52 protein-coding genes (1 of these 52 running past the window's edge) are annotated in these 56246 nt (G+C 64.6%); 31 read left to right on the top strand and 21 right to left on the bottom strand.

What is annotated here, in order from left to right; translation table 11 throughout:
* Positions 1–532, top strand: the 3' portion of a protein-coding gene (locus AC1RR3_RS17065) for a GntR family transcriptional regulator (protein ID WP_492824282.1). It extends 191 nt beyond the left edge of the window; the window shows 532 of its 723 coding nt (coding positions 192–723); the start codon falls outside the window, past its left edge; its stop codon occupies positions 530–532.
* 130 nt (positions 533–662) lie between these two features.
* Here the strand turns inward: AC1RR3_RS17065 and atzF are convergent, their stop codons facing one another.
* Complete coding sequence (gene atzF, locus AC1RR3_RS17060) at positions 663–2471, bottom strand: allophanate hydrolase (RefSeq protein WP_492824727.1); 1809 nt, start codon at positions 2469–2471, stop codon at positions 663–665.
* 205 nt (positions 2472–2676) lie between these two features.
* Complete coding sequence (locus AC1RR3_RS17055) at positions 2677–3183, bottom strand: MarR family winged helix-turn-helix transcriptional regulator (protein ID WP_492824281.1); 507 nt, start codon at positions 3181–3183, stop codon at positions 2677–2679.
* Positions 3184–3333: 150 nt separating this feature from the next.
* On the opposite strand from AC1RR3_RS17055, the gene AC1RR3_RS17050 reads away from it, so the two are divergent.
* Entirely contained in the window at positions 3334–5184 is a 1851-nt protein-coding gene (locus tag AC1RR3_RS17050; RefSeq protein WP_492824280.1) for a feruloyl-CoA synthase, read from the top strand.
* 360 nt (positions 5185–5544) lie between these two features.
* Here AC1RR3_RS17050 and AC1RR3_RS17045 read toward each other — a convergent pair whose 3' ends face one another.
* Positions 5545–6048: a MarR family winged helix-turn-helix transcriptional regulator gene (locus tag AC1RR3_RS17045; protein WP_492824279.1), complete on the bottom strand. Its 504-nt coding sequence runs from the start codon at positions 6046–6048 to the stop codon at positions 5545–5547.
* Between the two features lie 80 nt (positions 6049–6128).
* Here AC1RR3_RS17045 and AC1RR3_RS17040 point away from each other — a divergent pair, with 80 nt between their 5' ends.
* Both AC1RR3_RS17040 and AC1RR3_RS17035 read left to right on the top strand, forming a co-directional pair.
* Positions 6129–7337, top strand: coding sequence for a cytochrome P450 (locus AC1RR3_RS17040; protein WP_492824278.1), 1209 nt, complete (start codon positions 6129–6131; stop codon positions 7335–7337).
* 34 nt (positions 7338–7371) lie between these two features.
* Entirely contained in the window at positions 7372–8583 is a 1212-nt protein-coding gene (locus tag AC1RR3_RS17035) for an ABC transporter substrate-binding protein (RefSeq protein ID WP_492824277.1), read from the top strand.
* A 168-nt stretch (positions 8584–8751) separates the two neighbouring features.
* On the opposite strand, the gene AC1RR3_RS17030 is transcribed toward AC1RR3_RS17035, so the two are convergent.
* Positions 8752–10014 (bottom strand): NAD(P)/FAD-dependent oxidoreductase, encoded by a 1263-nt coding sequence (locus tag AC1RR3_RS17030; RefSeq protein ID WP_492824276.1) that lies wholly within the window; start codon positions 10012–10014, stop codon positions 8752–8754.
* Between the two features lie 306 nt (positions 10015–10320).
* Between AC1RR3_RS17030 and AC1RR3_RS17025 the strand changes: the two genes are divergently transcribed.
* Positions 10321–11493, top strand: a complete 1173-nt coding sequence (locus AC1RR3_RS17025) for an ABC transporter substrate-binding protein (RefSeq protein WP_492824275.1) — start codon at positions 10321–10323, stop codon at positions 11491–11493.
* Positions 11494–11788: 295 nt separating this feature from the next.
* Here AC1RR3_RS17025 and AC1RR3_RS17020 read toward each other — a convergent pair whose 3' ends face one another.
* The 10 genes from AC1RR3_RS17020 to AC1RR3_RS16975 form a co-directional block, all read right to left on the bottom strand.
* Complete coding sequence (locus AC1RR3_RS17020; protein WP_492824274.1) at positions 11789–13660, bottom strand: bifunctional sugar phosphate isomerase/epimerase/4-hydroxyphenylpyruvate dioxygenase family protein; 1872 nt, start codon at positions 13658–13660, stop codon at positions 11789–11791.
* On the bottom strand, positions 13657–14715 hold the full coding sequence (locus AC1RR3_RS17015; protein WP_492824273.1) for a Gfo/Idh/MocA family protein: 1059 nt from the start codon (positions 14713–14715) through the stop codon (positions 13657–13659). The genes AC1RR3_RS17020 and AC1RR3_RS17015 overlap by 4 nt, the downstream gene beginning before the upstream one ends.
* Entirely contained in the window at positions 14712–15449 is a 738-nt protein-coding gene (locus AC1RR3_RS17010) for an ABC transporter ATP-binding protein (RefSeq protein WP_492824272.1), read from the bottom strand. The genes AC1RR3_RS17015 and AC1RR3_RS17010 overlap by 4 nt, the downstream gene beginning before the upstream one ends.
* A gap of 11 nt (positions 15450–15460) precedes the next feature.
* Positions 15461–16204 (bottom strand): ABC transporter ATP-binding protein, encoded by a 744-nt coding sequence (locus tag AC1RR3_RS17005; RefSeq protein ID WP_492824271.1) that lies wholly within the window; start codon positions 16202–16204, stop codon positions 15461–15463.
* Positions 16201–17199 (bottom strand): branched-chain amino acid ABC transporter permease, encoded by a 999-nt coding sequence (locus AC1RR3_RS17000; RefSeq protein ID WP_492824270.1) that lies wholly within the window; start codon positions 17197–17199, stop codon positions 16201–16203. Before AC1RR3_RS17000 ends, AC1RR3_RS17005 begins: the two co-directional genes overlap by 4 nt.
* On the bottom strand, positions 17196–18071 hold the full coding sequence (locus tag AC1RR3_RS16995; RefSeq protein WP_492824269.1) for a branched-chain amino acid ABC transporter permease: 876 nt from the start codon (positions 18069–18071) through the stop codon (positions 17196–17198). The genes AC1RR3_RS17000 and AC1RR3_RS16995 overlap by 4 nt, the downstream gene beginning before the upstream one ends.
* A 163-nt stretch (positions 18072–18234) precedes the next feature.
* The gene (locus tag AC1RR3_RS16990) at positions 18235–19365 is read right to left on the bottom strand and encodes an ABC transporter substrate-binding protein (protein WP_492824268.1); all 1131 of its coding nucleotides are present in this window, start codon (positions 19363–19365) and stop codon (positions 18235–18237) included.
* A gap of 57 nt (positions 19366–19422) precedes the next feature.
* On the bottom strand, positions 19423–20301 hold the full coding sequence (locus tag AC1RR3_RS16985) for a shikimate dehydrogenase (RefSeq protein ID WP_492824267.1): 879 nt from the start codon (positions 20299–20301) through the stop codon (positions 19423–19425).
* 144 nt (positions 20302–20445) lie between these two features.
* Complete coding sequence (locus tag AC1RR3_RS16980; protein WP_492824266.1) at positions 20446–21384, bottom strand: LysR family transcriptional regulator; 939 nt, start codon at positions 21382–21384, stop codon at positions 20446–20448.
* A 360-nt stretch (positions 21385–21744) separates the two neighbouring features.
* Positions 21745–21921, bottom strand: a complete 177-nt coding sequence (locus AC1RR3_RS16975; RefSeq protein ID WP_492824265.1) for a hypothetical protein — start codon at positions 21919–21921, stop codon at positions 21745–21747.
* A gap of 167 nt (positions 21922–22088) precedes the next feature.
* Here AC1RR3_RS16975 and AC1RR3_RS16970 point away from each other — a divergent pair, with 167 nt between their 5' ends.
* The 7 genes from AC1RR3_RS16970 (at position 22089) to AC1RR3_RS16940 (ending at position 27428) form a co-directional block, all read left to right on the top strand.
* Positions 22089–22817 (top strand): helix-turn-helix transcriptional regulator, encoded by a 729-nt coding sequence (locus tag AC1RR3_RS16970; RefSeq protein ID WP_492824264.1) that lies wholly within the window; start codon positions 22089–22091, stop codon positions 22815–22817.
* An 83-nt stretch (positions 22818–22900) separates the two neighbouring features.
* Positions 22901–23560 carry an acyl-homoserine-lactone synthase gene (locus AC1RR3_RS16965; protein ID WP_492824263.1) on the top strand — a complete coding sequence of 220 codons (660 nt, stop codon included), beginning with the start codon at positions 22901–22903 and terminating at the stop codon, positions 23558–23560.
* 1 nt (position 23561) lies between these two features.
* Complete coding sequence (locus AC1RR3_RS16960; RefSeq protein ID WP_100234631.1) at positions 23562–23780, top strand: hypothetical protein; 219 nt, start codon at positions 23562–23564, stop codon at positions 23778–23780.
* Positions 23781–24088: 308 nt separating this feature from the next.
* The gene (locus AC1RR3_RS16955) at positions 24089–25006 is read left to right on the top strand and encodes a branched-chain amino acid ABC transporter permease (protein WP_492824262.1); all 918 of its coding nucleotides are present in this window, start codon (positions 24089–24091) and stop codon (positions 25004–25006) included.
* Positions 25003–25947, top strand: a complete 945-nt coding sequence (locus AC1RR3_RS16950) for a branched-chain amino acid ABC transporter permease (RefSeq protein ID WP_492824261.1) — start codon at positions 25003–25005, stop codon at positions 25945–25947. Before AC1RR3_RS16955 ends, AC1RR3_RS16950 begins: the two co-directional genes overlap by 4 nt.
* Positions 25940–26707, top strand: coding sequence for an ABC transporter ATP-binding protein (locus AC1RR3_RS16945; RefSeq protein WP_492824260.1), 768 nt, complete (start codon positions 25940–25942; stop codon positions 26705–26707). Before AC1RR3_RS16950 ends, AC1RR3_RS16945 begins: the two co-directional genes overlap by 8 nt.
* A complete protein-coding gene (locus tag AC1RR3_RS16940) occupies positions 26700–27428 on the top strand; it encodes an ABC transporter ATP-binding protein (protein WP_492824259.1) in 729 nt (242 codons plus the stop codon). Before AC1RR3_RS16945 ends, AC1RR3_RS16940 begins: the two co-directional genes overlap by 8 nt.
* 123 nt (positions 27429–27551) lie before the next feature.
* Here AC1RR3_RS16940 and AC1RR3_RS16935 read toward each other — a convergent pair whose 3' ends face one another.
* Positions 27552–28988 carry a glutamine synthetase family protein gene (locus AC1RR3_RS16935; protein ID WP_492824258.1) on the bottom strand — a complete coding sequence of 479 codons (1437 nt, stop codon included), beginning with the start codon at positions 28986–28988 and terminating at the stop codon, positions 27552–27554.
* 161 nt (positions 28989–29149) lie between these two features.
* On the bottom strand, positions 29150–30508 hold the full coding sequence (locus AC1RR3_RS16930) for an aromatic ring-hydroxylating dioxygenase subunit alpha (protein WP_492824257.1): 1359 nt from the start codon (positions 30506–30508) through the stop codon (positions 29150–29152).
* 112 nt (positions 30509–30620) lie between these two features.
* On the opposite strand from AC1RR3_RS16930, the gene AC1RR3_RS16925 reads away from it, so the two are divergent.
* Complete coding sequence (locus AC1RR3_RS16925) at positions 30621–31406, top strand: IclR family transcriptional regulator domain-containing protein (RefSeq protein ID WP_492824256.1); 786 nt, start codon at positions 30621–30623, stop codon at positions 31404–31406.
* 5 nt (positions 31407–31411) lie between these two features.
* On the opposite strand, the gene AC1RR3_RS16920 is transcribed toward AC1RR3_RS16925, so the two are convergent.
* Positions 31412–31804, bottom strand: coding sequence for a group II truncated hemoglobin (locus AC1RR3_RS16920; RefSeq protein ID WP_492824255.1), 393 nt, complete (start codon positions 31802–31804; stop codon positions 31412–31414).
* Between the two features lie 57 nt (positions 31805–31861).
* Positions 31862–32770, bottom strand: a complete 909-nt coding sequence (locus tag AC1RR3_RS16915; RefSeq protein WP_492824254.1) for a helix-turn-helix transcriptional regulator — start codon at positions 32768–32770, stop codon at positions 31862–31864.
* 122 nt (positions 32771–32892) lie between these two features.
* Here AC1RR3_RS16915 and AC1RR3_RS16910 point away from each other — a divergent pair, with 122 nt between their 5' ends.
* The 5 genes from AC1RR3_RS16910 (at position 32893) to boxB (ending at position 39295) form a co-directional block, all read left to right on the top strand.
* Positions 32893–34434, top strand: a complete 1542-nt coding sequence (locus AC1RR3_RS16910) for a benzoate-CoA ligase family protein (protein WP_492824253.1) — start codon at positions 32893–32895, stop codon at positions 34432–34434.
* A gap of 115 nt (positions 34435–34549) precedes the next feature.
* Positions 34550–35365, top strand: a complete 816-nt coding sequence (locus tag AC1RR3_RS16905; protein WP_492824252.1) for an alpha/beta fold hydrolase — start codon at positions 34550–34552, stop codon at positions 35363–35365.
* 18 nt (positions 35366–35383) lie between these two features.
* Positions 35384–35911 (top strand): DUF309 domain-containing protein, encoded by a 528-nt coding sequence (locus AC1RR3_RS16900; protein WP_492824251.1) that lies wholly within the window; start codon positions 35384–35386, stop codon positions 35909–35911.
* Positions 35912–36019: 108 nt separating this feature from the next.
* Positions 36020–37708 (top strand): 2,3-epoxybenzoyl-CoA dihydrolase, encoded by a 1689-nt coding sequence (gene boxC, locus AC1RR3_RS16895; RefSeq protein WP_492824250.1) that lies wholly within the window; start codon positions 36020–36022, stop codon positions 37706–37708.
* 135 nt (positions 37709–37843) lie between these two features.
* A complete protein-coding gene (gene boxB, locus AC1RR3_RS16890) occupies positions 37844–39295 on the top strand; it encodes a benzoyl-CoA 2,3-epoxidase subunit BoxB (RefSeq protein WP_492824249.1) in 1452 nt (483 codons plus the stop codon).
* A gap of 184 nt (positions 39296–39479) precedes the next feature.
* Here the strand turns inward: boxB and AC1RR3_RS16885 are convergent, their stop codons facing one another.
* Complete coding sequence (locus AC1RR3_RS16885; RefSeq protein WP_492824248.1) at positions 39480–40280, bottom strand: SDR family oxidoreductase; 801 nt, start codon at positions 40278–40280, stop codon at positions 39480–39482.
* Between the two features lie 127 nt (positions 40281–40407).
* A complete protein-coding gene (locus tag AC1RR3_RS16880; protein WP_492824247.1) occupies positions 40408–41466 on the bottom strand; it encodes a polysaccharide deacetylase family protein in 1059 nt (352 codons plus the stop codon).
* Between the two features lie 166 nt (positions 41467–41632).
* Here AC1RR3_RS16880 and AC1RR3_RS16875 point away from each other — a divergent pair, with 166 nt between their 5' ends.
* The 10 genes from AC1RR3_RS16875 (at position 41633) to phoB (ending at position 51626) form a co-directional block, all read left to right on the top strand.
* A complete protein-coding gene (locus AC1RR3_RS16875) occupies positions 41633–43027 on the top strand; it encodes an OmpA family protein (RefSeq protein ID WP_492824246.1) in 1395 nt (464 codons plus the stop codon).
* 2 nt (positions 43028–43029) lie between these two features.
* On the top strand, positions 43030–43332 hold the full coding sequence (locus AC1RR3_RS16870) for a hypothetical protein (RefSeq protein ID WP_492824245.1): 303 nt from the start codon (positions 43030–43032) through the stop codon (positions 43330–43332).
* A gap of 449 nt (positions 43333–43781) precedes the next feature.
* The gene (locus AC1RR3_RS16865; RefSeq protein ID WP_492824244.1) at positions 43782–44837 is read left to right on the top strand and encodes a lysylphosphatidylglycerol synthase domain-containing protein; all 1056 of its coding nucleotides are present in this window, start codon (positions 43782–43784) and stop codon (positions 44835–44837) included.
* A gap of 75 nt (positions 44838–44912) precedes the next feature.
* Positions 44913–46211, top strand: a complete 1299-nt coding sequence (locus AC1RR3_RS16860; RefSeq protein WP_492824243.1) for an ATP-binding protein — start codon at positions 44913–44915, stop codon at positions 46209–46211.
* A gap of 144 nt (positions 46212–46355) precedes the next feature.
* Complete coding sequence (gene pstS, locus AC1RR3_RS16855) at positions 46356–47369, top strand: phosphate ABC transporter substrate-binding protein PstS (protein ID WP_492824242.1); 1014 nt, start codon at positions 46356–46358, stop codon at positions 47367–47369.
* A 141-nt stretch (positions 47370–47510) separates the two neighbouring features.
* Positions 47511–48500 carry a phosphate ABC transporter permease subunit PstC gene (gene pstC / locus AC1RR3_RS16850; RefSeq protein WP_279691399.1) on the top strand — a complete coding sequence of 330 codons (990 nt, stop codon included), beginning with the start codon at positions 47511–47513 and terminating at the stop codon, positions 48498–48500.
* Positions 48501–48504: 4 nt separating this feature from the next.
* Positions 48505–49350, top strand: coding sequence for a phosphate ABC transporter permease PstA (gene pstA / locus AC1RR3_RS16845; protein ID WP_492824241.1), 846 nt, complete (start codon positions 48505–48507; stop codon positions 49348–49350).
* Positions 49347–50168, top strand: a complete 822-nt coding sequence (gene pstB / locus AC1RR3_RS16840) for a phosphate ABC transporter ATP-binding protein PstB (protein WP_492824240.1) — start codon at positions 49347–49349, stop codon at positions 50166–50168. The genes pstA and pstB overlap by 4 nt, the downstream gene beginning before the upstream one ends.
* An 11-nt stretch (positions 50169–50179) precedes the next feature.
* Positions 50180–50896, top strand: a complete 717-nt coding sequence (gene phoU / locus AC1RR3_RS16835; protein WP_492824239.1) for a phosphate signaling complex protein PhoU — start codon at positions 50180–50182, stop codon at positions 50894–50896.
* 22 nt (positions 50897–50918) lie between these two features.
* Positions 50919–51626, top strand: coding sequence for a phosphate regulon transcriptional regulator PhoB (phoB, locus tag AC1RR3_RS16830; RefSeq protein ID WP_008143479.1), 708 nt, complete (start codon positions 50919–50921; stop codon positions 51624–51626).
* Between the two features lie 122 nt (positions 51627–51748).
* On the opposite strand, the gene AC1RR3_RS16825 is transcribed toward phoB, so the two are convergent.
* The gene (locus AC1RR3_RS16825) at positions 51749–52261 is read right to left on the bottom strand and encodes a GcrA family cell cycle regulator (RefSeq protein WP_492824238.1); all 513 of its coding nucleotides are present in this window, start codon (positions 52259–52261) and stop codon (positions 51749–51751) included.
* A 454-nt stretch (positions 52262–52715) separates the two neighbouring features.
* Here AC1RR3_RS16825 and AC1RR3_RS16820 point away from each other — a divergent pair, with 454 nt between their 5' ends.
* The 3 genes from AC1RR3_RS16820 to AC1RR3_RS16810 all read left to right on the top strand — a co-directional run bounded on the left by AC1RR3_RS16820 (position 52716) and on the right by AC1RR3_RS16810 (position 56036).
* A complete protein-coding gene (locus AC1RR3_RS16820; protein ID WP_492824237.1) occupies positions 52716–53924 on the top strand; it encodes an aspartate aminotransferase family protein in 1209 nt (402 codons plus the stop codon).
* On the top strand, positions 53924–54847 hold the full coding sequence (gene argF, locus AC1RR3_RS16815) for an ornithine carbamoyltransferase (RefSeq protein WP_492824236.1): 924 nt from the start codon (positions 53924–53926) through the stop codon (positions 54845–54847). The genes AC1RR3_RS16820 and argF overlap by 1 nt, the downstream gene beginning before the upstream one ends.
* A gap of 169 nt (positions 54848–55016) precedes the next feature.
* A complete protein-coding gene (locus AC1RR3_RS16810) occupies positions 55017–56036 on the top strand; it encodes an Hsp33 family molecular chaperone (protein ID WP_492824235.1) in 1020 nt (339 codons plus the stop codon).
* The last annotated feature ends 210 nt before the right edge of the window (positions 56037–56246 follow it).

Genomic DNA, 56246 nt, shown 5'->3' with positions numbered 1-56246 from the left:
CAACGTCTCGCGCACCCCGGTGCGTGAGGCGCTGCGCCAGCTCGTCGCGAGCGGCCTGGTCGAATCGCGTGCGCATCGCGGCGCGGTGGTGGCGCAACCCTCGTTCGAGCGGCTGACGAGCATGTTCGAGGCGATGGCGGAGCTCGAGGCGATGTGCGCCGGCCTTGCCGCCGAACGTATGTCGGCTGCCGAGCGTCACGGTCTCGAAGCCGTCCATGAAGAGCTGCGTGTGCTGAGCTACGCCGGCAATCCCGATCGCTTCCACGAGGTCAACGAGCGTTTCCACAACGCCATCTATGCGGGCTCGCAGAACGGCTACATCGCCGAGATCACGCTGGCGACGCGCGTGCGCGTGCAGCCGTTCCGCCGCGCCCAGTTCCGCAACCTCGGCCGATTGGCAAAGTCGCAGGCCGAGCACGACCGCGTCGTCGTCGCCATCATGCGCGGCGACAAGCAGGGCGCCGCCGCCGCGATGCGCGCGCATATCGAGCTGGTGCGCGGGGAGTACGAGATCTACGCGGTGTCGGTGTAGATTCTCTCTGTGTCCCAGACGCGATGCAGCGCGAAGCGCTGCTCCGCAGAGCCGGGACCCATCGATCCTTTTTGCAAATCACTCCATGGGTCCCGGTTCAGCAGAGCACCACTGCGTGATGCGCGACCATTTATCCTGTCGCAGCGTCCGCCATGAACTTCCGCCAGCCGCCATAGCTCGTGATGTCGCGAGCTTCGCCCAGGACTTCGGGCTCCACGAGAAAGCCCTTCACGCTGCGGCCGTCGGCCAAGCGAACAGTGCCGATCGCCATCGGCGCCGGAATCGCGTTGACGAATTTGCCGAATGCCGACGACGACAGCGACCATATCTCCAGCTCGATCTCAGCCCCCGTGCCGGCCTCGACACGCAGCATGCCCGGCTTCGGCGGTGTGGTCTGAAGCGCGTAGAGCTTGTAGTCGGCCGCCGTCGTGGTTGCCTCGATCAGCTTTCCGCTGAGCGCCTTCAACTCACCGTTCAGCGCCATGCCGGACAGATGCGCGCCGACCACCGCGATTGGAATCTCGTCGATGCCGCTTGTGGCAAGGGGCGCGAGCGGTGCCTGCGGTACGCCCTTCGCGCCTACGGTCAGCTTCGTATCCGCATGGAAGGCACGCCCGATGCTCGCAAGCAGCGCATCGCGTCCAGCCGGCGCGAGCAGGGTGATGCCGAACGGAATGCCGTCCGTGCGCATCGATGCGGGGACTGCGAGACCGCAGAGATCGAGCAGATTGACAAAATTGGTGTAAGTGCCGAGCCGGCTGTTGAGCTCGATCGGATTGGCCAGCACCTGCGCGGTCGTATAGGCCGTCGGCGCCGTCGGCAGCACCAGCGCGTCGATATTGGCAAAGGTGCGCTCGGCGATCTTGCGCAGGCCCTGCAAGCGATAGAGCGCGGAGAAGGTGTCCGCCGCCGTGAGCCGCGCGCCGGCTGCGGTGATTTCGCGCGTCACTGGATGGATCGAATCAGGCGCGGACGCCAGCAAGTTCTTGATCACGAGATAGCGCTCGGCGACCCAGGGACCTTCATAGAGCAGCCGCGCGGTCTCGTAGAACGGCTCGAGGTCGAACTCGACCAGATCAGCACCAAGCGCAGTCCAGCGCTTCAGCGCGTCGCCGTAAGCTGCCTCCGCCTTCTTGTCGCCGAAGAAGATCAGCTGTCCGTTGCGCGGCACGCCGAGGCGGAGATTCGCGGGGAACGGCGTGATCGCGCCAAGCGGCCGGTCGCGCGAGAACGGATCGGCCTGGTCCGGCCCCGCCATCACGGAGAGCGCCAGTGCAGCGTCGTCGACCGTCAAGGCGAATACCGAGATGCAGTCGAGCGTGCGGCAGGCCGGCACCAGGCCCGCGGTCGAGATCATGCCGAGGCTCGGCTTCAGCCCGACGATGTTGTTGAGCATCGCCGGCACGCGGCCGCTGCCGGCGGTGTCGGTGCCGAGCGTGAGCGGCACGAGGCCGGCACCGACAGCGGTCGCCGATCCCGAGCTCGATCCGCCGGGAATGAGATCCTCGCGGATCGAATTTTTGGGAATGCCGTAGGGCGAGCGCACGCCGACGAGGCCGGTTGCGAACTGGTCGAGATTGGTCTTGCCGATGATGATCGCGCCTGCCGCGCGCAACCGCTCCACCGCGGTCGAGTCATGCGTCGGTGTGTAGGAGAAGGCCGGGCAAGCCGCTGTGGTCGGAAAGCCCAGCGCGTCGATATTGTCCTTCACCGCGACCGGCACGCCGTAGAGCGGAAGTTCGGCCGCATCCTGTCGCGCGGCAAGCTTCTCGGCGTCCGCGATCGCGTCCTTCTCGTCGCGCAGGCTGATGAAGACGGCGGGATCATTGTGGTCGCGGATGCGCTGATAGGTCCGCGCGATCGTCTGCGCCGGCGTGAGCGTGCCCGCGCGATGCGCGGCCACAATCGCGGCGATCGTCTCAGGCTGCTCAGCCCCCATTTCAGCCCTCATGGCGACAAAACTCCGGCAACAGGTCCCACCCGGATTGAAGCAAGCGATGTGCCATTGTGTACAGAATCCGGGCAACGCGGATGCCTCAGATATTATCGTGAGATCAGTGGGTTGGGGGATATTTCGACGGCAGGTCGGGCATTCGCGCCAGCGCCCTGTTCTGGGCATCTGCGTAAATATTGGGCAGTCATGATCAGGTGAAGTCGGCCAGGATCTCGAGCAGCCGCTCCCGGTTCGCCTTTCCGATCCTGGCCTCGACATGCCGCTCGTGCTCGGCGGCCAGCCGCTTGAACTTCGCCAGCGCCGTCTCGCCCTGCGCGGTGAGGTGCAGGGCGTGGGAGCGCCGGTCCGCCTTCGACTTGACCCGCTTCACCAGCTTGCGCTGCTCCAGGCTGTCGAGCAGGTGCACCAGCCGGGCGCGCTCGATGCCGAGGCGCTTGGCCACTGCCATCTGCGACAGGCCCGGATTGGCGCCGATCACCGTCAGCACCGAATATTGCGTCGGCCGGATGTCGACATCTCCGAGTGTCCTGATGAAATCCTGAAAGATCCAGATCTGGAAGCGCCGCACTGCGTAGCCCGCGTGCCCGGCCAGCGCGTCGAGGCCGATCTCGTCCGCGTCGATCCGCCGCGCGGCGCCGTTGGTGGCGCGCTTGCGGAGGGAGGGGCGGGGTTCGGCTCGGGCTGCGCTGGCTGTCACATCGTGTCTCCTGCCGGTCAACCTTAGCGCCTCGACCTCGCAAGCGGAAGATTGTTGTTGACGACAACAATTGCCGTGCCCAACATTATGGCCAAAGCGGCCCGGAACGAGGCTGCGGCCGATCCGGACATCCGGGCGAGGAGGAAACACATGACGACCGCCACTCGCGGCGACGCTTCAAGCCTGTTCGCAACGCCAAAGACACTCGCCGAGCATCGCGCTGACGGCAGCATCGTGCTGCGTTCGCCCGAGCCGCTTCGCGACAGCGCGCGCTGCATCGGCGACTGGCTCGAACAATGGGCGCGGCAGGCGCCTGACACGATCTTCCTCGCCGAGCGTGATAGCGCGGATACGCCCTGGGCCACCATGACCTATGCAGGTGCTCTGCGGCGGGTACGCGCGGCGGCGTCCTGGATTTTCGCGCAGGGCCTCAGCGCCGAGCGTCCCGTCGTCATCCTCTCCGACAACAGTATCGATCACGCGCTGCTTGCGCTGGCCGCCCAGCATGTCGGCGTGCCCTCCGCGGCAATCTCGCCGGCCTATTCGCTGATGTCGAAAGACTTCGACAAGCTCAAGAGCATGATCTCGTTGCTGGAGCCCGGCGCGATCTATGTCTCCGCGACCAAGCCTTTTGCGGCGGCGCTGGCCGCGATCAAGCCGCTGCACAGCGCACAAATCATCAGCGGCAATGCCGGCGATGCCGATGCGCTCGCCTTCCGCAGCGTCGCGACAACGCTGGAAACGCCCGGCGTCGCAAACGCCTTCGCAGCGGTGACGCCGGACACCATCGCGAAATTCCTGTTCACCTCGGGCTCGACCGGCACGCCCAAGGCGGTCATCAACACCCAGCGCATGCTGACGTCGAGCCAGCAGGCCAAGGCGCAGACCTGGACCTTTCTCGAACAGGGGCGCGATGATCTCGTCATCCTCGACTGGCTGCCCTGGAGCCACACATTCGGCGCCAATCACAATTTCAATCTCGTCCTGCGCAATGGCGGGTCGCTCTATATCGACGGTGGGAAGCCAGCGCCGGGCCTGTTTGCGGCCTCGCTCGCGAATCTGAAAAGCGTGATGCCGACGGTCTATTTCAACGTGCCCCGCGGCTTCGACATGCTGATCGCGGCGATGCGCGGCGACGAGGAACTGTGCCGCCGCTTCTTTGGCGAGGTCAAATTCGCCTTCTATGCCGGTGCCGCGCTGCCGCAGAACCTCTGGGACGCGCTTGAGCAGCTGTCGATCAAGACCGTTGGCCGCCCACTGCCGATGGTCTCGGCCTGGGGCTCGACGGAAACTTCCCCGCTTGCGACCGATTGCCATTTCCTGGCCGAGCGTTCCGGCAATATCGGCGTGCCGATCCCCGGCACCGAGCTGAAGCTCGTCACCTCAGGCGACAAGCTGGAAGTGCGCGTGCGCGGCCCCAACGTCACCCCGGGCTACTGGAAGGCGCCCGAACTGACGAGGCAGGCGTTTGACGAGGAGGGCTTCTATCTCATCGGCGACGCCGTAAAGCTTGCCGACCCGGAGCGCCCCGAGTGTGGCCTGTTCTTCGACGGCCGCGTTGCGGAAGACTTCAAGCTCAATTCCGGCACCTGGGTCAGCGTCGGTACGCTGCGTGTCGCCGGCATCGCAGCGCTGGCGCCGCTCGCGCAGGATATCGTCGTCACAGGGCACGGCGGCGACGAGGTGCGGTTCTTGGTGTTCCCGAATATTGCGGCGTGCCGTGCCCATGCCGGTTTGCCGGAGACGGCAGGCGTTGGCGATGTGCTTGGTCATGAGAAGGTCAGAGCCGCGATCGCGCAGGGGCTCGCAGGACTGAAGCAGCAGGGGGCCAACTCCTCCGGCCACGCCACACGCGCTCTGCTGCTCGCCGAACCACCCTCGGTCGACGGCGGCGAGATCACCGACAAGGGCTACATCAACCAGCGCGCCGTGCTGACCCGGCGTGCGGATGCGGTCGTGCGGCTGGACGATGATGCGTCGGCGGAGTGGATTGGTCTTTAGCGGCTCTCGTGCCCCGGACGCGGCGCAGCACGCAGTGATGCGCTGCAGAGCCGGGGCCCATCTCTCCTAGCGCAAGCAGCCGGTTGGGTCCCGGCTCTGCGCAGCAGCGTTTCACGCTGCAGCGCGTCCGGGACACGAGAGCTGGGCAAGCCCAATACGCCAGCCATTCTGCCGCAATATCCCGCCGATTCTTTTGTTGCTTAAGCAACTAATTCGTGCGAACCGTTCCAGACAAGGATGACGGCGGGGGAACCGCTGCGCCTGATCTCGGAGGAAACGATGCTCGGCAGGAACGGTGCCGCGGGCAAATGCCTGCGCATGCCTGAAGGTGGCAACACGGCGCGCCGCGCGCTCGCCGCGTCAGCTGGTGCTGCTGCCCGTCACCGCGCCGAGATTTTCGTGCAGCCGGCGCAGCAGATCGATCAGCGCCTCGCGCTCGTCCTTGCTCAGGCAGGACAACAGACGCCGCTCGCGCTCGAACGCCGCGACGATCACCTTGTCATGGGTGGCGCGGCCCCGCGCCGTCAGCGAGATCGAATGGGTGCGGCCGTCGTTCGGGTCGGTGCGGATCGACACCAGCCCGCGCTTCTCCAGTCCCGCAAGCGTGCGGCTCACCGGGCCCTTGTCGAAGCCGATGACGTGGCAGATGCGCGAGGCCGGGATGCCGGGCTCGATCGCCAGCAGCGACATGATCCGCCACTCCGTGACGTTGACGCCGAACTGCTTCTGATAGAACGCAGTCGCGCTGTTCGAGAGCTTGTTGGCGATGAAGGTGATGAAGGCCGGGACGTAACGGTCGAGGTCGAGCGTCGGTCCCACGTCGGTGGGCGCAGGCTTTTGGCGGGATCTGGTCGAAGGCGGCATATCGGGCTCACTCGCGGCGCGCCTGATGACCTAAGGGCAAGCGCCGCCCTTTCACAAGATCAAAATGAGGGAGGATTTTCATGAGCGCACCCGGCTCCGCCGTATCGGGCGTCCCGCATCTCGACGTCGATCCTTTCGCGATGAATTTTTTTGCCGATCCCTATCCGACCCATGAGAAGCTGCGGGAGGCGGGGCCGGTGGTCTATCTCGACAAGTGGAATGTCTATGGCGTGGCGCGCCATGCCGAGGTCCATGCCGTGCTGAACGATCCCGCCACATTCTGCTCCAGCCGTGGCGTCGGCCTGTCCGATTTCAAGAAGGAGACGCCGTGGCGTCCGCCGAGCCTGATCCTCGAGGCCGATCCGCCCGCGCACAGCCGCACCCGTGCCGTGCTGTCAAAAGTGTTGTCGCCGACGGTGATGAAAGGGCTCCGCGACCGCTTTGCCGCGGCGGCCGAGGCTCGGGTCGACGCGCTGCTCGACAAGCGGAGCTTTGACGCCGTCACGGATCTCGCGGAAGCCTATCCGCTCTCGATCTTTCCGGATGCGCTTGGCCTGAAGCCGGAGGGACGCGAGCATCTCATCCCCTATGCAAGCGTCGTGTTCAACGCCTTCGGCCCGCCGAACGAGCTGCGCCAGGAAGCGATCGCGCGTTCGACGCCGCATCAGGCTTACGTCACCGCGCAATGTCAGCGTGAAAACCTCACGCCCGGCGGTATCGGCGCCTGCATTCACGCCCATGTCGACGAGGGCGCGATCACGGCGCCCGAGGCGCCGCTTCTGGTGCGCTCGCTACTCTCTGCCGGCCTCGACACCACCGTCAACGGCATCGGCGCCGCTGTCTTTTGCCTCGCGCGCTTCCCGGAGCAATGGCAGCGCCTGCGCGGCGATCTCACACTGGCGCGCAACGCCTTCGAGGAAGCCGTGCGGTTCGAGAGCCCGGTGCAGACCTTCTTCCGCACCACGACGCGTGAGGTCGAGCTGTCAGGCGCGATGATCGGCGAGGGCGAGAAAGTCCTGATGTTCCTCGCTGCCGCCAATCGCGATCCGCGGCGTTGGGACAAGCCTGACAGCTACGACATCACCCGCCGCACCTCCGGCCATGTCGGCTATGGCTCCGGCATTCACATGTGCGTCGGCCAGCTCGTGGCGCGGCTCGAAGGCGAGACGATGCTCGCGGCGCTGGCGCGCCGTGTCGCCAGCATCGAGATCACGGGCGAACCAAAACGGCGCTTCAACAATACGCTGCGCGGGCTCGACAGCCTGCCGGTGACGATCACGCCGGCCTGACGCGGCTGGCCACCAAATAATAGGGGAGGGACCAATGAAGAACCTGAAGCGGACGCTCGCGCTGGCCGCGAGCCTGATGAGCGGCGCGGCAAGCGCCGAGATCTCCGACAATGTCGTGCGCGTCGGCGTGCTCAACGACATCTCCGGCATCTTCCAGGACACCAATGGCATGGGCTCGGTCGAGGCCGCGCGCATGGCAGCTGAGGATTTCAACGGCGGCGGCAAAGGTATCAAGGTCGAGATCGTTTATGCCGATCACCAGAACAAGGCCGATGTCGGCAACGCCATCGCGCGCAAATGGCTCGATGTCGAAGGCGTCGATGCCATCGTCGACGTGCCGAATTCAGCCGTCGGCCTTTCCATCAACACGCTGCTGCGCGACAGCCGCATGACCTTTCTGGCGTCGTCCACGGCGAGCTCGGATCTCACCGGCAAGGCGTGCTCGCCCAATACCATCCAGTGGGTCAACGACGCCTGGGCGACCGGCAACACCACCGCGGCCGCGATGATGTCGCGCGGCGGCAAGGACTGGTACTTCCTCACGGTGGACTATGCGCTCGGCAAGGGCATCGAGGCGGAAGCGCAGAAATATATCGAGGGGCATGGCGGCAAGGTGCTGGGCTCGTCAAAGCATCCGCTCGGCACCTCCGACTTCGCCTCGTTCCTGTTGCAGGCGCAGAATTCGAAAGCCCAGGTGATCGGCCTTGCCAATGCTGGCGGCGACACCATCAACGCGGTGAAGCAGGCGGCCGAGTTCGGGGTGCAGCAGGGCGGGCAGAAGCTCGTCGCCTTCCTGCTCTTCATCAACGACGTCCACGGCATGGGCATCAAGGTCGCGCAGGGTCTCCAGCTCATGGAAGCCTTTTACTGGGACATGAACGACGATACCCGCGCCTTCGCGAAACGCTTCGCCGCGCGGCCCGGCATGAACGGCAAGATGCCGAGCGGCAACCAGGCTGGCGTCTATGCCTCGACACTGGCTTATCTCAACGCGGTGGCGGCGACCGGCAGCGACAACGCCAAGGACGCCGTGCCCGAGATGAAGAAGTTCAGAGGCAAGGACAAGCTGTTCGGCGACACTGCGATTCGCCAGGACGGTCGCGTCGTGCATCCCATGTATCTGTTCGAGGTGAAGAAGCCGGACGAGTCGAAATATCCGTATGATTATTACAAGCTGGTCTCGACGATCCCGGCGGACCAGGCGTTCCGGCCGATCGCGGAGGGCGGGTGTGAGCTGGTAAAGTAAAAGACAGCAACGAGCGCTGCTGCACCCTCGCCCCTTGTGGGAGAGGGTGACTTCGCGAGGCGAAGCCGGGTGCGGGGTTCTCTCCTCACGAATGGTCGTCCGAGCGGAGAGAACCCCTCATCCGGCGCTTCGCGCCACCTTCTCCCACAAGAGGAGAGGGAAGAAAGGCTACACCACCTTGCTACTCCCCTGCGTGATCAACCGCGCCGCCCGTTGGTCTCGCGCGTAGATCCAGAGCCAGCTCAGCGCAACGCTGAGGCGATGGCGCAGGCCGATCAGGAAGTAGATGTGGGCGATGCCCCAGATCCACCATGCGATGGTGCCGCGCAGTTTGACCTTGCCAAAATCGATCACGGCGAGCCGTTTCCCGATCTGCGCGAGGCTGCCGGAGTGCTTGTAACGGAATGCACCTTTGTTCTCGCCGCGCAGCCGCGCCTTGATGGTCTCGGCGACGTGCTTCCCCTGTTGCTTTGCCGCGGGCGCGATGCCGGGCACAGGCTTGCCGTCCCAGGCGTTGATCAAAACGGTGTCGCCGATCGCAAAGATCTCGGGATGGCCCGGGATGGTCAGGTCGGCCTCGACCTCCACGCGCCCGGCGCGATCGCTTGGTGCGCCCAGCCATTCGGCGGCGGGCGAGGCGCGCACGCCGGCGGCCCAGATTCGTGTCTTTGCCTCGAGCAGCTTGCCGCCGAACACGACGCCTTCACGGTTGATCTCGGTGACGGCCTGTCCGAGCACGACCTCGACGCCGATCTTTTCCAGCGAAGCCTGCGCATAGGCCGAGAGGTCATCGGGAAAGCCCGCAAGCACGCGCGGCCCCGCCTCGATCAGCACCACGCGGGCCTTGTGCGTGTCGATGTTGCGGAAATCGGCGGGCAAAGTGTGATGCGCCATCTCCGCGATCGTGCCGGCGAGCTCGACGCCGGTCGGGCCGGCGCCGACGATGACGAAGGTTAGCCGCGCTGCGCGTTTGGCTGGATCGGTCTCGCGCTCGGCGCGCTCGAACGCCACCAGGATGTGCCGGCGCAAGGTGGTCGCATCCTCCAGCGTCTTCAGGCCCGGCGCGAACCGCTCCCATTCGTCATGGCCGAAATAGGCGTGCCGCGCGCCGGTGGCGAGCACCAGCGTGTCGTAGGGCACCTCGCTGCCGTCGTCGATCAGCACACAGCGTCGCGCGGCATCCACCCCGCTCACGGTCGCGAACAGCGTCGTGACTTCGCGCCGGTCGCGCATGAGATGCCGCACCGGCCAGGCGATCTCGCTGGTCGCAAGCGAAGCTGTCGCGACCTGGTAAAGCAGCGGCTGAAACAGATGGTGGTTGCGGCGGTCGATCAGCGTGATCTCGACGCCCGCGCCCGCAAGCCGGTAGGTCGCCTCCAGCCCGCCGAAGCCGGCTCCGACGATGACGACGCGGTGGGGATTTGCGGACATGATGGACCCTCGAATCTCTGCTGCTCACCTTCATGTAAGTGCGCATTGGGCGCCGTAGTCCAGTAGCCGTCATCAATCGCGGCATAGGCTGGGCGTATCGTCATCCGCGAAAAAGCGCCGCAGGCTTGGACCGGTCTTGGCCGAAGTGAGTAGAATTATATTTCTTGCCATTCTCGATTGGGGCGAAATATGGTGCAGGGGCGGCCGCTGAGCCATTGGCGGCGCGACAGATTTTGCGTTCAATAGAGACGACCCGGGGCGGCGATCACCCCGTTTCCGGGATCAATAATAAGGAGGGGAGTGGTTATGAGGACGGCATTCTGGCTGGCGGGTGCGGCTGCGCTCGCGCTGGCAAATCCGGCATTCGCCGGCGACACCATCAAGATCGGTTTTGTCTCGACCTTCAGCGGTCCGACCGCCGTGATCGGCAACGACATGCGCAATTCCTTCGAGCTTGCGCTCGATCATCTCGGCCGCAAGATGGACGGCAAGCCGGTCGAGGTGATCTACGAGGACGACGGACAGAAGCCCGACGTCGGCAAGCAGAAGACCGAGAAGCTGGTCCAGTCCGACAAGGTCGATTTCATCGTCGGCTATATCTGGTCGAACGTGCTCCTGGCCTCGCTGAAGACCGCGGCGGATTCGCAGACCTTCCTGATCTCGGCCAATGCCGGCCCGTCTCAGCTCGCGGGTGAACTCTGCTCGCCTTACGTGTTCTCGACCTCCTGGCAGAACGACCAGACGCCGCAGGCCATGGGCGTCTACATGAACCAGAAGGGCGTCAAGAGCGTCTTCCTAATCGGGCCGAACTACGCCGCCGGCAAGGACATGCTCGCGGGCGTCAAGAACACCTTCAAGGGCGAGATCAAGGGCGAGGAATATACGGTCTGGCCGAGCCAGCTCGATTTCTCCGCCGAGCTCTCCAAGGCGCGCGCCTCGGGTGCCGAGTCGATCTTCGTATTCTATCCCGGTGCGGCTGGCGTGCAGTTCCTCAATCAATATGCGCAGGCGGGCCTGAAGAGCACGATGCCGCTCTATACGGCGTTCACCGTCGACGAGCTGTCGCTGCCGCTGCAGAAGGAGAACGCGCTCGGCGTGCCCGGTGCGCAGGAGTGGGTCAACGACCTTCCGAACGAGCAGAACAAGCGCTTCGTCGCCGACTACCGCAAGAAGTACACCAATCTGCGCCCGACCTACTACGGCGCGCAGGCCTATGACGCGGCCCAGCTCATCAACAGCGCGGTGGTCGCGGTGAAGGGCGACACCAGCAAGAAGGACGCGATGAAGGCCGAGATGGAGAAGGCCAACTTCAAGTCGCTGCGCGGTGCGTTCAAATACGGCAACAATCACATCCCGGTGCAGAGTTTCTATCTCCAGGACGTGGTCAAGGACGCCGAAGGCCAGCTTTCGCTGAAGACGGTCGCGACGATCGTGGAGAACGACCAGGATCGTTTCCACGACAAGTGCCAGATGAAGTGAGGTCTTGCTTCTCCCTCTCCCCGCGTGCGGGGAGAGGGTTGGGGTGAGGGGGAGTCTCCGCGGGGACGGTAGAAGTTAGTTTCACAATCTCACGCCACACCGTCGTTGCGAGCGCAGCGAAGCAATCCAGAATCCTTCCGCGGAAAGACTCTGGATTGCTTCGCTGCGCTCGCAATGACGTGTTGAGAGATCGAGGCTCCTGATTGTCATGTGACTTGCGGAGGCTCCCCCTCACCCGGATTGCATCTGCGATGCAATCCGGCCTCTCCCCGCAAGCGGGGAGAGGCAAAGGCACCTACACCCTTGGCATGCTCGTTGGCCGCACTTCGCGTGACTGCGCCGCAAGTCTGATCCCTGCATTCGCCGCGCCGAACCCCTGATAATTCCTCCGCTCCACGATCTCGAAGAAGAACCGCTCGTCGAAGATGTGAGTGTAGACCTGGAAGAACTCGCCGTCGCCCTCGCGATCGTAGAGGATGTGGTTGGCGCGCAGTTGCGCCATCAGCTCGGGCGCGAGGTCGTATTTGGCTTCGATGTCGTCGTAATAATTGTCGGGGATATCCAGGAAGTCCGCGCCGCGGGCGCGCATTGCGGCCACCGTCGCAAAAATGTCCCGGCATGCAAACGCGACGTGCTGCACGCCCGAACCGAAGAACTCCGAGATGAAGCGTGCCGGCAGGGTGCGGTTGGCGGACGAGCCGTTGAGCACGAAGCGCAGGCTCTGGTCGGCGTTGATGATGGCCTGGCTCTGCACGAGGCCTCTGGGATCGGCGATCTCCATCTGCGGCAGGCGCTTGAGGTCGAGGATGCCGGTGTAAAACAACAGCCAGGACAGCATCTCGTCATAGGGCATCGACTGCGCGATGTGGTCGACGGCGAGCAGCGCGTCCTTGCTGGCGTCGCTCGCGACGGGGTCGAAATCGGTGTCCCAGTTCTTGCCGGCCTGGTCGAGGAAATAGAGCAGGCTGCCGCCGACGCCATGGATCGCGGGGATTTCCAGCTCGCCCGGCCCGACCGGCTGGTAGAAGGTGCGCGTCTTGAGCGTCTCAGCGCGCTGCATGGCAAGCCCCGCATTGTCGACGTCGAGCGCGATCGCGCAGACGCCGGGGCCGTGGGTGACGTAGTGCGAATGCGCAAAGCCGTCGGTCTCGCAGTTGATCACGAGCTCGGCCTTGCCCTGCGACCAGCGCTCCACCGCCTTGCTGCGATGCTTGCCGGTCTTGCGGAAGCCGAGCTGCGCGAGCAGGCCGGCGAGCTCGCCGGCCTTGGTCTCGTTGACGGCAAACTCGATGAACCCGGTGCCGCGACTCTTTGCCTTCGGTGCCAGTGGCTCACTGATGAGCTTCGGCCAATCCGGTGCAAGCTGGTCCTCCAGCAGGATCAGCGAGCGCAGGCCGTCGACCGCGGTCTGCGCGGCCGAGCCGGCGCGGAACTGGTCGTTGAAGATCTCCAGCGACAGCGGCCCGGCATAGCCGGTCGCCGCGACCGCCTGCATGAATTCGCCGACCGGCAGGTCGCCCTGGCCGGGGAAGGAGCGGAAGTGCCGGCTCCACGACAGGATGTCGAGCGCGAGCTTTGGCGCGTCGGCAAGCTGCACCAGAAAGATCTTGTCGCCGGGGATCGAGGCCATGGCGCGGACCGGAAAGCCGGGCGCCAGCGCGTGAAAACTGTCGAGGATGACACCGATCGCCGGGTGATCGGCCCGCCGCACGATCTCCCAGGCATCGCGATAGTCGTTGACATGGCGTCCCCAGGCCAGCGCCTCGTAGCCGACGCGCAAGCCCCGCTTGGCGGCGCGATCGCCGAGCTCGCGAAAATCGTCCGCGGCGCGGTCGATGCCGCCGAGAGATGAGGGCGAGACATTGGAGCAGATCAGCAGCAGATCGGTGCCGAGCTCCTGCATCAGATCGAACTTCCGCTCGGCGCGGGCAAAATTGCGGGCACGCTGCGGCTCCGGCATGCCCTCGAAATCGCGGAACGGCTGGAAGGCGCAAATCTTGAGATTGAGATCGCCGCAGAGCTTTGCGATGTCGCGCGGGCCTGCGCCGAACGACAGCAAATCGTTCTCGAAGATCTCGACCTCGTCGAAGCCGGCGGCGGCGATGGCGCGGAGCTTTTCGTCCAGCGCTCCGGAGAGAGAGACGGTCGCGATCGAGCGCTTGTTCATGCTGCCTGCTCCGTGATGTGGCCCGGGGATATCTTTTGGCCGGTGCGCGCAGCCTCGCTGACGGCTTCGACGACGGCGAGCGTTCCCATCGCGTCCTCGGCCGAGATCAGCGGCTGTTCATGGCCTCTGATGACTGCGCAGAAATGCCGGAGCTGTTCGGCCAGCGGATCGATCGCCGCCGGCGCGACGGTGGCGCGCGAGAGCGGCGCGTACCATCCGGCCTGCTGTGCGTAGGACCACAGTTCCATGTTCGGCACGGACAACGATCCTGCGGTGCCGGAGAAGATGTAGCAGGGCTGGTCCTGCTTGGGATAAGCGGGGTTCTCGCCCGATGCGAGTTCCCAGCTCCACGGCGCCGGTGTCGCATCCGATACGGTCACGGTTCCGAGCGCGCCGCTGGCGAAACGCAGCAGCAGCGCCGCGGTGTCCTCGACGGCAAAGCCGCGCACCTTGTTCGAGGTGAGCGCCTGCACCTCGGTGATCTCGCCGCAGATGAAGCGGAGGTTATCAATGTCATGGATGAGATTGATCAGCAGCGGCCCGCCGCCTTGCTCGCGGCGCCACGCGACCTCGAAATAATCGTCGGGCTTTCTGAGCAGCCACAGCCCGACCACGGCGGTGAGCTGACCGAGCTTGCCGGTCGCGACCATCTCGCGCACGGCCTTGACAATGGGATTGTGCCGGCGGTGATGGCCGACCAGCATCGGCACGCCGGCTCGCTTGATTGCGGCGCAAAGGCGCTGCGCGGTGGCCACCGTCTCCGTCACCGGCTTTTCGATCAGCGCCGGCACGCCCGCCAGCGCGCAATCGAGCGCCATCGGCAAATGCAGCGTGTTGGGCGAGGCGATGATGAAGCCGTCAGGCTTTTCCTGTTCCAGCAGCGCGCGATGATCCGTATAGCAGGATGTGCCGCGGCCTTGCGCATAGTCTTTCGCGGCGGGCGAGGGGTCGGCGATGCCGGCGAGCTCGCGGTCGGGCGATGCTACGATCAACTCGATATGGCGGCGGCCGATCAGGCCGGCGCCGGCAACGCCGATGCGCATTCGCGCGCTCATGCCGCGGTCTCCTCCATGGCTCCCCCGAGGAAGAGCTGGCCGATGCGGGGATCGTTCAGGATGCGCTCCGCCTTGTCGATCATGCGGGTCTGGCCGAGCTCGAGCACGATGCCGATATCGGAGATCTCCAGCGCCGAGCGCGCGTTCTGCTCGATCATGAGAATCGTCACGCCGCGATCACGCAGGGATTTGAGGATGTCGAAGGTCTGCTGCACCATCAGCGGCGACAGGCCGATCGAGGGCTCGTCGATCAGCACGAGTTTTGGCTCAAGCAGCAGCGAGCGGGCGATCTCGAGCTGCTTCTGCTCGCCGCCGGAGAGCGTCGAGGCCTGCTGCGCCGACTTGCGGCGCAGCGCCGGAAACAGATCGAGCGCAGCTTCGATCCGCTTGGGCAGGTCGATGCCTTTCCCGGCTGAGACCCCGCCGAGCTCGATGTTGCTGCGGACCGAGAGCTCCGGGAAAATGTTGCGGCCCTGCGGCACGTAGCAGATGCCGGCATTGAGCAGTGCGCGCTGGCTCAAATTGGTGACGTCGCGGCTCGCAAAGCTGATCTTGCCGTCACGCAACTTCAGCAGGCCGAAGATCGCCTTGAACACGGTGGACTTGCCGGCGCCGTTCGGGCCGATGATGGTGGTGATGGTCGCCGGCGGCACCGAAAAGGTCGTGCCGTTCAGGATCGTCATCTTGCCGTAGCCGCCGACGAGATTGTGAACCGAGAGGATCGGGTCGCTCATGGCTCGCTCTCCTAATGTCCGAGATAGGCTTCGATCACGGCGGGGTTTTTTCGCACCTCGTCGGGGCGCCCCATCGCCAGCACCTTGCCTTCCGCCATCACCATCACGCGCGAGCACAACGACATCACGAATTCCATATTGTGCTCGATCACGACGAAGGTGGCGTTCTTCTCGCGGTTGATCGCGACCAGTCGCTCCTTGAGATCCGACAGCATCGACGGATTGACGCCGCCGGCGGGCTCGTCGAGCAGCACCAGGCGCGGGCCGCCCATGAAGGCCATGGCGGCGTCGAGCAGCTTTTGCTGGCCGTAGGAGAGACCGCCGGCGGGCTCGGCGGCGAGATGGTCGAGCTTGAAGAAGCCGATCATCTGGTTGGCGGCCTCCGTCAGCCCGGCATCGGAGCGTCCGACCAGGCGCGAGGCCATGTTGCCCTGATGCTCTTGTCCCGCGAGGATCAGGTTCTCCCGCACCGAAAGCTTCGGGAATACCTGCAACAGCTGGAAGGTGCGGCTGACGCCGAGCTTGTTGAGCTCGGAGGGGCGTAAGCCCGTGACGACCTTGCCGTCGAGCTTCACTTCGCCGCCGCTCGGGGTGAGCTGGCCGAGGATGCAGTTGAACAATGTCGACTTGCCGCAGCCGTTCGGTCCGATCAGGCCGAGGATCTCGCCTTCGCGGACATCGAAGCTGACGTCGGCGACGGCGCTGATGCCGCCAAAATTCTTCTTGATGTTGGTGACTTCGAGGACTGCGCTCATTGCACCGTCTCCAGACGCGACTTCGCGACGGCGCGCAACGCGGAGGCCGCCTTGGTACGGCGCTCGGCGAGATAGCGGTCGAGGATTCCCAGAATGCCGGTCGGCGACCAGATCAGCAGCAGCATCACCGCGACCGCGTAGATCATCAGATAATACCCTTCCGTGAAGCGCAGCCATTCCGGCAGCAGCACAGCGATCATCGCCCCGAGGAATGGGCCGAGGAAGAAGCCGGCGCCGCCGACGATCACCATCATCAAGAGGTCGAGCGAGAGCGACAGGTTGAACGGCACGGGATCGATATATTGCGTCAGCGGCGCATAGAGCGCACCGGCAACGCCGCCGAGCGCCGAGCCGATCGCAAACGCCATCAGCGTGTAGCGCCGCGTGTCGATGCCGAGCGACTGGGCACGCAAGGGATTCTCACGCAGCGCCATGAAGGCGCGGCCCCAGGGCGAGCGGATCAGCCACCACACCGCGACCGAGACGATCGCAAGCGAGCCGAGGCAGACATAATAGAACGGCAGCGGCTTGTTGGTCGCGATGCCGAAGACGTGCGGGCGGGGAATGTTGGAGATGCCGTAGATGCCGCCGGTGAGCCAGCTCTCGTTGCGGAATACGAGGAAAGCAAGGGTGGAGAAGGCGAGCGTAACGAAGGCAAGGTAATGGTGCTGCACCCGCAGCGCAGGATAGCCGAGCACCCATCCGACCGCAAAACTGAGGACGATCGCGACCACGATTGCGGCCGGCAGCGGCCAGCCATGCGTGGTCATGATCGCCGCCGCATAGGCGCCGATGCCGACGAACGCGCCCTGCGCCAGCGAGACCTGGCCGGCATAGCCGAGCGTGAGGTTGAGGCCCATCGCGGCAATCGTCATCACCGCCCATTGGCTCAGGATGAACAGGCCATAGCGGTTGAAGTTCATGGGGACGATGATCAGGCCGGCGATGACGATGAGGCCGAGCGCGATCTTCAGGGGTTTGGCGAAGCCGCTCATACCGTGCGCTCCTCGGCGCGGCCCATCAGTCCCTGCGGCCGGAACAGAATGACGACGATCAGGAAGATCAGCGGCACCGCGGCGCGGTACTGGGTGGAGACGTAGCTCGCCGCGAGATTGTCGAGCACGCCGATCAACAGGCCGCCGGCGATGGCGCCGCGGACCTGGTTGAAGCCGCCGACGATCGCCGCGATGAAGGCGGCCTGGCCCAGCACCTCGCCGGAAGAGAATTTGGCGAGGTAAATCGGTGTGATCAGCAGCGAGGCCAGCGCGACCAGGAAGGCGTTGATCAGGAAGGTCAGCAGGATCATGCGCTCGACCGGCACGCCGATGATCCGCGCCACCGTCGGGTTCTGCGCCGCCGCCTGCATCTGATGGCCGAGCGAGGTGCGGTTGAGTAGCGTGGTCAGGCCGAACACCGCAACAATGGCGACGACGAGCACGCCGATGCTTTGCAGCGAGACGGCGTGGCCGAGGATGGAGATGTCACCGGTCGGCACGATCGAGGGGAAGGGCGAGGCTTCCGCGCTGAAGAACTGCTTGACGGCTTCCTTGAGGCCAATCGCCAGCGCCATGGTCGCGATCGCGAGCGGCAGCACGCCATGGCGCATCATCGGATCGACCAGCAGCATCTTGAAGGCGAGGCCCAGCAGGATCATCGAGAGCAGAATGCCGAGGATGATCGCGAGCCAGAACGGCGCACCGGCATGCATCGCCGCCAGCATCAAAAACGCCGGCAGCATCACGAACTCGCCTTGCGCGAAATTGATGGTCTGCGAGGTCTGCCACAGCAGCGTGAAGCCGACCGCGACCAGCGCGTAGATCGCGCCGGTGGCAAGTCCTGCGACCAGTAGATCGAACAGATTGGACATCTTCCCCTCTCTCTTCTCCCTCTCCCCGCTTGCGGGGAGAGGGTTGGGGTGAGGGGAGTCTCCGCGAGGTCGCTGTTAGTCGGACTCGTGGAGGCTCCCCCTCACCCGGAATTTGCTTGTGCAAATTCCGGCCTCTCCCCGCGTGCGGGGAGAGGCGAAGACCTCACTTCACCTTCGGCAGCACCTGCTTCACCACCTGCTTGCCTTCGACCACTTCGACCAGAAAGCTCTGGCGGTCGATGTCGCCGGTGTCGCTGAAGGTGACGTCCATCAAGATGCCCGGCTCCTCAGTGGCCTTGATCGTCAATCCGTGCAGCGTGTCGGCGAACGCCTTGGAATCGACCTTGCCCATCTTCTCGGTGGTGGCCTTCACCATGTAGACGGCGAGGTAGCCCTTCAGGCCGTTATGATCAGGGACGTAATTGTACTTCTTGGAAAACTTGTCGCGGAACGCCTTGATCAGATCGACCGGCGCGTCGGTGGTGAGGCCGACATGGCCGCGCGCGCCGTTGGCGGCGTCGCCGGCAAGCTCGATCACCTTCTGGCCGATCAGCGTGGTCTCGCCCATCAGCGGCGCATTGACGCCCTGGCGCTTCAGCTCCTTCAGGATGCGCGCGCTCTCTTCCTCGTTGAGATAGACGAACACGGCATCGGGATTGGCGGCCTTGATCTTGCCGACGTCGGCGGCGAAATCGGCCTGGCCCGCTTCGGTGGAGAGATCGGCGACCACCTTGGAGCCGAGCCGGTCGAGCTCCTTGACGACGACGTCGCGTCCGCCGCGGCCAAAGTCGTTGTTGACCCAGACCACCGCGACCGTCTTCGCCTTCATGTCGTCGTGGATGTATTTTGCGACCTTCGGCATCGACGACTGCTGGCCGAACGAGGTGCGGAACAGGAACTTGTTGCCGGCCTGCGTCAGCTCGGCGGCTTCGCCGCCCATGATCTGCGCAATGCCGGCTTCGGCCGCGAGCGGCGCGGTGACCTTCACCGAGCCGGAATAGCCGGGCCCGAGCAGCACATAGGGCTCGGCGTCGAGCGCCTTCTGCACCTGGGCGCGGGCGACGCCGGGGTTGGATTGCGAGTCGGCGTGGGTGACCTCGAGCTTGCGGCCGAGCACGCCGCCCTTGGCGTTGATCTCCTCGATCGCAAGATCGATGCCGTTCTTCCAGTTGGTGCCGACGGTGGCGCCGCCGCCCGAGAGTTCGGCGACGTCGGCGAGCTTGATCGCCTGTGCCTGAACGCTGGTTGCAGTCGCGAAGGCAAGCAGGGCGCCTGCCAGTAGTGTGGATTTCATCTCATCCTCCCTTGGTGTCTTCGGTTCTGGTGACGGCCTTGTGTCCGGCCGCTTCGGTTACGCTGCGTGATAGGCTGAGCTTCGTGCCGCCATCACCTCGTCAAATGCCTCTCCCATGATCTCGGTCGATGGGGCAAGGCCCGTAAACAGTTCGAAAGCGTCGGCGGCCTGGTAGATCGCAAGCTCCCGCCCAGTCATGATCCGCGCGCCCTTGGCTTGGGCTGCCGCCAGCAGCGGTGTGATCAGCGGCGAATAGACGGCGTCGGCGACCCACAGGTTTTCACGCAGCAGCGTCGGCGCGACCGGCGTTTCCCGGTTCGGCAGCATGCCGACCGGTGTGCCGTTGACGAGGCCGGTTGCGCCGTCGAGTGCGTCCTTGACGCTCACAGCCACGCGCGTACCACCATGCCTGGCCAGGAGCGCGGCGAGTTTTTCGGCCCGCGCCGGCTCGCTGTCGAAGATGCGGATGTCAGCCACCTCTAGGCTCGCCAGTGCAAAGGCGATCGCCTTGCCGACGCCGCCGGTGCCGATCACGGCGACCGCGTTCCCCGCGGGCGCCAGCAGCGGCGTGACGGCGCGCGCAAAGCCGGTCGTGTCGGTGTTGTGGCCGATCAGCCTGTTATCCCTGACGACAACGGTGTTGACCGCCCCCATGCTGGCCGCAGCCGGTGCCAGCTCGTCGAGCAGCGGGACCACCGCCTCCTTGTAGGGAAAGGTGACGTTGACGCCGGCAAAGCCAAGGCGCCGTACGCCTTCCAGCATCATGGCGAGCCCGGCCGAGTCGGCACCGGCCACTTCGATGAGCTGATAATGGCCGCGCAGGCCAAGCGCCTCCGCGGCGCGCTCATGCATGGCGGGGGAGGCGGAATGCGCGATCGGCGCGCCGATCAGGCCGGTCAGGAGCTTCTTGGATGCGGCGGGTCCGCGCTTTGACATGATCGACTATCGCCTGGTGGTGAGCGGTGATTTCCGGTCATTAGCCGCGAAATGCGCGCAATTCCAAGGGGGCTTCCACGTGGAACGATAGCCTTTCCCCCGACTAACACAATTACCCTTTTATCGGGCAAACCTAACATAATGTTATTTCTTCCGCCCGCGTGCCGGCGCAGCCTTGCCGTTGCCGCGGGACGGCTCGACCGCGCGCATTTCGGCGCGCAGGGACTCGATGAAATACTCCACATGAAGCGACAGCGGCGCGCCGCGCTTCACCGCGATATAGGTGTCGAACCGCGTCGGCTCGGTGATCTTGATCAGCTCGATGCCGGGATAGCCGCCATGGGCCACCGTGAACTGGTCGATGATGGCGATGCCGAGCCCCGCCTTCACCAGCGCGCAGACCGTGGTGCCGAAGCGGGCGCGGATGGTGATGTTGTAGTCGAGCCGGTAGCGCGCGAAGATCTCGGCCATGATCCGGCCGTAGGGGTCGTTGGGGTCGATGCCGATCAGCGGATAGCGGGTGATCTCGGCGGCGGAGACCTGCTTGCGGCCGGCGAGCTCGTGGCCCGGCGGCACGATGCAATAGAGCTCGCCCGAGGCGAGCGGCATGAAGTCGAGCCCGGAATGCTCCAGCCGGTAGCTCATCGCCACGCACTCGCCACGGCCGAGCATGAGATAGTCGATCGCTTCCTCGAGCTTGAGGATGTTGATGTCGATGCCAAGATCGGGATAGCGGCGCCGGACCCGCTCGATCGCGCGCGGCACCATCACCTGCGAGATGCTCGGCACGGAGCCGATGCGCAACTCCGACAATCCGCCGCGGCCGATCTTGGAGATGATCTCGGAGAGGTCGTCGACCTTCTTGTAGACCCCGTTGATCTGCTCGAAGATGGTCTCGGCCTCCGGCGTCGGGAAATAACGTCCGTTCTGGCGCTGGAAGAAGCGGATGCCGAGCGAGCGCTCGGTGTATTTGACGAGTCGACTGATCCCCGGCGCCGACACGTTGAGCAGCTTCGCCGCGCCCCCAATGGTGCCCGTCACCATCACGGCACGGATCACTTCAACCTGGCGCAGCGTCATCATGTTCTTGGCATCCGAAAGCGATCGTGGCGGCGATCATCTCACGAGAGCCGTGATGTCATCCAGCGGCAAGTGTGCGTTGATGTGGACGGAAGGGGCGGGATTCTTTCCCTCTCCCCTTGTGGGAGATCTCGCCGCGACAGCGGCGAGACGGGTGAGGGGTCTCTATCCGCGCGTAAATTTCTTCCAATAGAATTCGCTGAAGCAACCCCTCATCCGGCGCTTCGCGCCACCTTCTCCCACAAGGGGAGAAGGAAAACCAACTTCGCCGTCAGAATGTTTCGATTAAAATCTGCGCGTTCAAGTAGCAGGGCGTCGTCGTCGCGCGATCGGTTGCTCGGCATCGTATGCTGCAACTGCGTTCTAGCTCGCCGGCCCTTCGGGCGACACGCTGTCCGCAAGCTCGGTGCGCTCGCTCTGGAGCACCTCGCGCGCGAACTCGATGATCTTCTGCTTGTTTGCCGTGTCACGGACGGCGAAAAACACGCGGTTCAATTCCAAGCCGAGCACGCTGTTGAGGGCGATGTTCTCGTCGTCCATCGTGGTTTTCTCGCTTTGTACGCCTTTAGGTGTAACTTGACGTCACTTCTTCCACAAGTAGATTAAAGCTTCGGAGCAGGCAGATACCGGAGAACTACGGGAGCAGCGAATTGAGGCAGCCCCCAAATACGTGCTATAGCGATCGGCGAGGGTCAGGAAACGCACCGATGTCCGCCGTCGATTATGGCCGGGAAGCGCTCGACTTCATCGAAGGGCTGGGTACCTATCGCAAGGTGCCGGACGCCATGAATGCGCTCGAAACGGCCTTCGGTCGCTTTGGCTTCGAGACCATCATCGTCACAGGCTTGCCAAATCCCGATCAGCGGTTTGCGCAGATGGTGCTTGCCAAGCGCTGGCCGGTGGGATGGTTCAATCTCTACACCCAGAACAATTACGACCGCGTCGATCCCGTGGTGCGGCTGTGTCGGCAATCGGTCAACCCGTTCGAGTGGTCGGAAGCGCCCTATGATGCGGCGCTTGAGCCGAACGCGGCGGAGGTGATGAACCGCGCCGGCGATTTTCGCATGTCGCGCGGCTTCATCGTGCCGATCCACGGGCTCACCGGCTATGAAGCCGCGGTGTCGCTCGGCGGCGTCCATCTCGATCTCAATGCCCGCAGCAAGCCGGCCCTGCATCTGATGGCGATGTACGGCTTCGACCACATTCGCCGTCTGCTCGATCCGACCCCGTATCAATCGGCGCGCCTCACCCCCCGTGAGCGCGAGGTGATTGCCTGGGCCTCGCAAGGCAAGTCAGCCTGGGAAATCGGCGAGATACTGAACATCACGCAGCGCACAGCGGAAGAACATCTTGCAACTGCTGCGCGCAAGCTTGGTGCTGTCAACCGTACGCATGCGGTGGCATTGGCGATTCGCCACAAGATCATCGCCCCCTAAGCGACATACTGGGAAATTTCCCAATATCGAACCTGCGTCTTTTCGCAGAGCCTGTCCCCCATTGAGGCTGAATGGGGGTTTTCATGATTCACGCAATTTCTGCAGTCAATCGCCACCTTTACGAAGACGTACTCGAACAGCACTTCCGGCTGCGCCACGACATCTTCGTCGAGGAGCGGCACTGGGAGACCCTGCGCCGGCCTGATTGCCGCGAGATCGATTCCTACGACGACGAGGACACCGTCTATCTGCTTGCGCTGGAGGGCCGGCGCGTCGTCGGCGGCCACCGGCTCTATCCTACCACCAAGCCCTCGATGATGAGCGAGGTCTTCCCGCATCTGGCATCGGTTCGCGGCTGTCCTTCGGATCCGCTGATCTGGGAATGGTCGCGCTATTTCGTCGTCCGTGATCGCCGCGACGGCGCCCTCAATCTGCAACTGATGGCGGCGGTGCAGGAATTCTGCCTCGGCCAGGGCATCGCGCAGGTCAGCGCGATCATGGAAACCTGGTGGCTGCCACGCTTCCACGAGGCCGGCTTCGTCGTGACTCCGCTCGGGCTGCCGGCCCTGGTGGAGAACGCCTGGACGATGGCCGCGACCATCGACGTTCGCCAGCAGACGGTCGATGCCCTGCATGATCGCATCGGCATGGCTTCGATCGTTCAACAAGACGGCCCGCGTCTGGACGCCGTCGCCCGTGCCAACCTCTGCGGTCTTGCTGCCGCGCAACGAAAGAGCGCCTGAGATGTCGAACATGATGCGGGATAGCCAGATCATGGCGCAAACCAAGGACGAGAATCTCGGATACATGTCCGACATGGCGCTCGAATTGGCGCAGATGGCGGATGACTCCGGACTGGCGACGCTGGCCTACCTGTTCCGGATGGCGGCACTGGAGGCCTCGACGGCGAACAGCGTGCTCGCCGAGCCGGATGATCTTCCCCGGCAGATGACGTCGCACTAGACGCATCCTCTGTACATTCGACGACGTTCTCACCCTCCCCCGGTTTGCCGCGGGGAGGGTGATCGTTTGGGTGCGGCAGGTTGACCCATCCTGCGCGGCAGCCTTCTTGCAAGGCTAGGAGCAAGGTCAATTTCGATCGCATGCACCCGCATGCAACAAAGTGCATGTTTGGTGTCGAATCGCTCTTGCCTCGGAACGATACTGCCATTACCCATTTTTCCGCCTTGTAGAGGCAGGGGGAGCTCTTTCACTGATGGCGACTGTGTTCGAACATCGGCGCGATTCCGCGTGCGCCTGAAAGAGTTTTGATGCTGCTCGTCGTCGAACAGTTCTTGAACGGATTGCAGTTCGGCCTGCTGCTGTTCCTGCTCGCCGCCGGCCTGACGCTGGTGTTCGGGATCATGGATCTCGTCAACCTCGCGCACGGCTCGCTCTACATGATGGGCGCCTATTTCGCCGCGACCTTCGCGGCCTGGACCGGCAGCTTCTTAGCTGGCGCGCTGCTGGCGCTCGGTGCCACGCTGGTGCTCGGCATCGTGCTGGAGATGGCCGCGTTGCGGCATCTCTATGGCCGCGATCATCTCGACCACGTGCTCGCGACCTTCGGCCTGATCCTGTTCTTCAATGAAGCGGTGCGGCTGATCTGGGGCCCGGCCGGCCTTGCGCTGCCGCTGCCGGCCTGGCTCACCGTGCCGGTGCCGATCCTGCCCGGCATTCACTATCCCGCCTATCGCCTCGCCATCATCGTGGTCGCACTGCTCGTTGCGCTGCTGCTCTATCTCGGCGTGATGCGCACGCGCATCGGTATGCTGATCCGCGCCGGCGCCTCCAACCGCGAGATGATCGGTGCGCTCGGCATCAACATCAAGCTGCTCTACACGCTGGTGTTCGGGCTCGGTGCGGCGCTCGCAGGGTTGGCCGGGCTGATGCAGGCGCCGATCCTCACCGTGCAGATCGGCATGGGCGAGAACATCCTGATCCTCGCCTTCGTCATCATCGTGATCGGCGGCATCGGCTCGATCCGCGGCGCGTTCCTCGCCGCGATCTTCGTCGGCATGATCGACACGCTCGGCCGCGCCTTCCTGCCGAACCTGCTGCGGCAGGTGCTGAGCGGCGCCGCTGCCTCCACCGCCGCGCCCGCGCTGTCCTCCATGCTGATCTATCTGGTGATGGCGATCGTGCTGGTGGTGCGGCCGGAGGGGCTGTTTCCGGCCAATCGTCGATGAAGGCTTTCACTGTAGCTAAGGCCGTCACGGCCCTGATGCTGGCGGGCCTCGTGCTGCTGCCGCTCTATTCGCAGCTTAGCGGCAACGTCTTCATCCTGACGCTGTTCACCCGCATCGTCATCCTGGCGCTGGCCGCCGCGAGCCTCAACCTCATCATGGGCTTTGGCGGCATGATGAGCTTTGGCCACGCCGCCTATCTCGGCATCGGCGGTTACGCCGTCGGCATGCTCGCGCAGGAAGGCGTAGGTTCCGGCTTCGTCCAGTTTCCGGTCGCGCTGGCGGCCTCCGCGCTTTATGCGCTGGTGATCGGCGCGCTCTCACTGCGCACCCGCGGCGTCTATTTCATCATGATCACGCTCGCCTTTGCGCAAATGGCCTATTACGTCGCCTCGGGCCTCGCGCGTTACGGCGGCGATGACGGCCTCACCGTCTACAAGCGCAGCGACTTCTCCGGGCTGATCAACCTGTCGAACCGCACGCAGTTCTATTACCTGTGCCTCGCCTGCCTGTTCGGCGTACTGTTCCTGATCTGGCGCATCGTCAATTCGCGCTTCGGCCTCGTCGTGCAGGGCCTGCGCTCCAACGAGCAGCGCATGCAGGCGATCGGCTTCCCCGCCAAACGCTATCAGCTGGTCTGCTTCGTCATATCCGGCATGATGTGCGGGCTCGCCGGCGCGCTGCTCGCCAACAACACTGATTTCATCAGCCCGGCCGTGATGTACTGGACGCGGTCCGGCGATCTCATGGTGATGGTGATCCTCGGCGGCATGGGCACGCTGTTTGGCCCCGTCATGGGCGCGGTGGTCTATCTGCTGCTGGAAGAGTTCCTTTCGCAGCTCACCGAATATTGGGCGCTGATCATGGGGCCGATGTTGCTGCTGATCGTGCTGTTCGGCCGTGGCGGCATCATGGGCCTGCTCGGGAGGCTCAATCGTGGCTGAACCCTTGCTCCGGGTCGAGAAGCTGGTGCGTCGCTTCGGCGGCATCACCGCCACGGACAACGTCTCGCTCGACGTCGCGGCCGGCGAGCTGCACGCCATCATCGGCCCGAACGGCGCCGGCAAGACCACGCTGATCAGCCAGCTTACCGGGCATCTCGAACCGCATTCCGGCAGCGTGTCGCTGGCGGGGCGCGACATCACCTATCTGCCGGCCTATCGCCGCTGCGCGCTCGGCCTTGCCCGCTCGTTCCAGATCACTTCGCTGCTGCTCGACTTCACCGCCGCCGACAATGTCGCGCTGGCGGCGCAGGCGCATGCCGGCCACTCGTTCCGCTTCTTCGCCAATGCCCGCAACGAAAAGGGCCTGCGCGACGCCGCCCATGCCGCGCTCGATCGCGTCGGCCTGTTGCATCGTGCCGATGTCCTGGTGTCCAGGCTCAGCCATGGCGAGCGGCGCCAGATCGAGCTTGCGGTCGCGCTCGCCAGCAAGCCGAAGCTGTTGCTGCTCGACGAGCCGATGGCCGGCCTCGGCGTCACCGAATCCCAGCGCATGGTGCAACTGCTCCAGGAGCTGCGCAAGGAAGTCTCGATCGTGCTGGTCGAGCACGACATGCCGGCGGTGTTCGCGCTGGCCGACCGCATCTCGGTGCTGGTCTATGGCCGCGTCATCGCCTCGGGCGATCCGGCCGCGATCCGCGCCAACGAAGACGTCAAGCGCGCCTATCTCGGCGACCAGCATGTGGTGACGCACCATGGCTGACAAAGTGATGGCTGACACCCTGCTCGACGTCGACGGCATCGAGACCTGCTACGGCCTCAGCCAGGTGCTGTTCGGTCTGTCCCTGTCGATCAAGCCGGGCGAGATGGTCTCGCTGATGGGCCGCAACGGCATGGGCAAGACCACCACCATCCGCTCCATCATGGGCCTGACCCCGGCGCGCGCCGGCAGCATCCGCTTTGCGGGCGCCGAGGTGCGGGCGCAGCCGTCCTACCGGATCGCAAAACTCGGCGTCGGCCTTGTGCCCGAGGGGCGCCAGATCTTCCCGAACCTCACGGTGCGTGAAAACCTGGTCGCTGCCGCTGCCGATCGCTTCGGCAGCAGCAATCCCTGGACGCTGGCCGCGATCTACGTGATGTTCCCGCGCCTTGCCGAGCGCGCGTCCAACATGGGCAATCAGCTCTCCGGCGGCGAGCAGCAGATGCTGGCGATCGGCCGCGCGCTGATGACAAATCCGAAGCTCCTAATCCTGGACGAGGCGACCGAGGGGCTGGCGCCGCTGATCCGCGAAGAGATCTGGAGCTGCCTGTCACTGCTCAAGAGCCGGGGCCAGTCGATCCTGGTCGTCGACAAGAATGTCGACCACCTCGCCCGCATCTGCGACCGCCACTTCATCATCGAGCGCGGCAAGACGGTGTGGAGCGGCACCTCGGACGAGCTGATGGCCGAGCCGGATCTGCAGCACAAATATCTGGGGATCTGAGCCCCCCGCTCTCTCGCCCGTCATTGCGAGCGAAGCGAAGCAATCCAGAATCTCTCCGCGGAGGGATTCTGGATTGCTTCGTCGCTTCGCTCCTCGCAATGACGGAGGAGAGAGGTGTGGCCCTCAGAACACCTCGAAATATTCCCGATGCTCCCAGTCGGTCACTTCGCTCAGGAACCGGTCGATCTCGGCGTTCTTGATGTGGGTGTAATAGTCGACGAACTCGGCGCCCAGCTTCTCGCGGAAGAACGGATCGTCCTTCAGTGCAGAGACCGCATCGCGCAAGCTCTTCGGCAGCAGCGGAGCCTTGGTCTCGTAAGGCGTGTCGGCCGACGGGCCGGGATCGAGCTTGCGATCGACGCCGTCGAGGCCTGAGAGAATCTGCGAGGCCATGTAGAGATAGGGATTGGCGGCGGGCTCGCCGATGCGGTTCTCCAGGCGCGTGGCGGCGTCCCCGGCACCGCCGAGCACGCGGATCATCACGCCGCGATTGTCGCGGCCCCAGATCGCGCGATCCGGCGCCAGCGAATAGGAGCGGTAGCGCTTGTAGCCGTTGATGGTCGGGGTGGTGAACACGGTCGAGGCGCGGGCGTGGTCGAGCAGGCCCGCGAGATAGGCGCGGCCGAAGGCGCTGAGCGGCTCGCCGCCCTCCTTGGCCATGAACTGGTTCTCGCCGCTCGCGCGCGAGACGATCGACTGATGCAGGTGCCAGCCGCTCGCGAACACATTCGGCAGCTTCGGCCGGCACATGAAGGTGGCGTGGTAACCGTGGCGACGCGCGATCTGCTTCACCGCGGAGCGAAACAGCACCATGTTGTCGGCGGGTTCGAGCCCCTTCTTCGGCGCGAAGGTGAATTCGCACTGGCTCGGCCCGAACTCGACCTCGACCGAGCGCAAGGGCAGCCCGAGCGCGACGATATCGCGGCGCAGGATCTCCAGCACCGGCTCCATCTGATCGAAGCGCTGCTCGGTGAGGTATTGATAGCCGTGGCTGAGCAGGCTCACCGAGGGCGGCGTGCCGGGCTGGCCGGAATCCTCGGGCCGCATATGCGGATCGTCGAGCTTGAAGATGTGGAATTCGACCTCGAGCCCCGCGACGAAATCATGGCCGCGGCTGCCGAGCTCGTCGAGCACCTTGCGATACAGCCCGCGCGTCGCGAACGGCACGGGACGGCCGTCCTGGAAATAGAGGTCGCACAGCACCCAGCCCGTCGTCGGCGCCCATGGCAGCACGCGGAACGTGGTGGTATCGGCGACCATCAGCACGTCGGCCGCGCCCTCCATCTCCTTCATGCCGAAGCCGCCGCCTGAGGTGAACACTGGAAACACCGTGCGGTGCGAGGTGTCCTTGGCGAGCATGGTCGTGGTGATGGAGCAGCCGCTTTCCAGTGACGCGATCGCCTCCGAGGCGATAATGGTCTTGCCGCGCAAAATGCCGTGCTGATCGGGGAAGGCGAGGCGGATGACCTCGAGGTTCTTCTCCTCGACGATACGCCGCATGCGCGCTGCGGCGTCCTTCTGCTCATCCGACCACAGCGCATGACGCGCGACGAAAGTCACGATGGTTGCTCCTCAGTCACGATGCTCGACGAATGCAAGATGCCCGCCACATTCTCCGTCATTGCGAGGAGCTCTTGCGACGAAGCAATCCAGAGTCTTTCCGCGGATACATTTCTGGATTGCTTCGCTTCGCTCGCAATGACGGTGGAGAGAGTTTCGCTCTATTCAGCCGCCGTCAGCCGGTGCACATTGTCCGCGATCTCCTTCGGCACGGGCGCCGTCCACGGCGCGCCGCGGCGGCGCTTGACGTCGACCTCCATCCAATAGGTCTCCCAGCCCCGTGTCGGCCCGATGCCGTCCATGGTCGCCGGCCCCTGGATGCTGCGCGCATTGGCTTCGTCGAGGAACAGCATCGGCCTCTCGCCGCCGCCGACCTTCTCGATCTCCTGCCGCAGCAGGCGGCGATACTGCACGATCGCCTTGTCGCTCGTGCCGAGATGCTCCTTGGTGCGATCCTGGATCGCGCCCATGGATTCCACCGCCCACTGGTCGTGGACGTTGATGTCGGTACCCATGCCGGTGTAGGTCGCGGTCTGCTGCTCGTGCGGATCGAAGCCGTAATCGTTGCTGCTGTTCTTGCGCGACTTGTAGTCGGGCAGCTCGTAGAGCTCGAGCCGCTGGTCGCGCATCTTCTGCTTGTCGACCGGGTTCGCATAGCTGGTGAAGATCGCGTACCAGTAGCAGTTCTGGTCGTCGACCGGCACGTGCCACTGCGTGATCGTCATCTCCGTGCTCATGGGAATGACGAAGCCGTGCGGGAAGAGCTGGTTGGTGACGCGCACATGGGTGCGCTCCTCGTCGATCTCGCGCAGCGCAATCAGCCGCATTCCGTATTCGGTGTGCTCGACATTGATGATCGGACGGTCGTATTCGCGCAGGATCTTCGTCATCGGCAGGTCGGAGCCTGCGGAGGCGCCACGGAACTGCTTGCCATAGGCGGTCGAGGTGTCCTCGTCCTCGAAGAAGCGGTGCAGATAGGAGGCATGGGCGGGATCGATGCCGACTTCCAGCGCTTGCAGCCAGTTGCAGGCCATGTGGCCCTTGAACGCAAAAGTGTGCGTGCCGGGCGCGACGAAGCAGTCGAGCTCCGGGAATGCGGGCGGCTCACCCTCGCCGAGATAAGCCCAGAGGATGCCGCTCTTCTCGACCACGGGATAGGAGCGCTGGCGGATGTTCTGGCAGAGCTTTGAATCCTTCGGCTCGGCCGGCGTCTCGATGCATTGGCCGGTGGCGTCGAACAGCCAGCCGTGGAAGGCGCAGCGCAGGCCGCCATGTTCGAGCCGCCCGAAGGCGAGGTCCGCGCCGCGATGCGCGCAGTGGCGATCGATCAGGCCGTAGCGCCCGGTCTCGTCGCGAAACAGCACGAGATTCTCGCCGAGCAGTTTGACGGGGCGGATCGGCCGCTCACCCTCCAGCTCGTCGACCAGCGCCGCCGGCTGCCAGTAGCTTCGCATCAGCTTGCCGCAGGGATCCTTCGGCCCGGTGCGGGTGATCAGGTCGTTCTGCTCCTGGCTCATCATGGCAGTAGCATCCTTTGTGGAGTGGCGATTGTTCGCCTATTGAACGAATGGGCGAATTATGACATGCCTTGGAAAGGCAGCAAGCATTATTTTGCAGGATTGTCCCGAGCCCATGCCCAAGCTGAAGCGGAATGAGAGCGAGGAGCGTGCGACGGATTTCGTCGAGAGCCTCGATCGCGGCCTGCGCCTGCTGCAGTGCTTCGGCACGAATACCGGCCCGATGACGCTCAGCGATCTCGCCCGTGCTGCGGACCTGCCACGCGCGACGGCGCGGCGCATGCTGTTCACCCTCCAGCGCGGCGGCTACGTCTCCGGCGATGGAAAACTGTTCTCGCTGACGCCGCATGTGCTGACGCTCGCCGCGTCCTACCTGCGCTCCAATCAGCTCGTTGCGGTGCTTCAACCCGTGCTCGATCGCGTTGCGACTGCGGCAAACGAAATCTCCTCGCTCGCAGTGCTTGACGGTGATGACGTCGTGTTCATCGCGCGCAGCAGCCCGGCGCGGATGTTTTCCGGTGGCCTCGAAATCGGCTACCGCCTGCCGGCCTTCTGTACCTCGGTCGGCCGCGCCATGCTCGGCCAGCTCGACGATGCCGATCTTGCCGCACGGCTGAAGGCGATGACACGCGAGGCGCTGACGCCGCAGACGGTGACCGAACCCAAGGCGCTGCTCGCGCGCATCATCGCCGATCGCGCGCTAGGCTATTCGCTGGTGGATCGCGAAGCCGAGCCGCATTTCCGTTCGATTTCGGTTCCGGTGCGTCGCTACGACAATGTGATCGTTGCCGCCATCAACATGGGCGCGCATGTCGACCGCGTGCCGACGCAGGAATTGATCGACCGTTTCCTGCCGCTCTTGCGCGAAGGGGCGGAGTCGGTGCGTTCGCAACTGCTGTAGTTGCGCTAGCGGTTGCGCATCCAGTCGGCCAGGCCGGACAACGCGCGGTCGAGATCCTGCCGCGCGGCGGCATCGGTGACCGTCTCCTCCAGCGCGCCGCGCATGCAGAGCAGCCAGGCGTCGCGCTCGGCATCGCCGATGGCAAAGCCGATGTGCCGCTGCCGCAGTCGCGGATGGCCCTTTTCGACGGAATAGAGTTTTGGCCCGCCGGTCCATTCGGTGAGATAGCGCTTGAGCACGTCCCTGATCAGGCCAAGGTCGGCGGCATGCATGGCGCGGATGATCTGCGCTTCCGGTAGCGCATCCATGCGGTCGTAGAAGCGGTCGACCAGCCGATCGATCGTGGCGCTGCCGCCGATCCGCTCGAACATGGAGATTGCGACGTCGCTATCGGTCATGACTCATTCCCAAGCTTGTAGGCTCGGATATATTGTCATTCCAGCGACGGGCCAAGCCTACAGCGCCACACTCCGTAGCCCAAAGCTGCGGGCCTCGTTCTGCAGCACCGGCCGCACCGCATCGATCAGCCGCGCAGCCGCTGCATCGACGCTCAGCCCCGCCGTATCCACCACCGCCGTCGCGCGCGAATACAGCGGCTCGCGGCTCAGCAGGATGTTGCGCAGCTCGGCCATCGCGGAGCGGTCGTCCGCCATCGGACGCAAATCGCCCTGGCGGCGGACGCGGGCCATGTGCTCTTCGGGCTCGGCCTTCAGCCAGATCGTGTAGAACGACGACAGGATCTGGTCGAAGGTCAACGGCTCCGAGACGATGCCGCCGCCGGTCGCCAGCACCATCAGCTCGTTGCGCGCGAGCAGCTGTTGCAGCGCCGCCTGCTCCATGCGGCGAAAGCCTTCCTGGCCGTACAGCGCGATGATCTCGGCGACCGAAAGGCCGTTCTGCTGCTCGACCTCCTTGTTGAGCTCGACAAAGCTCCAGCCGATCTTTTTCGCCAGCATCCTGCCGAGCGTCGATTTGCCGGCGCCACGCAGGCCGATCAGCGCGATGCCGCAGAACGGCGCGCGCCGCGGCGCGGAGGCGCTGCCGCCCGCAAGCAGGTCCTTGGCTTGTGCGATCTGCGCCGGCGTCGCCTTGCGCAAGAGATCACGAAACATCTGCCAGTCCGGCGTCGGATCGGGGCTCGGGAGCAGGTCTTCGAGATGTGCGCCCATCGCGTCGGAGACGCGGCGCAAGAGCACGATTGACACGTTGCCCTTGCCGCTCTCGAGCTGCGCGATGTAGCGCTCCGAGATTCCTGATACCTTGGCGAGCACTTTGCGCGACATGCCGCGCAGTGCACGCATGGTGCGTACGCGCTGGCCGAGCTGTTCGAGGAAGCGGGATTCGGCGTCGGGACTATCGGTCATGAGTCTTCTTTACAGGAGGTCCTGCGGCGCGTTTTAATGAAACATAATGCCTGCTGGCATTGACAGCAAGCCGCCACAGTGTCTTTCTATGAATTATAATTCTAAATTCGGGGGAGACGACCGTGAGCGAGGGATCCTACAACGCGGTGACCTGGCTGCTCGACCGTAACGTCGAGGAGGGGCGCGGCAACAAGCTCGCCTTCGACGACACCGTCTCGCGGCTCACCTATGGCGAGCTCCAGCGCGAGAGCCGGCGTGCCGCCAACATGCTGCGCCGTCTCGGCGTCCGCCGCGAAGAGCGCGTGGCGATGATCATGCTGGATACGGTCGACTTCCCGGTGGTGTTCCTGGGCGCGATCCGCGCCGGCATCGTACCGGTGCCGCTCAACACGCTGCTGACATCAGACCAATACGCCTACATCCTCGCCGACTGCCGTGCGCGCGTGCTGTTCGTGTCCGAAGCGCTCTACCCCGTCATCAAGGATGTCGTCGGGCGCATGCCCGATCTCGAGCATGTCGTGGTCTCCGGCGCCAAGCAGAACGGTCACAAGCAACTCGCTGAAGAGATCGCGGACGAGAGCGACCAGTTCGCCACCGCCGCGACGCATCCCGATGAGCCCGCATTCTGGCTGTATTCGTCGGGCTCGACCGGCATGCCCAAGGGCGTGCGCCACATCCATTCGAACTTGCAGGCGACCGCGGACACTTACGCGAGCAAGGTGCTCGGCATTCGTGAAAACGACGTCGGCCTCTCCGCGGCAAAGCTGTTCTTCGCCTATGGCCTCGGCAATGCGCTGACCTTCCCGATGTCGGTCGGTGCCACCACGATCTTGAACAGCGAGCGGCCAACGCCGGCGCGGATGTTCGACCTGATGAACCGGTACAATCCGTCGATCTTCTACGGCGTCCCGACGCTGTTCGCAGCGATGCTCAACGACGAGACGATGAAGAGCAAGCGCGGCGGCAAGTCCTTGCGCATCTGCACCTCGGCCGGTGAGGCGCTGCCGGAATCCGTCGGTAACAGCTGGAACGCGCGCTTCGGCGTCGACATTCTCGATGGCGTCGGCTCGACCGAGCTGTTGCACATCTTCCTGTCGAACGCGCCCGGTGACATCAAATACGGCTCCTCCGGCAAGCCGGTGCCGGGCTACGCGGTCCGGCTCGTCAACGAGGCAGGGCAAGACGTCGCCGACGGCGAGGTCGGCGAGCTCCTGGTCGATGCGCCCTCCGCCGGCGAGGGCTACTGGAACCAGCGCCACAAGAGCCGCCGCACCTTCGAGGGACCGTGGACCCGGACCGGCGACAAATATGTCCGCGACGCCGATGGGCGCTACACCTTCTGCGGCCGCGCCGACGACATGTTCAAGGTCTCCGGCATCTGGGTCTCCCCCTTCGAGGTCGAGAGCGCGCTGATCACGCATCCGGCCGTGCTGGAAGCCGCCGTCGTGCCCGAAGCCGACCCGGAAGGCCTCCTCAAGCCGAAGGCCTTCGTCGTGCTGCGTCAGGGCGCGAAGACGACGGATCTGCAGGAGATGCTGAAAGAGCACGTCAAGCAGAAGATCGGCCCATGGAAATATCCGCGCTGGATCGACGTGGTGGACTCGCTGCCGAAGACCGCGACGGGAAAGATCCAGCGCTTCAAATTACGGGACGGCGCGAACTAGCAACAAGCCGTCATGGCCGGGCTTGACCCGGCCATCCACGTGCACCTGCGATTGAGGAAAGGCGTGGATGCCCGGGTCAAGCCCGGGCATGACGAATGGAGAGAATGGTACGATCATGACCCTCACCCCCACCGGCTTCCTCACGATCGGCGGCGCCAGCCTCGAATACAAATGGCTCGCGCCGCAATCCGCCGACGCCCCGACCATTGTCATGCTCCACGAAGGCCTCGGCTGTGTCGGCTTGTGGGGCGATGTCCCCGAGAAGCTGCAGCAGGCCACCGGCGCCGGCATCTTCACCTATTCGCGTGCAGGCTACGGCCAGTCGAGCCCGGTCGCGCTGCCGCGGCCGCTCGATTACATGCAGCGCGAGGCACTCGACGTGCTGCCGAAGCTGCTCGATATGATCGGCTTCAAGCGCGGCCTGCTGCTCGGCCATTCCGACGGCGCCTCGATCGCGACGATCTATGCCGGGACGCATCAGGATCACCGGCTGCAAGGCCTCGTGCTGATCGCGCCGCATTTCATCGTCGAGGACATCTCGGTGACGTCCATCGCCGCGATCAAGACCGCCTTCGAGACCACCGATCTCAAGGCCAAGCTGGCGCGCTGGCACAAGGACGTCGACAACGCCTTCCACGGCTGGAACGGCGCCTGGCTCGACCCGAAATTCCGCGACTGGGACATCTCGGAATATCTGGCCTATGTCCGCGTCCCCATCCTGGTCGTGCAGGGCGAGGATGACCAATATGGGACATTGCGACAGGTCGAAATTGCGCAGGAAGAGTGCTACTGTCCGGTAGATTTAAAAATGATTTCAGACGCGGGCCATTCCCCGCATCGTGAAGCGCCGGGGGCGACGCTTGACGCAATTGAGCAATTTGCAAAAGCGGCCCTGCGCGACGATCAGGGACTCCAGGGACGCGCCGCATGATCATGTGGAGGCACATCCATGAATGTGCCGTCACATGCGAGCGGCCAATTGCCGTGGCCGCAATGGGCCTATGTGCCGGGCGAGGCCGCCGGGCTGGATGCCGACTACGTCACGCTCGACATGGCCAAGGCGCTGGTGCCCTCGGCCTTTCGCGGCCACGTGCCGGCGCGCCATCCCGCATTGCGCTACGGGCTCGCGCTCAACGACCGCGGCTATTTCTGGGAAGCGCAGGAGGTGCTGGAGGCGGTGTGGGCTGCAGCGCCGCAAAACGGCCGCGAGCGCATCCTGCTGCGCGCCTGCATCTTTGTCGCCAGCGCGAATTTACGGCTGCGCATGCAGAGGTCGCATTCGGCCGCGCGGCTGTTCGGCGAGGCGCTGGCGGAGCTGCGGGTGCTGAGTGCTCGCAAGGCGGCTGCGGGCGGCGACGGCTTTGTCGAGAGTTTTCCGATTCCTGCGCTGACGGCTTTGCTCCAGGCCAAGCTCGGCCGTCCCCAGCTCTCCAAGGCCGATTGGATCGCGCTCGGCTCTATCGTGCGCTCCCCATAGTTGCCATGAAACAAAGTGCATGTATTGACCTTTAAGGACTAGACGCGCTCTAAAATATGCACTATTGTGCATCTAACGGTAAAACCAAAACGAACCCAAGGGTGGCCCATGGCCGGGGAAGATCGGCGCCTCGCAGGCGGCGCGACATTCATCGATTTCCAGACTGAACCGTCCCGCTACAAGCATTGGAAGCTGGCGGTCGACGGCGACGTCGCGACGCTGACCATGGATGTCGACGAGAACGGCGGCCTGTTCGAGGGCTATCTGCTCAAGCTGAATTCCTACGATCTCGGCGTCGACATCGAGCTTGCGGACGTGGTCCAGCGCCTGCGCTTCGAGCACCCCGAGGTGAAGGTCGTGGTGATGCGCTCGGCCAAGAACCGCGTGTTCTGCGCCGGCGCCAACATCCGCATGCTCGCGGGCTCCACCCATGCCCACAAGGTGAACTTCTGCAAGTTCACCAACGAGACCCGCAACGGGATGGAAGACTCGTCCGAGAATTCCGGCCAGCGCTTTATCACCGTCGTGAACGGCTCGGCCGCCGGCGGCGGCTATGAGCTGGCGCTTGCGACCGATCACATCATCCTCGCCGACGACGGCGCGTCTGCCGTTGCCTTGCCCGAAGTGCCGCTGCTCGCGGTGCTGCCGGGCACCGGTGGCCTCACCCGCGTCGTCGACAAGCGCAAGGTGCGCCGCGATCACGCCGATTTCTTCTGCACCATCGAGGAAGGCGTGAAGGGCAAGCGCGCCGTGCAGTGGCGCCTCGTCGACGAGATCGCGCCGAATTCGAAGCTGGAAACCAAGGTCGCCGAGCGCGCCAGGGAATTCGCGGGCGCCTCCAAGCGCGCCGGCAGCGGCAAGGGCGTCCCGCTGACCCCGCTCAAGCGCGTCATCGACGAGACCAGCATCCGCTATGGCTTCGTCACCGTCGACATCGATCGCGCGGCCCGCATCGCCACCATCTCGATCAAGGCCCCTGAAGCCGCGCCGCCCGCCGACATCGACGGCATGATGGCGCAGGGTGCCGCGTTCTGGCCGCTGCAGGTCGCCCGTGAGCTCGACGATGCCATCCTGCACTTACGCATCAACGAGCTCGAGATCGCCATGCTGGTGTTCAAGAGCCACGGCGACCGCGCCCATGTGCTCGCTTGCGACGCCTTCCTCGAGGCCAACAAGGCGCACTGGCTGGTCAACGAGATCAGGCATTACTGGAAGCGCGTGCTCAAGCGCATCGACGTCACCTCGCGCACGCTGGTGACGCTGGTCGAGCCCGGCTCCTGCTTTGCCGGCACGCTCGCCGAGCTCGTGTTCGCCGCCGACCGCTCCTACATGCTGATCGGCACGCGCCAGGGCGACAACCGTCCGCCGCCGTCGATCGAGCTCTCCGCGATGAATTTCGGCCCATATCCGATGAGCCACGGCCTGACGCGGCTGGAGTCGCGTTTCCAGGCCGATCCGGCCGATGTTGAACGCGCGGAGACCACCCTCGGTACCAGCCTCGATGCCGAGCAGGCGGAAGAGCTTGGCCTCGTCACCTTCGCGCTCGATGACATCGACTGGGATGATGAAGTTCGCGTGTTTCTGGAAGAGCGCGCCAGCTTCTCGCCCGACAGCCTCACCGGCATGGAAGCGAGCCTGCGCTTCGTCGGACCCGAGACGATGGAATCGAAAATCTTCTCGCGCCTCACCGCGTGGCAGAACTGGATCTTCCAGCGCCCGAACGCGGTCGGCGAGGAAGGCGCGCTGCGCCGCTACGGCAGCGGCCAGAAGCCGAAATTCGATATGACGCGGGTTTAGCTACCAGTGTCCTGGGCGCACTGCGGCACGGAGTGCCGCTGCGCAGAACCGGGACCCACAGGGACCGAACAATGGGTCCCGGCTCAGCAGTGCAGCACTGCATCCGGGACAAGAGATCGCAAGGAGAGCACGGCCATGAACATGAACATCATGAACGTCGACTACTCGACCAAGATTCCGAACAACGTGAACCTCGCTGAAGACCGCCAGGTGCTCAAGGCGCTGGAGGGCTGGCATCCCGGCTATATGGACTGGTGGAGCGACATGGGGCCGGAAGGCTTTCAGGAGTCGCTGGTGTATCTGCGCACCGCCTACTCGGTCGATCCGCGCGGCTGGGCCAAGTTCGACTATGTCCGCATGCCCGACTATCGCTGGGGCATTCTCCTTGCTCCCCAGGAAGAAAACCGCGTCGTTCCCTTCGGCGAGCATTTTGGCGAGCCTGCCTGGCAGGAAGTCCCGGGCGAATATCGCGCCATGCTGCGCCGCCTGATCGTGATCCAGGGCGACACCGAGCCCGCCTCCGTCGAGCAGCAGCGCCATCTCGGCAAGACCGCGCCCTCGCTCTACGACATGCGCAATCTGTTCCAGGTCAACGTCGAGGAAGGCCGCCATCTCTGGGCGATGGTCTACCTGCTCCAGAAATACTTTGGCCGCGACGGTCGTGAAGAGGCCGACGATCTGCTGCGCCGCCGCTCGGGCGATGCCGATGCGCCGCGCATGCTCGGTGCCTTCAACGAGGCGACGCCGGACTGGCTGTCCTTCTTCATGTTCACCTACTTCACCGACCGCGACGGCAAGATGCAGCTGCACAGCCTCGCGCAGTCGGGCTTCGATCCGCTCTCGCGCACCTGCCGCTTCATGCTGACGGAAGAGGCGCATCACATGTTCGTCGGCGAGACCGGCATCACCCGCGTCGTGCAGCGCACCTGCGATGCGATGCGCGAAGCCGGTATCACCGATCCCACCGATATCGCCAAGGTCCGCGCGCTCGGCGTGATCGATCTTCCGACCATCCAGAAGAAGCTGAACCTGCACTACACGCTGTCGCTGGATCTGTTCGGCTCGGAAGTCTCGACCAACGCGGCCAACGCCTTCAACACCGGTATCAAGGGCCGCTATCACGAAACCCAGATCGACGACGACCACCAGCTCAAGAACGCCACCTATCCGGTGCTCAAGTTCATCGACGGCGAGATCAAGCTGGTGGACGAGCCGGCGCTGACCGCGCTCAACATGCGCCTGCGCGACGATTACAGCCAGGACTGCGTCAAGGGCATGCTGCGCTGGAACAAGGTGATCTCGACCGCGGGCTACGACTTCCAGCTCAAGCTGCCCAACGTCGCCTTCCATCGCCACATCGGCGAGTTCAAGGACATCCACGCCACGCCCGACGGCATTTTGATCGACGATGCGACCTGGGCCAAGCGCAAGGACGAATGGCTGCCGTCGACCGCGGACGGCGACTTCATCACCTCCTTGATGCAGCCCGTCACCGAGACCGGCAAGTTCGCCTCCTGGATCTCGCCGCCGAAAGTCGGCATCGACAACAAGCCCGGCGATTTCGAGTACGTGAAGATCGAGTCGTAGCGGCTGCCAGCGAGGCGCAACGGCCGCGCCGCCACAAATGGTGTCATCACCCGCGAAAGCGGGTGATCCAGTATTCCAGAGACATTTGAGATAAATCGAGACGCCGCGGCGTACTGGATGCCCCGGTCGAGCCGGGGCATGACTGCTGAGTGTGAGACGAGAGCGCCGCCTTAAACCGCGTAGCCTAACCTGCAATCTCCAGCCCGGCATTCGCATACACCACGCCGCCATCCACCGCGATGGTGTTGCCGACCACGTAATCGCCCGCACGCGAGGCGAGATAGATCGCTACGCCTGCCATGTCTTCATCGGTGCCGATCCGGCGCGCCGGAATACGCTTGGCGACCTCGTCGGAATGGTCGCGCGCGGCCCGGTTCATGTCGGACTTGAACGCGCCGGGCGCGATCGCGGTGACGTTGATGTTGTCCTTGATCAGCTTCGTCGCCATGCGCCGCGTCAGGTGGATCACGGCGGCCTTGCTGGCGGCGTAGGAATAGGTCTCGCTCGGATTGACGAAGATGCCGTCGACCGAGGCGATGTTGATCACCTTCGCCGGACGTTCCGCGCTTGCCGCCGCGCGCAGCGGCTTCGCCAGCGCCTTCGTCAAAAAGAACAGCGACTTGACGTTGAGGTCCATCACCTTGTCCCAGCCGCTTTCGGGGAATTCGTCGAACTCCGCGCCCCAGGCCGCGCCCGCATTGTTGACGAGGATGTCGAGCTTCGGCTCCAGCTTGATGATTTCGCCAGCCAGCCTGTCGCAGCCTTCTACGGTCGAGATATCGATCGGCAGTGCGATGCACTCGCCGTCATATTGGGCGGAAAGCTCTTTCGCCGTGGCCTCGCAGGGACCTGCCTTGCGCGCGGTGATGTAGACCTTCGCCGCACCGGAGCTGAGGAAGCCCGCCGCGATCATCTTGCCGATGCCGCGCGAACCGCCGGTCACGAGCGCGACGCGGCCTTTGAGCGAGAACAGATCGTTGAACATGGTGCCTCCCTTGGTTTGGCGACGTTTTGAGCGGGGAAGGGAGGGGAGTCAAGGAAGGGGCGGCCATCCTTCGAGACGCGCTCCTTTCGAGCGCTCCTCGAGGGTAAGGTCTGAGTGTGCCGACGGATCAGGCCGCAGCAAACCGGCGAAAGCCGTTCCACATCGCAGTTGCTGCGCCCGAGGTCAGCACCGGCAAGATCCGCGCGTCCTGGTAGTTGCCGTTGAGCGAGACGCGCGGCAGCGCGGTCATGTGGCCGGCGTTTTCGGCGAACAGCATGCCGGGCCGGGTCGTCACCGCGGTCTTGAAGCCGGCGGTCGCGGCAAGGGCGAATTCACGCCCGCCCGCGGCTTCGCGGTCGCCATAGGGATAGGCGAAATGCTGGACATTGCGGCCGAGCGCCTCTTCAATTCGTGCACGGCTGATCGCCATCTCCTGCGCGGCGATCTCCTCGCTCTGCCGCGCGAGATTGCAATGGCTGATGCTATGCGCGCCGATCGTCACCAGCGGATCGGCGGCAAACCGCTTCACCTCGTCCCAGGACAGGCAGAGGCTGCGGCACAGCGCGGCCATGTCGACGTCGTATCGGGCGCAGAGCGCCTCGATCTCGCGCGCCAGGTCGTGCTCGCCCGGCAGCGCGCGCAGCCAGTCGTGCAGGCGGTCGAACGCCGCCTGCTTTGCGGCAGGCGTCGTGGCATCGAGCTGCAGCGCAGAATTGCCGATCTGCACGTCGATCTGCTCCGCCTTGGCGATCACGGCTTCCAGCGCGGTCCACCAGAGACGTCCGGTGCCCTCGGCAAAATCGCTGGCGACATAGACGGCCAGGGGCGCGTCAAATTCGCGCAGAACCGGCAATGCATAGTCCAGATTATCGCGATAGCCGTCGTCGAGAGTGAAGGCGGCGAAGCGGCGCTCGAACCGGCCCTGCACCAGCCGCTCGTGAAGCTCGTCCATGCTGACGATATCGATGTCACGCGAGCGCAGATGGCTGAGCGTGGCGCGGAGGAATTCGGGGGTGACTTCGAGATGCCGGTTCGGCTGGAACGCGCCTTCGCGGGCCGGCCGCACGTGATGCAGCATGAAAATAGCGCCGACGCCCGACAAAAGCGGGCGCAAGAGGTGGTGCGCCCCGCTGAAATAGAGTGCTCCCAGCCCGGCGCGGATGACGTTGTTACGGAGTTGTTTCATGACCGGCTGGCCGACCCCTGGGCATTCCGCCCTCAACTTAGGGTGTGACCCTTGAAGAAAAAGTTATTCCAATTGTCCAGGCCAGGCCTTGGGAGGGCCGCCATTTCCGGTTTGACAGCCTGCCAAGGGTTTGTTTTGTCTCCGGTTCCAGAGTTCAGGTCGTCGAATGCAAAAGCTTTTCAGGTGGGCCGGCAAATGGTGGCCAGGGTTGATCCCCCTGGCCGTCATGTGGGGATTTGCGGCCTGGAATAACACTTTGCCGGTCGAGACCGACCTCTCGGCACGCAGTTCGGCCGCCCTCAAGGACACCGTCCTGGACAAAACCCGGATCGCGGTGGACGGCCGCGACGTCAGCCTGGCCGCGGAGGCTTTTTCCGAGGAGGGCCGCCGCGACGCCGTGGTGGCGGTCGAGATGGTCCCGGGCGTGCGCCTGGTCGACGACCGGACCCGCCTGGTTCCCGAGGCCAAACCCTTCGTCTGGAACGCCGAGCGCGACGTGGTCCGGGTAACGCTGTCAGGCTCCGCGCCCCTGCCCTCGATGAAGGCCCGCCTGACCGAGGCGGCCCGCAAGGAGGTCGGCGGTGTCGAGGTAGCCGATCAGATGGGGCTGGCGCGCGGCGCGCCGCTGCGCTTCGAGGCTGCCGCGATGCTGCTGCTCGACCAGATCGGCAAGCTCAAGGACGGCAAGATCACGATCACAGACACCCAGGTCAACCTGTCGGGCATGGCGCGCGACCTCGGCGGCCGCGAGGCGATTGCCGCCGCGCTGAAAAACCTGCCTGAGGGCTTCACCATCGCCGCCAACGACATCAAGGCGCCGCCTTACATCTTCCAGGCCTACAAGGATCCGGTTGCCGCGACCGTGACGCTGACCGGCTACGTGCCGGACAACAATGTGCATGCGGCGATCGCCACCAGTGCGTCGCGAAAATTCTTCACCGAGAAGGTCGTCGACAATCTCAAGGCCAGCGTCGGCGCGCCCGGCTCCTTCAACACCGCCGTGGTCGCCGCGCTCGGCGCGCTGTCGCGGCTGTCGACCGGCACACTCGTGGTGTCTGACCGCGAGGTGAAGCTGTCGGGCGATGCGCTCTATGAAGGGGCCGCCAACGACATCCGCGCAGGCCTCGGCAAGGACTTTCCCAAGAACTGGCTGTACAAGCCGGAGATCACGGTGAAGCCCGCGGCAGGTCCGGTTGACGGCACCGTGTGCCAGCAATTGTTTTCCGAGCTTCTGAACAAGGGCAAGATCCGCTTCGCGACCAAGCGTGCCGACATCGATCCTGACTCCGCAGGCATTCTCGATCATCTGATCGAGACGGCGCTGCGTTGCCCCACCACCAATATCGAGGTCGCGGGCCATACCGATGCCGACGGCGAGGACTCCTTCAACCAGGCTCTCTCCGAGAAGCGCGCGCAGGCGGTGATCGACTATCTGGTCAAGGCCGGTCTGCCCGCCAGCCGCTTCACCGCAGTCGGCTACGGCGCCACGCAGCCCGTCGCCGGCAACGACACCGACGACGGCAAGGCGCAGAACCGCCGCATCGAATTTCTGGTGAGGTGACGATGCCCTATCTCGTTTCGTTTCATATGGGCTGGCTGATCGGCTCGCTGCTGCTGGGCTTCTGCATGGGCTGGATCTCGGTGGTCCAGCGCGGCAACGGCACCTCGAAAGTCACCGCGCGCTGGCTCGCGGCGTTGGCCGCCGCCCTGGTCGCGGCCTCATTCGCACATGTGGTGCCCGGCCGCTTCGGCTACTGGCTCGACCTCGGCCTCATCATGTTCGCCTGCTATCTCGTCGGCTGTACCATCGGCGCCTGGCTGCGCGACCGGGTGGTCTCGCGCACCGCGCCGCCGGCCGCTCTGTGATGTTGCCACGCAACCTGGCCACCCGGTCAGGTCGTGGCCGGCGCGGCCTTTCGGTTGATCGGAAAATCAGTGCACAACGCGCCTGTTACCCCTCTTTCAACCGGAGGGGGCGCCCCATAGATTGATGTCGGCTTAAGGCGTGACGGAACATTGTGCGGCTGAAATCATCAAAACTTCATGGCGCCTGCGCAGGATTGCCATGGAGATTCGCGTCAGTCTTGCCGCCGAAAGCGCCAAACCGTGCATCAGGAGCCCGCAACCTGCCTAAAACATTGAAGGCACGAGTTTTTGTTCGAATTGGCGAATTCCACTCGGCCGCAAAACGCGCTAGTGGAGGGGCAGGGGGCATGCGCGATGCCGGAGCCGGCGGCGAAGGTTCGTTGAGTGCCTGTGCGTCGTCCGCCTGTTCGCCGGCCACCCTGGCCGTTGAAGCGTTGTTCGAGGTCTAGATGCTGGAAGCCATACGCAGAGCGATGACGTTTCTGCGCCAGAAGCAAATCCTGCATAAGCTTGGAGTTGTGATCAGCGTCGCGGTCATCGGTATCGCTTGCTATGTGCTCTACCACATGCTGCGCGGCATCGACGTCAACGAGGTCCTCGAAGCGATCAAGAGCACCGAGCCGAGCCAGATTGCGATGGCGGCGCTGTTCGTCGCTGCGGGCTATTTCACGCTGACCTTCTACGACTTGTTTGCCGTGCGCGCGATCGGTCACTCCCATGTGCCCTACCGCATCAATGCGCTCGCGGCCTTCACCAGCTATTCGATCGGTCACAATGTCGGCGCCAGCGTCTTCACCGGCGGTGCGGTGCGCTACCGGATCTATTCCGCCTATGGGCTGAACGCGATCGACGTCGCAAAGATCTGCTTCCTCGCCGGCCTGACCTTCTGGCTCGGCAACGCCGCGGTGCTCGGCCTCGGCATCTCCTACCATCCGGAAGCCGCCGCCTCGATCGACATGCTTCCGCCCTGGCTGAACCGCACGCTGGCGCTGATGATCATCGTGGCTTTGGTCGGCTATGTGGTCTGGGTCTGGACCCAGCCCCGGGTGGTCGGCCGCGGTCCCTGGACCGTGGTGCTGCCGGGCGGTCCGCTGACGCTGCTCCAGATCGCGATCGGCATCATCGATCTCGGCTTCTGCGCGCTCGCGATGTATGTGCTGGTTCCGGACGAGCCCAATCTCGGCTTCGTCGTGGTCGCGGTGATCTTCGTCTCGGCCACCCTGCTCGGCTTTGCCAGCCACTCGCCCGGAGGGCTCGGCGTGTTCGACGCCGCCATGCTGGTCGGCCTCTGGCAGATGGACCGGGAGGAGCTCCTCGGCGGCATGCTCCTGTTCCGCGTGCTCTACTATCTGTCCCCCTTCGTCATCTCTGTAATCTTGCTGACGTTTCGCGAAGTTATAATCGGCGCCCGATCGAAGCGTTTGCAGCAGGCGGCGCTCAAGCTCGACCCCGGCCCGGCGCCTGAAGCCGCCTATGTGAGAGAGCGCAGGGATACCGGCGCCTGACCGGTGCCAAGCCTTTAGAACAAGGGCCATAGAACAAGGCCTTTAGACAAAGCCCTCCAGGAGAAGCCCGCCCCGATGGCGATTGACGCCCCTTCTTCTCCCGCCGCGCAGCCCTGGTCCGACCGGTTGCGGCACTCGACGATCATCCTGATCGCCGCGGCGCTGGCGCTGTCGGTGGTGGTCTCGCTCGGCGAATTGTCGGTGCTGCACGCCATTGCCGTGTTCCTCTGCATTGCCGTCGCCGCGCTGATTCCCTGGCGCCTGCATGATGCCGCGGCCTCGCGCGACGATATCAGGCGCATCAACCCGGTCGAGAGCGCTGCGGTGGCCGCAGTCGTCGCCGGCATGCCGGATCCGGCGGTGCTGCTCGACCGCGCCGGCCGCGTCATCCATCTCAATGCCGCAGCCGCCCAGCTTGCGCCGGCGCTGCGCCGGAACGAGCTCGCCCAGTTCGCGCTGCGCTCGCCGGAGATCATCACCGCGCTGCGCGAGTCGATCGCGACCACCGAGCCGCGGCGCGCGACCTATCTCGATCATGTCCCGGTCGATCGCTGGATGGAGCTGATCATCACGCCGGTGCCGGTGCCGACCAGCTTCGGCGGCGCCGACAAGTGCATGCTGATGACCTTTCACGACCAGACGCCGCTGCGCCGGGTCGAGGAGATGCGCGCCGACTTCGTCGCCAATGCCAGCCACGAGCTGCGCACACCGCTGGCCGCGCTGTCGGGTTTCATCGACACGCTGCAGGGCCAGGCCAAGGACGATCCCAAGGCGCGCGAGCGCTTCCTCGGCATCATGCACAACCAGGCCACCCGCATGGCGCGCCTGATCGACGATCTGCTGTCGCTGTCGCGGGTGGAACTGTCGGCCCATGTCCGGCCCGACACCCTGGTGGACCTGTTGCCCATCATCCGCCAGGTCGCCGACGGGCTCGAGCCACTGGCGCGAGAGCGCCAGGTCGAGGTCGAGATCCATCTGCCGGAACCCCCGGTGATGATCGCGGGCGACCGCGAGGAGCTGCTCCGCCTGTTCGAGAATCTGATCGAGAACGCGCTCAAATACGGTGCCTCGGGCGCGCGTGTCATCGTGTCGCTGATCTCGGGCGCCGCCCCTGATGGAACTCAGGAAATCCGGGTCCTGGTCCGGGATTTCGGCCCCGGCATCGCGCCCGAGCACTTGCCGCGGCTGACCGAGCGGTTCTACCGGGTCGATGTCGGCGACAGCCGCTCGCAAGGCGGGACCGGGCTCGGATTATCGCTGGTGAAACATATTCTTAACCGCCATCGCGGGCGGCTTTTGATCGAGAGCGTGCCCAAACAGGGTGCCACTTTTACCGCCTGTTTTCCCCAGGCGAGGGCCCCGGCTTCGATCTGATATTCAAGCGATTTCAATCGCTTGATGGTGTCATCCAGCTGTCACGAAACCTTCGTAAAAGCACAGCCGACTGCTCCTAAAGGGGCGGCACGGGGAGCGCGATCGGGCGCTGATGGCGCTTCGCTCCCCTGTATGGAGACCAGCATGAATTTCATCAAAACGATCGTCGCTGCCGGCTTGGTCGCCGCATCGACGACGGCGGCCTTTGCTGCCGACATCACCGGCGCCGGCGCGACCTTCCCGTTCCCGATCTATTCCAAATGGGCTGACGCCTACAAGAAAGAGACCGGCAACGGTCTGAACTACCAGTCGATCGGTTCCGGCGGCGGCATCAAGCAGATCCAAGCCAAGACCGTGACCTTCGGCGCCAGCGACGCGCCGCTCAAGGCCGAGCAGCTCGAGAAGGACGGCCTCGTCCAGTGGCCGATGGTGATGGGCGCCATCGTTCCGGTCGTCAACATCGAGGGCGTGAAGCCGGGCGAGCTGGTGTTCGACGGCGAGACGCTGGCCAGCATCTATCTCGGCAAGATCACCAAGTGGGATGACGCCGCGATCAAGAAGCTCAATCCGAACGTGAAGCTGCCGTCGGACGCGATCACCGTGGTCCGCCGCTCGGACGGCTCGGGCACCACCTTCAACTTCACCAACTACCTCGCCAAGGCCAGTGCGGACTGGAAGAGCAAGGTCGGTGAGGGCACCGCGGTCGAATGGCCGGTCGGCGTCGGCGCCAAGGGCAACGAGGGCGTGTCGGGCAACATCAGCCAGACCAAGAACTCGATCGGTTACGTCGAGTACGCCTATGCCAAGCAGAACAAGCTGACCTACACCGGTCTCGTCAACAAGGCCGGCAAGCCGGTGCAGCCGACCGTCGAAGCCTTCCAGGCGGCCGCTTCCAACGCCGACTGGGCCAAGGCGCCCGGTTACTACGTCATCCTGACCGACCAGCCCGGCGACAAGTCCTGGCCGATCACGGCGGCGACCTTCATCCTCATGCACAAGGATGCCACCGACAAGGCGGCCTCGCAGGAAGCCATCAAGTTCTTCCGCTGGGCCTTCAAGAACGGCGGCAAGGCGGCTGAAGAGCTCGACTACATCCCGATGCCGGAAGGCGTCGTCGGTCTGGTCGAGAAGACCTGGGCCGCCGAGATCAAGAGCTAAGCGCTCTTGCCCCGGACTGGGCGCCGGGATCTCAAAAGACCTCCGCTCCGGATCGGCATTGCGCCGCATCCGGAGCGCAAGACCAACAACAACACCGACAGCAAGCGTATATAACGGGTACAGGGGATCGGCGTGGCAGAGATGGCCGTTCAGAGCGATGTAATCGACGACGCCGGACCGTATGATCGCGCCAAAGCCTTGAGCGCGTTCAAGCTCGGCGATGTCACCTTCTACTGGATCACGCGGCTCTCCGCGATCTCGGTGCTGCTGATCCTCGGCGGCATCATCATTTCGCTGATCGTCGGCGCTTTCCCGGCGATGAAGGAATACGGCCTCTCCTTCCTGTGGACGCAGCGCTGGGCGCCGTCGGCAGACCCCCCGGTGCTCGGCGCGCTCGGGCCGATGTACGGCACGCTCGTGACCTCCTTCATCGCGATGCTGATCGCCATTCCCGTGGGTCTCGGCATTGCGATCTTCCTGACCGAGCTCTGCCCGCAATGGCTGCGCCGCCCGATCGGCATGGCGATCGAGCTGCTCGCCGGCATTCCCTCGATCATCTACGGCATGTGGGGCTTCTTCGTGCTCGGCCCGTTCCTGGCCAACACCTTCCAGCCCTTCATGATCAAGATCTTCGACGGCGTGCCCGTGCTGGGCGCGATCTTCGCAGGTCCTCCGTCCTATCTCAGCCTGTTCAACGCCGCGCTGATCCTCGCCATCATGGTGCTGCCGTTCATCACCTCGATCTCGGTCGACGTGTTCAAGACGGTGCCGCCGGTGCTGAAGGAAGCCGCCTACGGCGTCGGTTGCACCACCTGGGAGGTCGTCCGCAGCGTGGTGATCCCCTACACCCGCGTCGGGGTCATCGGCGGCGTCATGCTGGCGCTGGGCCGCGCGCTCGGCGAGACCATGGCGGTGACCTTCATCATCGGCAACTCGTTCCGCATCTCGGGGTCGATCTTCGCGCCGGGCACCACGATCTCGGCGGCGATCGCATCCGAGTTCGCCGAAAGCGACGGCCTGCACCAGTCCGGCCTGATCCTGCTCGGCCTCTTGCTGTTCGTGCTGACGTTCTTCGTGCTCGCAGCCGCGCGGCTGATGTTGATGCGGCTGGAAAAGAAGGCGGGGAACTAGCGCCATGAACCCGATCTATTCGCGCCGCCGCCGCAAGGACATCGTCGTTCGCGGGCTCTGCATCGCCGCTGCCGCCTTCGGCGTCACCTGGCTCGCGCTGATCCTGATCACGCTGCTCTACAACGGCCTCGCCGGCCTGAACCTGGAGATCTTCGTTGCGGACACGCCGCCTCCGGGCTCGACCGAAGGCGGCCTGCGCAACGCCATCGTCGGCTCGATCATCATGACCGTGATCGGCGTCGGCATCGGCGCGCCGCTCGGCCTGTTCGCCGGCACCTATCTTGCCGAATACGGCCGCAACGATCGCCTGACCTCGGTGATCCGCTTCATCAACGACATCCTGCTCTCGGCACCCTCGATCATCATCGGCCTGTTCATCTATGGCGCGGTGGTGGTGCCGATGCGCGGATTCTCCGCGATCGCAGGCTCACTCGCGCTCGCGGTCATCGTGATCCCGGTCGTGCTGCGCACCACCGAGGACATGTTGCTGCTGGTGCCGAACGCGCTGCGCGAGGCGGCCTCCGCCCTCGGCCTGCCGCGCTCGCTGGTGATCAAGCGCATCGCCTATCGCGCTGCCCGGTCGGGCCTCATCACCGGCGTGCTGCTCGCAACCGCCCGCGTTGCCGGCGAGACCGCGCCGCTGCTCTTCACCGCGCTGTCGAACCAGTTCTTCAGCCTCGGCCTGAACAAGACGATGGCGAACCTGCCGGTCACCATCAACAACTTCGTCCAGAGCCCCTACGCCTATTGGAAGCAGCTCGCCTGGAGCGGCGCGCTGCTGATCACGATTACCGTGCTTGCCCTGAACATTGGCGCGCGCATCCTTGGCGCCGAGAGGACCGCAAAATGAGTGAGCTTTCTGTATCGATGAGCGCGGCCGGTGGTTTGCCGCAGGCGCCGGTGTTGCCCGACGCCCCGGCCAAGGTGACGGTGCGCAACCTCAACTTCTATTATGGCGAGCACCACGCGCTGAAGAACATCAATCTGGCGCTCGGCACCAACCGAGTCACCGCGTTCATCGGCCCGTCCGGCTGCGGCAAGTCGACCCTGCTGCGCATCTTCAACCGGATGTACGACCTCTATCCCGGCCAGCGCGTCACCGGTCAGCTGATGCTCGACCAGACCAACATCCTCGATCCCAAGCTCGACCTCAACCTGCTGCGCGCCCGCGTCGGCATGGTGTTCCAGAAGCCGACGCCGTTCCCGATGACGATCTACGAGAATATCGCCTTCGGCATCCGCCTCTACGAGAAGATCTCGAAGTCCGAGATGGACGACCGCGTCGAGAAGGCGCTGCGCGGCGGCGCGCTGTGGAACGAGGTCAAGGACAAGCTCAACGCCTCCGGCCTGTCGCTCTCCGGCGGCCAGCAGCAGCGCCTCTGCATCGCCCGCACGGTCGCGGTGCGGCCCGAGGTGATCCTGTTCGACGAGCCCTGCTCGGCGCTCGACCCGATCTCGACCGCCAAGGTCGAGGAGCTGATCCAGGAACTGTCCGAGAACTACACGATCGCGATCGTCACCCACAACATGCAGCAGGCGGCGCGCGTCTCCGACAAGACCGCCTTCATGTATCTCGGCGAGCTGATCGAGTTCGACGACACCAGCAAGATCTTCACGTCGCCGACCGACCGGCGCACGCAGGATTACATCACCGGCCGGTTCGGCTGAGGAGACGGGACATGGGTACTGAACATACCGCAAAGGCCTTCGACACCGACCTCCAGGAGCTCACCCGGCTGGTCGCGGAGATGGGCGGCATCGCCGAGCGCATGATCGTCGATTCCGTCGACGCTTTGATCCGCCGCGACGTCGCGCTCGGCCAGCGCGTCGTCGCCATCGACGTCGAGCTCGACGCGCTGCAGAAGAAGATCGAGGAGCGCGCCGTGCTCACCATCGCGCGCCGCCAGCCGATGGCGGTGGATCTGCGCGAGATCGTCGGCGCCATGCGCGTCGCGACCGATCTGGAGCGCATCGGCGACCTCGCCAAGAACATGGGCAAGCGCGTCGCGGCGCTGGAGACGGATTTCCATCCGCTCAAATTGTTCCGCGGCCTGGAGCACATGACCGATCTCGTGCAGCAGCAGGTCAAGTCGGTGCTGGACGCCTATGCCGCGCATGATCTGCCGGCGGCGATGGCGGTTTGGAAGGGCGACGAGGAAGTCGACGCCATCTGCACCTCGCTGTTCCGCGAGCTCCTCACCTACATGATGGAGGATCCGCGCAACATCTCGTTCTGCATCCACCTGATGTTCTGCGCCAAGAACATCGAGCGGATCGGCGACCACGCCACCAACATCGCCGAGACCGTGTTCTACATGATCGAGGGCCAGGCGATCACCGACAAGCGGCCGAAGGGCGACATGACGACCTTCGCCACCACGGTCCCCAATACCTGAAGACTTAAGGAGCGACGACCTGATGGGCGCACGCATTATGGTGGTTGAGGACGAGGAAGCTCTCACCGAGCTTCTCCGCTACAACCTCGAAGGCGACGGCTATGACGTCGAGACGGTGATGCGTGGCGACGACGCCGACACCCGCCTCAAGGAGCACATTCCCGATCTGATCGTGCTCGACTGGATGTTGCCGGGCCTGTCAGGCATCGAATTGTGCCGGCGGCTTCGCACCCGGCCCGAGACCAAGCAGCTGCCGATCATCATGCTCACGGCGCGCGGCGAGGAGAGCGAGCGGGTGCGGGGTCTTGCGACCGGTGCCGACGACTACATCGTCAAGCCGTTCTCGGTGCCCGAGCTGCTCGCCCGCGTGAAGGGCCTGCTGCGGCGCGCCAGCCCCGAGCGGCTCGCCACCGTGCTCGCCTATGGCGACATCGAGCTCGACCGCGACAAGCGCCGTGTCGCGCGCTCGGGCCGGCCGATCGACCTTGGCCCGACCGAATATCGCCTGCTGGAGTTCTTCCTGGAGCATCCCGGCCGCGTGTTCTCGCGCGAGCAGCTGCTCGACAGCGTCTGGGGCCGCGACATCTATATCGACGAGCGCACCGTCGACGTTCACATCGGCCGTCTGCGCAAGCTGCTCAATCTCGGTCGCGAGCAGGACCCGATCCGCACCGTCCGCGGTGCCGGCTACGCGCTGGATGACCGTTTCGCGAAGGCGGAGCAGACGTAAGGTTTGCTGCAAGCAAGCCAATAAAAAGCGCGCCGGGTGGCGCGCTTTTTTATGTCCGGATCGTCCCGGTCCCCCGTGCGCAATTGCGCATTAGGCCGGAACGATGTCGTTTGGGGCCCAGCTCAGCGCGGACCCGGCTTCGCCGGCGCCCGCCGGCGATCTGCGGCCGGCTGATACGCCACCCGCGAGTGCTGGGCGCAGTAGGGCAGGCCGGAGAGCGCCTTGCCGCCGCAGAAGAAGAAATCCGGGCTCGAGGGGTCGCCGACCGGCCAGTGGCAGGTCGCCTCGTTCAGCTCCAGCAGCGACAGCCGCTGGCTCATCGGCACCACGTTGTCGTAGGTGACCGGTTCAGCCTCGACCTCGACGTCGAAGGCCTGCGCCAGCGCGGTGTTGCCGCGCGAGATCGGGCGGGTCACCCGCATCATATGCTGCGCGGGACGCGCCTTGCGCGGCCGGGGAGCAGCCGATGAGGGGCTCTTGGCGCGGCCGGACAGGCCGAGCCTGTGCACTTTGCCGATCACGGCATTACGGGTCACGTTGCCGAGCTCGGCCGCAATCTGGCTGGCCGACAATCCGGCCTCCCAGAGCTTTTTCAACTGCTCGACGCGATCGTCGGACCAGGTCAAAACCGTCATTGCACCCTTTCCCTCGCCGTGCGGCTGCCATCCTGGCGCCTCGCGGCGAATGCCTAAGCCTTGAAAAACCCGTGCCGTCAGAATCCCTTAAGGCTCGCCGGGCACCGAGAGCCGCCCGAACGTTTACGCCGGTACATGAGGACTTAGAGGATCAGAAACACTGCACGAGATGTCGTATCTGACAAGCCAAACGCTACAATATGGCGTGACTCACGCGCAAGAGTCCGCCGACTCGCTTCCACATGTTCCGTGGCTAAAACCACGTAAATTCGGCACCGCAAGACTACGGATTCAGCGTTTCGCGAGGCTTTCGGGCGGCATTGACACCCGTTCTACCCGGCATAAGATAGTGTCACGTGCCGCCCTTAAAAGGCGGCACGTTTCGTTTTCCGGGCCGGTCAATGGTGCGTTGCGCAATGCACGCTCACACCGTCCTCAACATCAAGTGACCGTCATGACTAACAGCGCTGCGCCGCATTTGCTCCCCGTTTTCGCCAGGTCGGACCTCGGTTTCGAGCGCGGCGAAGGCTGCTGGCTGATTGCGACCAATGGCGATCGCTATCTCGATTTTACCTCCGGCGTCGCCGTGAACGCGCTCGGCCACGCCCATCCGGCGCTGGTCAAGGCGTTGCAGGAGCAGGCGACCAAGCTCTGGCACATGTCGAACCTGTTCCAGAGCCCCGACGGCGAGAAGCTCGCCGCGCGCCTGTGCAATGAGAGTTTTGCGGACTTCGTGTTCTTCTGCAATTCCGGCGCCGAAGCGCTGGAAGGTGTGATCAAGCTGGTCCGCCATCATCACTTCTCCAAGGGACATCCGGAACGTTACCGCATCATCACCTTTGAAGGCGCCTTCCACGGCCGCACGCTGGCAACGCTGGCCGCGACGGGATCTGCAAAATATCTCGAAGGTTTCGGTCCGCCGATGGACGGTTTCGACCAGGTCCCGCATGGCGATATCGAAGCCGTCAAGAAAGCGATCGGTCCGCAGACCGCCGGCATCCTGATCGAGCCGATCCAGGGTGAGGGCGGCGTGCGCTCGGCGACGCCCGCCTTCCTGAGGGCGTTGCGCCAGCTCTGCGACGAGAAGGGCCTGCTGCTCGCATTCGACGAGGTGCAGACCGGCATGGGCCGCACCGGCGATCTGTTCGCGCATCGCCGCACCGGCGTCACGCCTGACGTGATGTCGCTGGCCAAGGCGCTCGGCGGCGGCTTCCCGATCGGCGCGATCCTGGCGACCGCGGACGCGGCTGCCGGCATGGGGCCCGGCTCGCACGGCTCGACCTTCGGCGGCAACCCGCTCGCGATCGCGGCGGCCAACGCCGTGCTCGACGTCATGCTCAAGCCCGGCTTCTTCGACCACGTGCAGAAGATGTCGCTGCTGCTCAAGCAGAAGCTCGCCTCCGTGATCGACCGTTATCCTGACATCGTCAGCGAAGTGCGCGGCGAAGGCCTGCTGATCGGCATCCAGGCCGTCGTGCCCTCAGCCGATCTCGGCGCGGCGCTGTGCAACGAAAAACTGCTCACTGTCGGGGCCGGCGACAATGTCGTGCGCTTCCTGCCGCCATTGATCGTCACCGAAGCCGAGATCGAGGACAGCGTCGGGCGGCTCGAGCGCGCCTGTGCCGCGATCTCGTCCAGCCAGACCAAGCGGGCGGCAAGCTGATGAGCAAGCCCCCGAAGCACTTCCTCGACATCAACGAGCTCCCGTTGTCGGAGCTCAAGAGCATGCTCGACGCCTCCACCGCCATGAAGGCGAAGCAGAAGGCGCATCAGCCGGTCAGGCCGCTCGAAGGCAAGACGCTGGCGATGATCTTCGAGCGCCCCTCGACCCGCACCCGCGTGTCGTTCGACGTCGCCATGCGCCAGCTCGGCGGCGAGCCCATCATGCTCACCGGCGCCGAGATGCAGCTTGGCCGCGGCGAGACCATCGCCGATACCGCGCGCGTGCTGTCGCGCTATGTCGACGCCATCATGATCCGCATCCTCAACCATGATGCGCTGCTCGAGCTTGCGGCCAACGCGACCGTGCCCGTCATCAACGGCCTGACACGACGCTCGCATCCCTGCCAGGTGATGGCCGACCTCATGACCTATCAGGAGCATCGCGGCCCGATCGAGGGCCGGACGGTGGCCTGGACCGGCGACGACAACAACGTTCTCGCCTCCTGGGCGCACGCAGCCGAACGCTTCAAATTCCAGCTCAATGTCGCGACCCCGCCGGAGCTCGCGCCGAAAAAGGCGATGCGCGACTTCATCAAGACGACCGGCGCGCCGATCGTGCTCGGCACCGATCCCGAGGCCGCCGTGAAGGGCGCCGACTGCGTCGTCACCGACACCTGGGTGTCGATGGGCGACAAGGAAGGCGAGCACCGCCACAACGTGCTCAAGCCCTACCAGGTCAATTCGAAGCTGATGTCGCTGGCCAAGCCCGATGCGCTGTTCATGCACTGCCTGCCGGCCCATCGCGGCGAGGAGGTCACCGACGAGGTGATCGACGGTCCGCAATCGGTGGTGTTCGACGAGGCCGAAAACCGGCTGCATGCGCAGAAGGGCATTCTGGCCTGGTGCTTTGACGCGGTGAAGTAGCCTCTACTTGTAGCCCGGATGGAGCGCAGCGAAATCCGGGTTTGTGTCCACGGATGAATTGCCCCGGATTGCGCTGCGCTCCATCCGGGCTACGCAGTCCCTCGTTCCGAGGACGGCGGAATGTGGGGCACCCCTTCCATTTCCCACCTCCGACCCCAGATAATGCGCCATGGTTTCCCAATCTCCTGACATGAAAACCGGGCCCGAAGGCCCGGTTCGCGCGCCATCCGCGGTTCCGATCGACGACGCCGTGCTGCCCTATGAGGTCGACGCGCTCGACGTGCGCGGCCGCCTGGTGCGGCTCGGGCCTGCGCTCGACGACATCCTGACCAAGCACGATTATCCTGCGCCTGTGGGCAAGCTGCTCGGCGAGGCCATCGTGCTGACGACGCTGCTCGGCTCGGCGCTGAAATTCGAGGGCCGCTTCATCCTCCAGGCCCAGACCGACGGTCCGGTGTCGTTCCTGGTGGTGGACTATCAGGCGCCGGATCGCCTGCGCGCCTATGCCCGCTTCGACGCCGCGCGCCTTGGCGATGCCCAAAAATCTGGCATGGACTCCGGCACGCTGCTCGGCCACGGCCATCTCGCCATGACCATCGACCAGGGCCCCGACATGAGCCGCTACCAGGGCCTGGTCGCGCTCGATGGCGGCAGCCTCGAAGACGCCGCCCATGAATACTTCCTGCGCTCCGAGCAGATTCCGACGCGCGTGCGCCTCGCGGTCGGCGAGGAGTGGCGCTCGGACGACGGCGGCAAGCACCGCTGGCGCGCCGGCGGCATGCTGATGCAGTTCCTGCCGAAGGCGCCGGAGCGTGCCCGGCAGGCGGATCTGCATCCCGGCGATGCGCCCGAAGGCATCGAGGTGCACGCCGTCGCCGAAGACGACGCCTGGGTCGAGGCGCGCTCGCTGATCGAGACCGTCGAGGACGTCGAACTGATCGACCCCGAGCTGTCCGGCGAGCGGCTGCTCTACCGTCTCTTCCACGAACGCGGCGTGCGCGTGTTCAATCCGCTGTCTCTCAAGGCGCAATGCTCCTGTTCGCGCGATGCGGTGGGTGCGATGCTGAAGAGCTTCTCGCCGGACGACCGCGCCGCCATGGTCAAGGACGACAAGGTCGTGGTGACCTGCGAGTTCTGTAGCTCGGTGTACCAGTTCACGCCGGACGAGGCGGGCGTCGAGGACGCGTAGACACGGTGCCGTAGCCCGGATGGAGCGCAGCGCAATCCGGCAATCCCTTCGCGGGAAGACTCTGGATTGCTTCGCTGCGCTCGCAAATTGCCCGACGGGCAAAACACCCGCGAGGCCGTCAACCCGCGCGCGTAAAAATATTCCACTTTACCGAAATTCGGAAATGGCGTATGTGTCGCCCATCCCGGCTCATCCTTGAGGGGCGATCGT

Source organism: Bradyrhizobium sp. GW821-FHT13H05, assembly GCF_058804065.1.
The sequence above is the reverse complement of the archived record's forward strand: the minus strand, read 5'-3'. Positions and strand labels throughout refer to the sequence as shown.

Excerpts from the sequence above, each read along its gene's own strand:
- AC1RR3_RS16975 (WP_492824265.1), bottom strand. The coding sequence starts at position 21,921 with ATGGACGACGAGAACATCGCCCTCAACAGCGTGCTCGGCTTGGAATTG.
- AC1RR3_RS16930 (WP_492824257.1), bottom strand. The coding sequence starts at position 30,508 with ATGATGAGCCAGGAGCAGAACGACCTGATCACCCGCACCGGGCCGAAG.
- AC1RR3_RS16900 (WP_492824251.1), top strand. The coding sequence starts at position 35,384 with ATGAATGTGCCGTCACATGCGAGCGGCCAATTGCCGTGGCCGCAATGG.
- boxB (WP_492824249.1), top strand. The coding sequence starts at position 37,844 with ATGAACATGAACATCATGAACGTCGACTACTCGACCAAGATTCCGAAC.
- AC1RR3_RS17010 (WP_492824272.1), bottom strand. The coding sequence starts at position 15,449 with ATGAGCGACCCGATCCTCTCGGTTCACAATCTCGTCGGCGGCTACGGC.
- AC1RR3_RS16860 (WP_492824243.1), top strand. The coding sequence starts at position 44,913 with ATGGCGATTGACGCCCCTTCTTCTCCCGCCGCGCAGCCCTGGTCCGAC.
- AC1RR3_RS16980 (WP_492824266.1), bottom strand. The coding sequence starts at position 21,384 with ATGATGACGCTGCGCCAGGTTGAAGTGATCCGTGCCGTGATGGTGACG.
- AC1RR3_RS16965 (WP_492824263.1), top strand. The coding sequence starts at position 22,901 with ATGATTCACGCAATTTCTGCAGTCAATCGCCACCTTTACGAAGACGTA.
- AC1RR3_RS16940 (WP_492824259.1), top strand. The coding sequence starts at position 26,700 with ATGGCTGACAAAGTGATGGCTGACACCCTGCTCGACGTCGACGGCATC.
- argF (WP_492824236.1), top strand. The coding sequence starts at position 53,924 with ATGAGCAAGCCCCCGAAGCACTTCCTCGACATCAACGAGCTCCCGTTG.
- AC1RR3_RS16885 (WP_492824248.1), bottom strand. The coding sequence starts at position 40,280 with ATGTTCAACGATCTGTTCTCGCTCAAAGGCCGCGTCGCGCTCGTGACC.
- AC1RR3_RS16880 (WP_492824247.1), bottom strand. The coding sequence starts at position 41,466 with ATGAAACAACTCCGTAACAACGTCATCCGCGCCGGGCTGGGAGCACTC.
- boxC (WP_492824250.1), top strand. The coding sequence starts at position 36,020 with ATGGCCGGGGAAGATCGGCGCCTCGCAGGCGGCGCGACATTCATCGAT.
- atzF (WP_492824727.1), bottom strand. The coding sequence starts at position 2,471 with ATGGGGGCTGAGCAGCCTGAGACGATCGCCGCGATTGTGGCCGCGCAT.
- pstC (WP_279691399.1), top strand. The coding sequence starts at position 47,511 with ATGGCCGTTCAGAGCGATGTAATCGACGACGCCGGACCGTATGATCGC.
- AC1RR3_RS17040 (WP_492824278.1), top strand. The coding sequence starts at position 6,129 with ATGAGCGCACCCGGCTCCGCCGTATCGGGCGTCCCGCATCTCGACGTC.
- AC1RR3_RS16955 (WP_492824262.1), top strand. The coding sequence starts at position 24,089 with ATGCTGCTCGTCGTCGAACAGTTCTTGAACGGATTGCAGTTCGGCCTG.
- AC1RR3_RS16970 (WP_492824264.1), top strand. The coding sequence starts at position 22,089 with ATGTCCGCCGTCGATTATGGCCGGGAAGCGCTCGACTTCATCGAAGGG.
- AC1RR3_RS16950 (WP_492824261.1), top strand. The coding sequence starts at position 25,003 with ATGAAGGCTTTCACTGTAGCTAAGGCCGTCACGGCCCTGATGCTGGCG.
- AC1RR3_RS16875 (WP_492824246.1), top strand. The coding sequence starts at position 41,633 with ATGCAAAAGCTTTTCAGGTGGGCCGGCAAATGGTGGCCAGGGTTGATC.
- AC1RR3_RS17045 (WP_492824279.1), bottom strand. The coding sequence starts at position 6,048 with ATGCCGCCTTCGACCAGATCCCGCCAAAAGCCTGCGCCCACCGACGTG.
- AC1RR3_RS16870 (WP_492824245.1), top strand. The coding sequence starts at position 43,030 with ATGCCCTATCTCGTTTCGTTTCATATGGGCTGGCTGATCGGCTCGCTG.
- AC1RR3_RS16960 (WP_100234631.1), top strand. The coding sequence starts at position 23,562 with ATGTCGAACATGATGCGGGATAGCCAGATCATGGCGCAAACCAAGGAC.
- AC1RR3_RS16985 (WP_492824267.1), bottom strand. The coding sequence starts at position 20,301 with ATGTCAAAGCGCGGACCCGCCGCATCCAAGAAGCTCCTGACCGGCCTG.
- AC1RR3_RS17030 (WP_492824276.1), bottom strand. The coding sequence starts at position 10,014 with ATGTCCGCAAATCCCCACCGCGTCGTCATCGTCGGAGCCGGCTTCGGC.
- AC1RR3_RS17005 (WP_492824271.1), bottom strand. The coding sequence starts at position 16,204 with ATGAGCGCAGTCCTCGAAGTCACCAACATCAAGAAGAATTTTGGCGGC.
- pstS (WP_492824242.1), top strand. The coding sequence starts at position 46,356 with ATGAATTTCATCAAAACGATCGTCGCTGCCGGCTTGGTCGCCGCATCG.
- AC1RR3_RS16810 (WP_492824235.1), top strand. The coding sequence starts at position 55,017 with ATGGTTTCCCAATCTCCTGACATGAAAACCGGGCCCGAAGGCCCGGTT.
- pstA (WP_492824241.1), top strand. The coding sequence starts at position 48,505 with ATGAACCCGATCTATTCGCGCCGCCGCCGCAAGGACATCGTCGTTCGC.
- AC1RR3_RS17000 (WP_492824270.1), bottom strand. The coding sequence starts at position 17,199 with ATGAGCGGCTTCGCCAAACCCCTGAAGATCGCGCTCGGCCTCATCGTC.
- AC1RR3_RS17020 (WP_492824274.1), bottom strand. The coding sequence starts at position 13,660 with ATGAACAAGCGCTCGATCGCGACCGTCTCTCTCTCCGGAGCGCTGGAC.
- AC1RR3_RS16905 (WP_492824252.1), top strand. The coding sequence starts at position 34,550 with ATGACCCTCACCCCCACCGGCTTCCTCACGATCGGCGGCGCCAGCCTC.
- AC1RR3_RS16995 (WP_492824269.1), bottom strand. The coding sequence starts at position 18,071 with ATGTCCAATCTGTTCGATCTACTGGTCGCAGGACTTGCCACCGGCGCG.
- AC1RR3_RS16915 (WP_492824254.1), bottom strand. The coding sequence starts at position 32,770 with ATGACCGATAGTCCCGACGCCGAATCCCGCTTCCTCGAACAGCTCGGC.
- AC1RR3_RS16990 (WP_492824268.1), bottom strand. The coding sequence starts at position 19,365 with ATGAAATCCACACTACTGGCAGGCGCCCTGCTTGCCTTCGCGACTGCA.
- AC1RR3_RS16925 (WP_492824256.1), top strand. The coding sequence starts at position 30,621 with ATGCCCAAGCTGAAGCGGAATGAGAGCGAGGAGCGTGCGACGGATTTC.
- AC1RR3_RS17015 (WP_492824273.1), bottom strand. The coding sequence starts at position 14,715 with ATGAGCGCGCGAATGCGCATCGGCGTTGCCGGCGCCGGCCTGATCGGC.
- AC1RR3_RS16865 (WP_492824244.1), top strand. The coding sequence starts at position 43,782 with ATGCTGGAAGCCATACGCAGAGCGATGACGTTTCTGCGCCAGAAGCAA.
- pstB (WP_492824240.1), top strand. The coding sequence starts at position 49,347 with ATGAGTGAGCTTTCTGTATCGATGAGCGCGGCCGGTGGTTTGCCGCAG.
- AC1RR3_RS16825 (WP_492824238.1), bottom strand. The coding sequence starts at position 52,261 with ATGACGGTTTTGACCTGGTCCGACGATCGCGTCGAGCAGTTGAAAAAG.
- AC1RR3_RS16920 (WP_492824255.1), bottom strand. The coding sequence starts at position 31,804 with ATGACCGATAGCGACGTCGCAATCTCCATGTTCGAGCGGATCGGCGGC.
- phoU (WP_492824239.1), top strand. The coding sequence starts at position 50,180 with ATGGGTACTGAACATACCGCAAAGGCCTTCGACACCGACCTCCAGGAG.
- AC1RR3_RS17050 (WP_492824280.1), top strand. The coding sequence starts at position 3,334 with ATGACGACCGCCACTCGCGGCGACGCTTCAAGCCTGTTCGCAACGCCA.
- phoB (WP_008143479.1), top strand. The coding sequence starts at position 50,919 with ATGGGCGCACGCATTATGGTGGTTGAGGACGAGGAAGCTCTCACCGAG.
- AC1RR3_RS16820 (WP_492824237.1), top strand. The coding sequence starts at position 52,716 with ATGACTAACAGCGCTGCGCCGCATTTGCTCCCCGTTTTCGCCAGGTCG.
- AC1RR3_RS17025 (WP_492824275.1), top strand. The coding sequence starts at position 10,321 with ATGAGGACGGCATTCTGGCTGGCGGGTGCGGCTGCGCTCGCGCTGGCA.
- AC1RR3_RS17035 (WP_492824277.1), top strand. The coding sequence starts at position 7,372 with ATGAAGAACCTGAAGCGGACGCTCGCGCTGGCCGCGAGCCTGATGAGC.